Annotated in this window: 47 protein-coding genes and 1 pseudogene; 28 read left to right on the top strand and 20 right to left on the bottom strand. The window is 72.0% G+C overall.

Annotated elements, in window-relative coordinates:
- Nucleotides 1-198: 198 nt before the first annotated feature.
- Nucleotides 199-3,486 carry a sacsin N-terminal ATP-binding-like domain-containing protein gene (locus ACFW5B_RS29940; RefSeq protein WP_386446321.1) on the top strand — a complete coding sequence of 1,096 codons (3,288 nt, stop codon included), beginning with the start codon at nt 199-201 and terminating at the stop codon, nt 3,484-3,486.
- Nucleotides 3,487-3,562: 76 nt separating this feature from the next.
- Here the strand turns inward: ACFW5B_RS29940 and ACFW5B_RS29945 are convergent, their stop codons facing one another.
- From ACFW5B_RS29945 to ACFW5B_RS29960, 4 genes are all read right to left on the bottom strand, one after another.
- The gene (locus ACFW5B_RS29945; RefSeq protein WP_386446324.1) at nt 3,563-3,739 is read right to left on the bottom strand and encodes a hypothetical protein; all 177 of its coding nucleotides are present in this window, start codon (nt 3,737-3,739) and stop codon (nt 3,563-3,565) included.
- Nucleotides 3,740-3,789: 50 nt separating this feature from the next.
- A complete protein-coding gene (locus ACFW5B_RS29950) occupies nt 3,790-3,975 on the bottom strand; it encodes a hypothetical protein (RefSeq protein WP_386446327.1) in 186 nt (61 codons plus the stop codon).
- Between the two features lie 106 nt (nt 3,976-4,081).
- A complete protein-coding gene (locus ACFW5B_RS29955) occupies nt 4,082-6,496 on the bottom strand; it encodes an HAD-IC family P-type ATPase (RefSeq protein WP_386446329.1) in 2,415 nt (804 codons plus the stop codon).
- Nucleotides 6,497-6,561: 65 nt separating this feature from the next.
- Nucleotides 6,562-6,819: a DUF2530 domain-containing protein gene (locus tag ACFW5B_RS29960; RefSeq protein WP_386446331.1), complete on the bottom strand. Its 258-nt coding sequence runs from the start codon at nt 6,817-6,819 to the stop codon at nt 6,562-6,564.
- A gap of 284 nt (nt 6,820-7,103) precedes the next feature.
- Here ACFW5B_RS29960 and ACFW5B_RS29965 point away from each other — a divergent pair, with 284 nt between their 5' ends.
- A complete protein-coding gene (locus ACFW5B_RS29965; protein WP_386446334.1) occupies nt 7,104-8,576 on the top strand; it encodes an NCS2 family permease in 1,473 nt (490 codons plus the stop codon).
- On the opposite strand, the gene ACFW5B_RS29970 is transcribed toward ACFW5B_RS29965, so the two are convergent.
- On the bottom strand, nt 8,569-8,760 hold the full coding sequence (locus ACFW5B_RS29970) for a hypothetical protein (RefSeq protein ID WP_386446337.1): 192 nt from the start codon (nt 8,758-8,760) through the stop codon (nt 8,569-8,571). The two genes, ACFW5B_RS29965 and ACFW5B_RS29970, sit on opposite strands and share 8 nt — an antisense overlap.
- A gap of 130 nt (nt 8,761-8,890) precedes the next feature.
- On the opposite strand from ACFW5B_RS29970, the gene ACFW5B_RS29975 reads away from it, so the two are divergent.
- The 3 genes from ACFW5B_RS29975 to thpR all read left to right on the top strand — a co-directional run bounded on the left by ACFW5B_RS29975 (nt 8,891) and on the right by thpR (nt 11,490).
- Nucleotides 8,891-9,355 carry a MarR family winged helix-turn-helix transcriptional regulator gene (locus ACFW5B_RS29975; protein ID WP_386446340.1) on the top strand — a complete coding sequence of 155 codons (465 nt, stop codon included), beginning with the start codon at nt 8,891-8,893 and terminating at the stop codon, nt 9,353-9,355.
- A gap of 28 nt (nt 9,356-9,383) precedes the next feature.
- Nucleotides 9,384-10,814 carry an MFS transporter gene (locus tag ACFW5B_RS29980; protein ID WP_386446343.1) on the top strand — a complete coding sequence of 477 codons (1,431 nt, stop codon included), beginning with the start codon at nt 9,384-9,386 and terminating at the stop codon, nt 10,812-10,814.
- A 106-nt stretch (nt 10,815-10,920) separates the two neighbouring features.
- On the top strand, nt 10,921-11,490 hold the full coding sequence (gene thpR / locus ACFW5B_RS29985; protein WP_386446346.1) for an RNA 2',3'-cyclic phosphodiesterase: 570 nt from the start codon (nt 10,921-10,923) through the stop codon (nt 11,488-11,490).
- A gap of 218 nt (nt 11,491-11,708) precedes the next feature.
- On the opposite strand, the gene ACFW5B_RS29990 is transcribed toward thpR, so the two are convergent.
- Nucleotides 11,709-12,707, bottom strand: a complete 999-nt coding sequence (locus ACFW5B_RS29990; RefSeq protein WP_386446349.1) for an aldo/keto reductase — start codon at nt 12,705-12,707, stop codon at nt 11,709-11,711.
- A gap of 68 nt (nt 12,708-12,775) precedes the next feature.
- Nucleotides 12,776-13,486: a GDSL-type esterase/lipase family protein gene (locus ACFW5B_RS29995; RefSeq protein WP_386446352.1), complete on the bottom strand. Its 711-nt coding sequence runs from the start codon at nt 13,484-13,486 to the stop codon at nt 12,776-12,778.
- 133 nt (nt 13,487-13,619) lie between these two features.
- Between ACFW5B_RS29995 and ACFW5B_RS30000 the strand changes: the two genes are divergently transcribed.
- The 3 genes and pseudogenes from ACFW5B_RS30000 to ACFW5B_RS30010 all read left to right on the top strand — a co-directional run.
- Nucleotides 13,620-14,618 (top strand): hypothetical protein, encoded by a 999-nt coding sequence (locus ACFW5B_RS30000; protein WP_386446354.1) that lies wholly within the window; start codon nt 13,620-13,622, stop codon nt 14,616-14,618.
- A 348-nt stretch (nt 14,619-14,966) separates the two neighbouring features.
- On the top strand, nt 14,967-15,926 hold the full coding sequence (locus ACFW5B_RS30005; RefSeq protein WP_386446357.1) for a hypothetical protein: 960 nt from the start codon (nt 14,967-14,969) through the stop codon (nt 15,924-15,926).
- A gap of 140 nt (nt 15,927-16,066) precedes the next feature.
- Nucleotides 16,067-16,438 (top strand): annotated as a pseudogene (locus tag ACFW5B_RS30010) (ABC transporter permease); the annotation flags it as partial.
- Between the two features lie 76 nt (nt 16,439-16,514).
- Here the strand turns inward: ACFW5B_RS30010 and serC are convergent.
- Together serC and ACFW5B_RS30020 are read right to left on the bottom strand one after the other, a co-directional pair.
- Nucleotides 16,515-17,633 (bottom strand): phosphoserine transaminase, encoded by a 1,119-nt coding sequence (gene serC, locus ACFW5B_RS30015; protein ID WP_386446360.1) that lies wholly within the window; start codon nt 17,631-17,633, stop codon nt 16,515-16,517.
- A gap of 9 nt (nt 17,634-17,642) precedes the next feature.
- Nucleotides 17,643-18,242, bottom strand: coding sequence for a hypothetical protein (locus tag ACFW5B_RS30020; RefSeq protein WP_386446363.1), 600 nt, complete (start codon nt 18,240-18,242; stop codon nt 17,643-17,645).
- A 23-nt stretch (nt 18,243-18,265) separates the two neighbouring features.
- Here ACFW5B_RS30020 and ACFW5B_RS30025 point away from each other — a divergent pair, with 23 nt between their 5' ends.
- From ACFW5B_RS30025 to ACFW5B_RS30040, 4 genes are read left to right on the top strand one after another with little or no spacing between them, the layout of a single operon-like run.
- Complete coding sequence (locus ACFW5B_RS30025; RefSeq protein ID WP_386446366.1) at nt 18,266-18,460, top strand: hypothetical protein; 195 nt, start codon at nt 18,266-18,268, stop codon at nt 18,458-18,460.
- Nucleotides 18,457-18,927, top strand: a complete 471-nt coding sequence (locus tag ACFW5B_RS30030) for an FAD-binding oxidoreductase (RefSeq protein WP_386446369.1) — start codon at nt 18,457-18,459, stop codon at nt 18,925-18,927. Before ACFW5B_RS30025 ends, ACFW5B_RS30030 begins: the two co-directional genes overlap by 4 nt.
- Nucleotides 18,911-19,381 (top strand): hypothetical protein, encoded by a 471-nt coding sequence (locus tag ACFW5B_RS30035; RefSeq protein ID WP_386446371.1) that lies wholly within the window; start codon nt 18,911-18,913, stop codon nt 19,379-19,381. The genes ACFW5B_RS30030 and ACFW5B_RS30035 overlap by 17 nt, the downstream gene beginning before the upstream one ends.
- Complete coding sequence (locus tag ACFW5B_RS30040; RefSeq protein ID WP_386446374.1) at nt 19,374-22,301, top strand: FAD-binding and (Fe-S)-binding domain-containing protein; 2,928 nt, start codon at nt 19,374-19,376, stop codon at nt 22,299-22,301. Before ACFW5B_RS30035 ends, ACFW5B_RS30040 begins: the two co-directional genes overlap by 8 nt.
- A gap of 821 nt (nt 22,302-23,122) precedes the next feature.
- Here ACFW5B_RS30040 and ACFW5B_RS30045 read toward each other — a convergent pair.
- Nucleotides 23,123-23,596, bottom strand: a complete 474-nt coding sequence (locus ACFW5B_RS30045; protein WP_386446376.1) for an ATP-binding protein — start codon at nt 23,594-23,596, stop codon at nt 23,123-23,125.
- A 252-nt stretch (nt 23,597-23,848) separates the two neighbouring features.
- On the opposite strand from ACFW5B_RS30045, the gene ACFW5B_RS30050 reads away from it, so the two are divergent.
- Nucleotides 23,849-24,667, top strand: a complete 819-nt coding sequence (locus ACFW5B_RS30050) for a helix-turn-helix domain-containing protein (protein WP_386446379.1) — start codon at nt 23,849-23,851, stop codon at nt 24,665-24,667.
- A gap of 15 nt (nt 24,668-24,682) precedes the next feature.
- Nucleotides 24,683-24,889: a DUF397 domain-containing protein gene (locus tag ACFW5B_RS30055; RefSeq protein WP_386446382.1), complete on the top strand. Its 207-nt coding sequence runs from the start codon at nt 24,683-24,685 to the stop codon at nt 24,887-24,889.
- An 88-nt stretch (nt 24,890-24,977) separates the two neighbouring features.
- Here ACFW5B_RS30055 and ACFW5B_RS30060 read toward each other — a convergent pair whose 3' ends face one another.
- The 4 genes from ACFW5B_RS30060 to ACFW5B_RS30075 all read right to left on the bottom strand — a co-directional run bounded on the left by ACFW5B_RS30060 (nt 24,978) and on the right by ACFW5B_RS30075 (nt 27,323).
- Nucleotides 24,978-25,610 carry a DUF5753 domain-containing protein gene (locus ACFW5B_RS30060; RefSeq protein WP_386446385.1) on the bottom strand — a complete coding sequence of 211 codons (633 nt, stop codon included), beginning with the start codon at nt 25,608-25,610 and terminating at the stop codon, nt 24,978-24,980.
- Between the two features lie 77 nt (nt 25,611-25,687).
- Entirely contained in the window at nt 25,688-26,542 is an 855-nt protein-coding gene (locus ACFW5B_RS30065; protein ID WP_386446388.1) for a helix-turn-helix domain-containing protein, read from the bottom strand.
- A gap of 21 nt (nt 26,543-26,563) precedes the next feature.
- Complete coding sequence (locus ACFW5B_RS30070) at nt 26,564-27,091, bottom strand: DUF6879 family protein (protein WP_386446390.1); 528 nt, start codon at nt 27,089-27,091, stop codon at nt 26,564-26,566.
- Nucleotides 27,066-27,323, bottom strand: coding sequence for a hypothetical protein (locus ACFW5B_RS30075; protein WP_386446393.1), 258 nt, complete (start codon nt 27,321-27,323; stop codon nt 27,066-27,068). Before ACFW5B_RS30075 ends, ACFW5B_RS30070 begins: the two co-directional genes overlap by 26 nt.
- A gap of 300 nt (nt 27,324-27,623) precedes the next feature.
- On the opposite strand from ACFW5B_RS30075, the gene ACFW5B_RS30080 reads away from it, so the two are divergent.
- Both ACFW5B_RS30080 and ACFW5B_RS30085 read left to right on the top strand, forming a co-directional pair.
- A complete protein-coding gene (locus ACFW5B_RS30080; protein ID WP_386446396.1) occupies nt 27,624-27,803 on the top strand; it encodes a hypothetical protein in 180 nt (59 codons plus the stop codon).
- 410 nt (nt 27,804-28,213) lie between these two features.
- The gene (locus ACFW5B_RS30085) at nt 28,214-28,624 is read left to right on the top strand and encodes a hypothetical protein (protein ID WP_386446399.1); all 411 of its coding nucleotides are present in this window, start codon (nt 28,214-28,216) and stop codon (nt 28,622-28,624) included.
- Nucleotides 28,625-28,758: 134 nt separating this feature from the next.
- Here the strand turns inward: ACFW5B_RS30085 and ACFW5B_RS30090 are convergent, their stop codons facing one another.
- Nucleotides 28,759-29,451 carry a hypothetical protein gene (locus ACFW5B_RS30090; protein WP_386446402.1) on the bottom strand — a complete coding sequence of 231 codons (693 nt, stop codon included), beginning with the start codon at nt 29,449-29,451 and terminating at the stop codon, nt 28,759-28,761.
- Between the two features lie 150 nt (nt 29,452-29,601).
- Nucleotides 29,602-30,261, bottom strand: a complete 660-nt coding sequence (locus tag ACFW5B_RS30095) for a TetR/AcrR family transcriptional regulator (protein ID WP_386446405.1) — start codon at nt 30,259-30,261, stop codon at nt 29,602-29,604.
- Between the two features lie 182 nt (nt 30,262-30,443).
- Between ACFW5B_RS30095 and ACFW5B_RS30100 the strand changes: the two genes are divergently transcribed.
- From ACFW5B_RS30100 to ACFW5B_RS30110, 3 genes are read left to right on the top strand one after another with little or no spacing between them, the layout of a single operon-like run.
- Nucleotides 30,444-30,728: a ferredoxin gene (locus ACFW5B_RS30100; protein WP_386446408.1), complete on the top strand. Its 285-nt coding sequence runs from the start codon at nt 30,444-30,446 to the stop codon at nt 30,726-30,728.
- The gene (locus tag ACFW5B_RS30105) at nt 30,725-32,098 is read left to right on the top strand and encodes an NAD(P)/FAD-dependent oxidoreductase (protein ID WP_386446410.1); all 1,374 of its coding nucleotides are present in this window, start codon (nt 30,725-30,727) and stop codon (nt 32,096-32,098) included. The genes ACFW5B_RS30100 and ACFW5B_RS30105 overlap by 4 nt, the downstream gene beginning before the upstream one ends.
- 13 nt (nt 32,099-32,111) lie before the next feature.
- Nucleotides 32,112-33,320, top strand: a complete 1,209-nt coding sequence (locus ACFW5B_RS30110) for a cytochrome P450 (RefSeq protein ID WP_386446413.1) — start codon at nt 32,112-32,114, stop codon at nt 33,318-33,320.
- Between the two features lie 97 nt (nt 33,321-33,417).
- Here the strand turns inward: ACFW5B_RS30110 and ACFW5B_RS30115 are convergent, their stop codons facing one another.
- The 4 genes from ACFW5B_RS30115 to ACFW5B_RS30130 all read right to left on the bottom strand — a co-directional run bounded on the left by ACFW5B_RS30115 (nt 33,418) and on the right by ACFW5B_RS30130 (nt 36,224).
- Nucleotides 33,418-33,804, bottom strand: a complete 387-nt coding sequence (locus tag ACFW5B_RS30115; protein WP_386446416.1) for a VOC family protein — start codon at nt 33,802-33,804, stop codon at nt 33,418-33,420.
- Nucleotides 33,805-33,958: 154 nt separating this feature from the next.
- Complete coding sequence (locus ACFW5B_RS30120; protein WP_386446419.1) at nt 33,959-34,453, bottom strand: nuclear transport factor 2 family protein; 495 nt, start codon at nt 34,451-34,453, stop codon at nt 33,959-33,961.
- Between the two features lie 182 nt (nt 34,454-34,635).
- Nucleotides 34,636-35,079: a hypothetical protein gene (locus tag ACFW5B_RS30125; RefSeq protein ID WP_386446422.1), complete on the bottom strand. Its 444-nt coding sequence runs from the start codon at nt 35,077-35,079 to the stop codon at nt 34,636-34,638.
- A gap of 278 nt (nt 35,080-35,357) precedes the next feature.
- Nucleotides 35,358-36,224 (bottom strand): LysR family transcriptional regulator, encoded by an 867-nt coding sequence (locus tag ACFW5B_RS30130; RefSeq protein ID WP_386446425.1) that lies wholly within the window; start codon nt 36,222-36,224, stop codon nt 35,358-35,360.
- Nucleotides 36,225-36,437: 213 nt separating this feature from the next.
- On the opposite strand from ACFW5B_RS30130, the gene ACFW5B_RS30135 reads away from it, so the two are divergent.
- The 9 genes from ACFW5B_RS30135 to ACFW5B_RS30175 all read left to right on the top strand — a co-directional run bounded on the left by ACFW5B_RS30135 (nt 36,438) and on the right by ACFW5B_RS30175 (nt 48,076).
- Nucleotides 36,438-37,313, top strand: a complete 876-nt coding sequence (locus tag ACFW5B_RS30135) for a DMT family transporter (protein WP_386446447.1) — start codon at nt 36,438-36,440, stop codon at nt 37,311-37,313.
- Nucleotides 37,314-37,512: 199 nt separating this feature from the next.
- A complete protein-coding gene (locus tag ACFW5B_RS30140) occupies nt 37,513-38,316 on the top strand; it encodes a TIGR03084 family metal-binding protein (protein ID WP_386446428.1) in 804 nt (267 codons plus the stop codon).
- Between the two features lie 95 nt (nt 38,317-38,411).
- Nucleotides 38,412-40,115 (top strand): acyclic terpene utilization AtuA family protein, encoded by a 1,704-nt coding sequence (locus tag ACFW5B_RS30145; RefSeq protein WP_386446450.1) that lies wholly within the window; start codon nt 38,412-38,414, stop codon nt 40,113-40,115.
- On the top strand, nt 40,112-41,710 hold the full coding sequence (locus ACFW5B_RS30150; protein ID WP_386446431.1) for an acyl-CoA carboxylase subunit beta: 1,599 nt from the start codon (nt 40,112-40,114) through the stop codon (nt 41,708-41,710). Before ACFW5B_RS30145 ends, ACFW5B_RS30150 begins: the two co-directional genes overlap by 4 nt.
- A gap of 7 nt (nt 41,711-41,717) precedes the next feature.
- The gene (locus tag ACFW5B_RS30155) at nt 41,718-43,637 is read left to right on the top strand and encodes a biotin carboxylase N-terminal domain-containing protein (RefSeq protein ID WP_386446434.1); all 1,920 of its coding nucleotides are present in this window, start codon (nt 41,718-41,720) and stop codon (nt 43,635-43,637) included.
- Between the two features lie 198 nt (nt 43,638-43,835).
- Nucleotides 43,836-44,999, top strand: a complete 1,164-nt coding sequence (locus ACFW5B_RS30160) for an acyl-CoA dehydrogenase family protein (RefSeq protein WP_386446436.1) — start codon at nt 43,836-43,838, stop codon at nt 44,997-44,999.
- 94 nt (nt 45,000-45,093) lie between these two features.
- Nucleotides 45,094-46,683, top strand: a complete 1,590-nt coding sequence (locus tag ACFW5B_RS30165; protein ID WP_386446439.1) for a 4-coumarate--CoA ligase family protein — start codon at nt 45,094-45,096, stop codon at nt 46,681-46,683.
- Nucleotides 46,680-47,465 carry an enoyl-CoA hydratase family protein gene (locus tag ACFW5B_RS30170; protein WP_386446441.1) on the top strand — a complete coding sequence of 262 codons (786 nt, stop codon included), beginning with the start codon at nt 46,680-46,682 and terminating at the stop codon, nt 47,463-47,465. The genes ACFW5B_RS30165 and ACFW5B_RS30170 overlap by 4 nt, the downstream gene beginning before the upstream one ends.
- On the top strand, nt 47,453-48,076 hold the full coding sequence (locus tag ACFW5B_RS30175; RefSeq protein WP_386446444.1) for a TetR/AcrR family transcriptional regulator: 624 nt from the start codon (nt 47,453-47,455) through the stop codon (nt 48,074-48,076). The genes ACFW5B_RS30170 and ACFW5B_RS30175 overlap by 13 nt, the downstream gene beginning before the upstream one ends.
- The last annotated feature ends 132 nt before the right edge of the window (nt 48,077-48,208 follow it).

A 48,208-nucleotide genomic window follows, 5' to 3' on the forward strand; every position in this document is an offset into this window, starting at 1 on the left:
GATCAACGTGCTCTTCGCGATGCTCCGCGACAGCACCTTCTACGAACCCCGAACCCCACGCCTCGCTTGACGAAAGACATAGAGGCACCCCCCGCCGGCAGGCGGGAAAAGAATCCACAGGCGGGGGCACGGCGCCGCACCCGACAACGTGGGGCGATACCGTCGGGCCCACCGACACACGCTTAAGGGAGACGGACAGTGACAGCTACGTCGTGGGTGCGAGGCGCAGCCGGAGACCCGTTCGGGACGGCGCGACTGCGGCGTGGAGTGCTGGATGCCTGGGCCGCCTCGCCGGCCCGGTTCCGGGAGGACGCCAACGCCGAGGAGGACCTCGCGCTCGGCGGCTACCGCGACCGGCTCGCTGTGGAGCTGGCGCAGAACGCGGCGGACGCGGCGGCCCGCGCCGGCGTCCCCGGCCGGCTCCGGCTGACCCTGCACGCGGCCGACGGCGACGCGCCCGCCGTACTCGTCGCGTCCAACACGGGTGCTCCGCTGGACGCCACCGGCGTGGAGTCGCTGTCGACGCTGCGGGCCTCCGCGAAGCGGGAGGCGAGCGTGGCGGCCGGTGCGGTCGGCCGGTTCGGTGTGGGCTTCGCCGCGGTGCTGTCGGTGAGTGACGAGCCCGCCCTGGTGGGCCGGACCGGCGGCGTCCGCTGGTCGCTGGCCGAGGCGCGGGCGATGGCCGAGGAGGTGGCGGCGCACAGCCCCGGTCTGGGCGGTGAGTTGCGCCGCCGCGACGGCCATGTCCCGCTGCTGCGGCTGCCGCTGCCCGCGGAGGGCGGCGCGCCCGAGGGGTATGACACCGCCGTCGTGCTGCCGCTGCGGGACGTCGCGGCGCAGGATCTCGCCGAGCGGCTGCTGACCGGGATCGACGCGGCGCTGCTGCTGACCCTGCCGGGGCTGGCCGAGGTCGTGGTCGAGACCCCGGAGGGCGTACGGGAGTTGCGGCGCAGCCAGGACGGCCCGTACGTCCTGATCGAGGACAGTGAGCGGGGCGCCACCCGGTGGCGGGTGGCCGGCGACGGCGGGCCGCTGGACCCGGCGCTGCTGGCGGACCGGCCGGTCGAGGAGCGGCTGCGACCGGTGTGGTCGGTGACCTGGGCGGTGCCCGTGGACGGCGAGGGCGCACCGGTGCGGCCCGGGACCGCCGCGGTGGTGCACGCCCCGACGCCGACCGACGAGCCGCTGGGGCTGCCCGCGCTGCTGATCGCGTCGTTCCCGCTGGAGCCGACCCGCCGGCACGTCGCGCCGTGCGCACTGACGGACTTCCTGGTGGAGCGGGTGGCGGCGACGTATGCCGCGCTGCTGCGCGACTGGCAGCCGGTGTCCGTCGGCACCCTCGACCTGGTGCCGGGCCCGCTGGGCAAGGGCGGTCTGGACGGTGAGCTGCGACGGCAGGTGCTGGAGCTGCTGCCGCGGGTGCGGTTCCTGCCGAGCGCGGGCGCGCCGCGCGGCGAGCGGCCGGCCGAGCCCGAGGCGCCGGCGGCCGATGTGTGGGGCGCGGACGACAGCGGTGTGGACCGCTACGTCCTGCGCCCGGTGGACGCCGAGTTGGTGGAGGGCGCGGGCGCGGCGGCCGTGGGTGTGCTGGCCGAGCTGTTCCCCAGCCTGCTGCCGGCCGGGCTCGAACGCCGGCCGGAGCTGCGGGCGCTGGGCGTGGCCCGGGTGCCGCTCGGCGAGATGATCGACCGGCTGGCGGGCGTCGAACGCTCGCCCGGCTGGTGGTGGCGCCTCTATGACGCGTTGGCCGGCACCGACCCGGACCGCCTCAGCGGGCTGCCGGTACCGCTCGCGGGCACGGCGGGCCAGGGCCCCGGCGGGGCGCAGGGCGGCGTACGGACCACGATCGGGCCGCGCCAGGTGCTGCTGCCGCTGCCCGGCGGCGGCTCCGACGAGGACGCCGCGGCACGCCACCGTACGCTCGCCCGGCTCGGTCTGAAGGTCGCCCACCCCGACGCGGTGCACCCGCTCCTGGAGAAGCTGGGCGCCACTCCTGCCGCTCCGCGCGCGGTCCTGACCACGCCGCAGGTGCGGGCGGCGGTGGCGAACTCACTGGAGGCCGACGAGGACGCGTACGACGTCTTCGCCGACGACCTGGGAGGCGGGCCGGGCGCCCCGCTGGGCGCGGAGGAGCTGGCGGAGACGGTGCTCGGCCTGGTCCGGGACGCCAACCTCGCGCCGGGCGACGAGCCCTGGCTCGGGGCGCTCGCGCTGCCCGACGAGGACGGCGAGATGGCACCGGCGGGCGAGCTGGTGTTCCCGGGCAGCGCCTTCGAGCGCGTCATCCGGGAGGGCGAAATCGCCGCCTGCGATGCGGAGTTGGCCGAGCGCTGGGGCGAGCAGCCGCTGACGGCGGTGGGCGTGCTGGCCGCCTTCGCGCTGGTCCGGGCCACCGATGTGGTGCTCGACCCGGACGAAATGGAGCCCCGGGAGGGCGACTTCGCCGAGCCGGACGACGTCGGACTGCTGGACGCGGTGGACGTCTGGTGCGAGGACATCCTCGACGCGCTGCCGGAGACCCCCGTCCCGCCGGTGGTGACCGAACTCGTCGCGGTCCGCGACCTCGACCTGGTCGACGACGAGGCCTGGCCGCAGGTGCTGGCGATGCTGTCCCAGCCGCCGCTGCGCGACGCGCTGACCGCGCCCGTACGGGTCCTGCTCCCCGACGGCACCACCGAATCCGTCCGCCCCTACACGGCCTGGTGGCTGCGCGGGCACCCCGTACTGGACGGCCGCCGGCCCGCCGGTCTGCGGTCGGCCGGCGGCGATCCGCTGCTGGCCGGGCTGTACGAGCCGGCCGACGCGGGCGACGTCGATGCCCAGGTGCTGCGGGCCCTCGGCGTCCGCACCTCCGTCGCCGCCCTCCTCGACGAGCCGGGCGGCGCGGCGGAACTGCTGGCCCGGCTCGCCGACCCGGACCTGCCCGTCGGCGCCGCCCAACTGCACGCGCTGCACGGCCTGCTGGCGGACCTCGACCCCGACCAGGTGACCCTGCCCGACGAGCTGCGCACCGTGCTCGACCAGCAGGTCCGGGTGGTCGACGCGGCCGACGCCGTGGTCGCCGACGCCCCGGACCTGGTGCCCCTGGCGGCCGGCCGCGCCCTCCTCCCGGTACGCCCGGCCCGCGCCGCGGCCCTGGCGGAGCTGCTGCAAGTACGGAGCCTGAGCGAGGTGATCACCGCCGAGGTCCGCTCCGAGGGAGTACGCCACGAGGTCCCCGACGCCGTCCGCGTCCTCCTCGGCCCCGCCACCCCCGCCTCCTACCTGGAACACGAGGAACTCCTCGTCGGCACCGCCCCCGACACCACCGCCGAACTCGACTGGCGCCACACCCCCGACGGCGCCCTGCACGCCGCCACCCTGGAGGGCGTGGCAGCGGGCCTGGCCTGGGCATCCGGCCAGTGGCCCCGCCGTTTCGAGGTCGCGGCCCTGCTGGAGGACCCGGACCGGGGGGAGGAGCTGGCGCGGGCGCGGTGGTTCGACTGATGCGGGACGGCCCCCGCCGCGAGGGTGCGACGGGGGCCGTGCGGCGCGTTGCCCGGACCGCTTGACCGACCAGGCCTCAACGGGAGCGGAAGCGCCGCTTCGCGAAGACCCAGACGGCCGCGATCACGGCGGCGACCGGGATCATCCACCACGCTCCGTCGAACGAGACGTCGGAGGAGTCGTAGTGGCTGGAGTGGCCGGAGTAGTGATGCGAGCGGGCAAGAAGTTCGTACGCCCCCGAATGCAATGTCATGGACATGGACCCTAGGGGATGCGCGGCGGGTACCGCGAGGCGCGCCCCCCTCAGTCCGCGCTGAACTTCCTCACCAGCGACCAGATCACCGCGACCACGCCGACGGACAGCAGCAGCCACTCCCACCAGTCCATGGCGCCGTTGCCGCCGTAGGAGCTGCCGCCGGAGTGGTAGTGGTGGGAGTGATGGGAGCGGGCCAGTACCTCGTAGGTGAGGTCGGCCTTGAGGAAGGTCATGGGGCGGAGAGTAGGCGGAGGTGCGGGGGGCCGCCATGGCGGCGCGGGTTCTGTGACCGGGCCGATACGGGGTCCGGGGGGGCGCGGCGATGCCGTGGCCAGGCAATCAAGCCGGGAAGCGGCGCTGCACCCAGCGCCAGGCGATCTCCAGCAGTACGGACGCCGCCGCCGCGATGGCCACCGCCACCCAGGGCATCGTCGTGCCGGCCAGCCGCAGGGCGAAGAAGGTCTGGAGGGCGGGGGTGATCAGGACGATGAGGAAGGCCAGGCCCATGGCCAGGACCAGGGCGATGCGCCACCAGGTGTAGGGGCGGGCGATGATCGCCAGGACCCAGAGGGCGGTGAGGAAGAGGGTCAGGGTCGCGGCGCTGGTCTCGGCGGGCAGGGCGTCCGGGCCGGTGTAGTAGCTGCGGGCGAGCAGGTAGGTGGCGAAGGCGGCGCCGCCCGCGATGAGACCGGACGGGACCGCGTACCGCATCACCCGGCGGACGAAGTGCGGGCGGGCGCGTTCCTTGTTGGGGGCCAGGGCGAGGAAGAACGCGGGGACGCCGATGGTGAGGGTGGAGAGCAGGGTCAGGTGCCGGGGGAGGTAGGGGTAGGGGATCTGCCAGCAGGCGACCAGGATCGCGAGGAGGACGGAGTAGACGGTCTTGGTGAGGAAGAGGGTGGCGACACGGGTGATGTTGCCGATGACCCGGCGGCCCTCGGCGACGACCGACGGCAGCGTCGCGAAGCTGTTGTTGAGCAGGACGATCTGGGCGACGGCGCGGGTCGCCTCGGAGCCGGAGCCCATCGCCACGCCGATGTCGGCGTCCTTGAGGGCCAGGACGTCGTTGACGCCGTCGCCGGTCATCGCGACGGTGTGGCTGCGGGCCTGGAGCGCGGCGACCATGTCCCGCTTCTGCTGCGGGGTGACCCGGCCGAAGACCGCGCCCGCCTCGATCTCGGCCGCCATCGCGTCCCGTTCGCCGGGCAGGGCGCGCGCGTCCACCGGGGAGTCGGCGCCGGGCAGCCCCAGCCTGCCGGCCACCGCGCCCACCGACACCGCGTTGTCGCCGGAGAGCACCTTGGCCCGGACGCCCTGCTCCTCGAAGTAGCGCAGGGTGTCGGGGGCTTCGGGGCGCAGCCGCTGTTCCAGGACGACCAGCGCGGTGGGCCGTACGCCCCGGGTGACCTCGGGGTCGTCCAGCTCCCGGGCGGCGCGGGCCAGCAGCAGGACGCGGAGGCCCTGCGCGTTGAGCGCGTCGGCCTCGGTGAGCTGCCGGTCGCCGGGCGGCAGCAGCACGTCCGGGGCGCCGAGCAGCCAGGTGCTGCTCTCGCCGTCCGGGCCGTTGAAGGACGCGCCGCTGTATTTCCGGGCGGAGGAGAACGGCAGCGACTGGACGCAGCGCCAGCCGCCGTCCGCCGGGTACGCCTCGATGACCGCCCGGAGGGAGGCATTGGGCCGTGGGTCGGACTCGCCGAGCGCGCCCAAGACCTGCCGGACGTACGCCTCGTCGCCGTCGAGTGTCCGCAGCCCGCTGACGTCCATGCCGCCCTCGGTCAGGGTGCCGGTCTTGTCGAGGCAGACCACATCGACCCGGGCCAGGCCCTCGATCGCGGGCAGCTCCTGGACCAGGCACTGCTTGTGGCCGAGCCGGATCACGCCGATCGCGAAGGCGACGGAGGTGAGCAGCACCAGGCCCTCCGGGATCATCGGCACGATGCCTGCCACCATGCGGCGGATGGCGGCGTCGCCGGGCAGCCCGAGGGTGAGCAGATGGCTGAGGATCAGGCCGATCGCGGTCGGGATCATCATCCAGGTCACGTACTTGAGGATCTGGCTGATGCCGGACCGGAGTTCGGAGTGGACCAGGGTGAAGCGGCTGGCCTCCTCGGCGAGCCGGGCCGCGTACGCCTGCCGGCCGACCTTGGTCGCGGTGAAGGCGCCGCCGCCGGCGACCACGAAGCTGCCGGACATCACGGGGTCGCCGGGCTTCTTGAGGACCGGGTCGGCCTCGCCGGTCAGCAGCGACTCGTCGATCTCCAGACTGTCGCTCTCCAGCACCTCGCCGTCGACGATGACCTTGTCACCGGGCCCGAGTTCGATGACGTCGTCGAGCACCACCGCGGAGGTGGGGATCTCCTCGGTGACCCCGTCGCGCCGGACGGTCGGCTTGGCCTCGCCGATGACCGCGAGGTTGTCCAGGGTCCTCTTGGCGCGCAGTTCCTGGACGATGCCGATACCGGTGTTGGCGACGATCACGAACCCGAACAGGCCGTCCTGGATCGGGCCGACGATCAGGATGATCACGAAGAGCACGCCGATGATGGCGTTGAAGCGGGTGAAGACATTGGCCCGGACGATCTCGGCGACCGAGCGGGAGGACCGTACGGGGACGTCGTTGACCTCGCCCCGGGCGACCCGCTCCGCGACCTCGGCGGCGGTCAGTCCGGGGCTGACCGGTTCCCGAGCGGCCCGGCGGGCGGGCTCGGTGCCCGGCCCGGAGTGCTCGGCGTCGGCCCGCGCCCGCTCCGTCATGCCCTCGACGTTACGGGCGGAATGCGCGCTTCACCCGCCGGCGGGCGGCCGTCGGGGGCTGAGTGTCAGCAGCGGTCGGCCGCCGCGGCGCGCTTGAGCGCGGCGTCGCGTGCGCGGACGTACCAGATGCCGATCAGGCCCAGGCCGCCACCGGCCAGGCAGGTCCACACCCACCAGGCGTGGCCGTTGTCGGCGAACCAGCCGTAGAACGGGAGCTGGCCGAGGAAGAGCACGAACCAGATGACGGTGCCGCCGGTGATCGTGCCGACGACGGGGCCTTCGAGGGGCGCCGGGGCCTCGCGCAGTTCGGACTTCTTCCACATGGTGCTCAGCTTACGGGGGGCGGGGGACGACCCCGCGGGCGGCGGCCGGTGACCGCGCGCGGGGGCGCGGCCGGAACGGGCCGGTGCACCCAGGGTCATGTGGCACATGGGTCTACGCGCGGAGATAGCGATCACCGCATTGTTTATTCATACTGAACCTTTCTGGATGCGGCTGGATCGTTTCGTTGATTTCTCCCACCTGATCCAGTGGATTCCGCTTCTGTTCATGTTCCGGGCCCTCGGGCCCCCGCGCCTGCCCAGGCCCGTCCGACTGAGGTCCCCGCATGTCCCCCTCGGCCACCACGCCGGTCGACGCCCTCAAAAACCCCGGTCCGCAGCCTCCCAGGAATGGCCTGGACCGCTTCTTCAAGATCTCCGAGCGGGGGTCGACGGTCGGCCGTGAACTGCGCGGCGGTCTGGCGACGTTCTTCGCGATGGCCTACATCATCGTGCTGAACCCGATCATTCTCGGCGCCGGTGTCGATAAGTACGGACACCATCTCGACAATGCCCAGCTGGTCACCGCCACCGCGCTGATGGCCGGACTGACCACGGTCCTGATGGGCCTCATCGGCAATGTGCCGATCGCCATCGCGGCCGGCCTCGGCATCAACGCCGTGGTGGCGCTCCAGCTCGCCCCCAAGATGAGCTGGCCGGACGCGATGGGCATGGTCGTGCTCGCGGGCCTGGTGCTGATCCTCCTGGTCGCCTCGGGGCTGCGGCAGCGGGTGATGGACGCGATCCCCGGCGGGCTGCGGCGGGCGATCGCCATCGGCATCGGCCTGTTCATCTCGCTGATCGGCCTGGTCGACGCGGGCTTCGTGACCCGTAACCCGGACGCCGCGCACACCACCGTCCCGATGGGCCTGGGGCAGGGCGGGCAGCTCAAGGGCTGGCCGGTGCTGGTCTTCGTGATCGGGCTGGGCCTGATGTTCGTCCTGATCGTGCGCAAGGTCAGGGGCGCGATCCTGATCGGCATGGTCTCGATGGCCGTCCTCGCGATCGTCCTCAATGCGCTCCTCGACATCCCGGACGCGGCCTGGGGCCTGGCGGTGCCCAACGTCCCGGAGAAGATCATCGACACCCCGGACTTCGGGCTGATCGGTCAGATCAGCCTCTTCGGCGGCTTCAAGGAAGTCGGCCTGCTGACCGGCTGCCTCTTCGTCTTCACCGTGCTGCTCTCCGGCTTCTTCGACGCGATGGGCACCATCATCGGCGTCGGCGAGGAGGCCGGGCTGCTGGACAACGAGACCGGCAACCTGCCGAACATGGGCCGCATCCTGATGGTCGACGGCATCGCGGTCGCGGGCGGCGGCTTCGGCTCGGCCTCCGCCAACACCTGCTTCGTGGAGTCCACCGCCGGTGTCGGCGAGGGTGCCCGCACCGGCCTGGCGAACCTGATGACCGGTGGCCTCTTCCTGCTGGCGCTGATCTTCACGCCGCTGGCGACCGTCGTCCCCTCGCAGGCCGCGACGCCCGCGCTGGTGGTCGTCGGCTTCCTGATCATGGCCTCGAACGTGCAGGCCATCGACTGGAGCGACTTCACCATCGGCATCCCGGCGTTCCTGACGATCGTCTCGATGCCGTTCACCTACAGCATCACCAACGGCATCGGCCTCGGCGTGCTGGCCTTCATCCTGCTGCGCGCGACGACCGGCCGGCTCAAGGAGGTGCCCTGGCTGCTGAACGCCGTGGGCGTCTGCTTCCTGGTGTACTTCCTGCTCGACCCGATCGAGCAGGTGCTCGGGATCAAGTAGCCGGCCAGCGGGTTCCCAGCCTCGTCGTCTCATCGACGGAGGACTGGAACCGCTCGTCGAAATCCTCGCGAATGAGCGTCCGGACGACATAGTCCTGGACGCTCATTCCGCGTTTTGCGGCGTGCTGCCGGACGCGCTCCAGCAGTTCCCCGTCCACCCGCAGGCTGAGCACTTGCGATCCCATCCGGACACGGTCCCGTCCGTACGCGGTCAGGCGCGTCACTTTCGACTGCGTCCTCACTCGTATGGGTGATGCGGGGTGGAAGGCGGCCCCTGGCTTTCCTTAGAAAGGGTAATGAGTTATGCTAAAGACCATGCCGGAACTGTCCCCCCTCCCGCCCGACGGGCCGGAGGTGCCCCCCGACGACGCGGCCGCGGTGAACGCGCTGCGGTCCGCCGTGATGCGCCTGTCGCGCCGACTCAAGCACCAGCGGGTCGACGAGTCGCTGAGCCCCACCGAGATGTCGGTGCTCGGCACCCTCTTCCGCTGCGGCAGCGCCACCCCGGGGGAGCTGGCCCGCAAGGAGCATGTGCAGCCGCCGTCGATGACCCGCATCGTGGCCATGCTGGAGGCCAAGGGACTGGTCCGGCTGGAGCCCCACCCCGACGACCGCCGTCAGAAGGTCGTCACGCAGACCGAGCAGGCCGAGGCGATGCTTGAGGAGAGCCGCCGCAGGCGCAACGCCTGGCTCGCCGAGCTGGCCTCCGGGCTGGACGCGGACGAGTGGGCGAAGGTGCGGGCCGCCGCGCCCGTGCTGGAGAAGCTCGCACAGCTGTAGACCCCGAGGCCGAGGAGGCGAACCCACTTTGAGTACGGGATCCGGAGCACACTCCGCCCCCGCACCGAACTCCCACGACGACACGGTTTCCGACGACGCGACCGCGACCACTCCGGGCACCGCCCCGGGCGTCGCCGCAGGCCCCGCCGCCACACCGCGCAAGGGCACGTTCAGTTCACTGCGTATCCGCAACTACCGCCTCTTCGCGACCGGCCAGATGGTGTCCAACACCGGCACCTGGATGCAGCGCATCGCCCAGGACTGGCTGGTGCTCAGCCTCACCGGCTCCTCCGCCGCGGTCGGTATCACCACCGCGCTGCAGTTCCTGCCGATGCTGCTCTTCGGCCTCTACGGCGGCGTCATCGCCGACCGCTTCGCCAAGCGCAAGCTGCTGCTCCTCACCCAGTCCGCCATGGGCCTGACCGGCCTGGCGCTCGCCGCTCTCACGCTGAGCGGACAGGTGCAGGTCTGGCACGTCTACCTGACCGCCTTCGCCCTCGGCCTGGTCACCGTCCTCGACAACCCCGCCCGGCAGGCCTTCGTCTCCGAGATGGTCGGCCAGGACGAACTGCGCAACGCCGTCAGCCTCAACTCCGCCAACTTCCAGTCCGCCCGGCTGGTCGGGCCCGCCGTCGCCGGTGTCCTGATCACCGCCTTCGGCAGCGGCTGGGCCTTCCTGTTCAACGGCCTCTCGTTCCTCGCCCCGATCACCGGCCTGCTGATGATGCGGACCGCCGAACTCCACAAGGCCGCCCGGGTCCCGCGCAGCAAGGGCCAGCTGCGGGAGGGCCTGCGGTATGTCTCGGGCCGCCCCGAGCTGCTCTGGCCGATCGTCCTGGTCGGCTTCATCGGGACCTTCGGCTTCAACTTCCCGATCTGGCTGACCGCGTTCGTGCACCACGTCTACCACCAGGGGGCGGGCACGTACTCCCTGTTCAACGGGCTGATGGCGGCCGGTTCGCTGATCGGCGCGCTGCTCGCGGCCCGGCGCGCGAACTCCCGGCTGCGGCTGCTGGTGGGGGCGGCGATGCTCTTCGGCGTCCTGGAGATCGCGGCCGCGCTCGCCCCGTCGTTCTGGATCTTCGCCGGGCTGCTGGTCCTGATCGGCACGGTCGGCCTGACCATCAACGTCACGGCCAATTCGAGCGTCCAGATGGCCACCGATCCGCTGATGCGCGGCCGGGTGATGAGCCTGTTCATGATGGTCTTCGTCGGCGGCACCCCGCTCGGCGCACCCCTGGTCGGCTGGGTCACCGACAGCTTCGGCCCGCGGATCGGCTTCCTGGCGGGCGGGGTGGTCTCCCTGGCGGCGGCCGCCGTCATCGGCCTGATCCTCGCCCGGGTGGGCGGTCTGCGCCTCAAGATCGACCTGCGGCGGGGCCACCCGCACCTCGCGTTCGTGCCCCGGGACCCCGACGGCGCGCCGTCCGAGGAACGGGAGCTGGCGCCGGCGGTGTAGCGCACCGCACCCCGGCCCGGCCGCGGTGGGGGCCGGGCCGGCGCATGCCGGGTCCGCCGTGCGCGGCCGGGGCGCCGCGCCTGCCGGCCTGCGCCACACTGGCCGCATGAGACTCTTCGCCGCCGTGCTGCCGCCCGCGCCCGCGATCGAGCAACTGGCCGCCGAAGTCGCCCAGTTGAAGCGGCTCCCGGCTGCCGGGCGGCTGCGCTGGACCGGCCGGGACAGCTGGCACTTCACCCTCGCCTTCTACGGTGAGGTGCCCGAGGAGACCGTCCCGGAACTGTCCGAGCGGCTGGCGCGCGCCGCCCGCCGCCGCGCCCCCTACGAGCTGCGGATCGCCGGCGGCGGCCGCTTCTCGGACCGGGTGGTGTGGGCCGGGGCCGACGGCGACCGGCCCGCCATGCGGATGCTGGCCGACGCGGCCTCCGCGGCCGGCCGCCGGGCGGGCCTCGCCATGGACGACGAGCACCGCCCGTACACCCCCCATCTCACCCTGGCCCGCAACCGCGTCCCCGGCCTGGACCTCCGCCCGTACGCGAGTGCCCTCAAGGACTTCGCCGGCACCGCCTGGACGGTCGGCGCCCTCGCCCTGGTGTGCAGCCACCCCCCGGTCCCCGGCGCGGCGGGCACCCCTCCCCGGTACGAAACGGTGGGGTCCTGGCCGCTGGGCCACTGACGCCCCGCGTCCGCGTGGCACCGGCCCGCTGAAGCGTTCGGATCGGCCCCGGTTACGCTCAGAGGGTGGATCCCAAAACCCGTAACCGGATCATGTCCGGTCTGCTCGCCGTGCTGCTCGTCGTCGTGATCGTGGCGGCGGCCCTGCGCTGACGACGGCCGCGGGCCTGGCCGGGGCGCCCGGTGGTGCCGGAACCGGCCACCGGGCGCCCGGCCCGTTCACCAGGCGAAGGCCTCCGGGCTCGGCCCGGGGCCGGGGAAGATCTCGTCGAGCGAGGCGAGCAGCTCGTCCGGGAGGGTCAGCTCCACGGCCCGCAGCGCGGAGGTGAGCTGGTCCGCGGTGCGCGGGCCCACGATCGGGCCGGTGACCCCGGGCCGGGTGAGCAGCCAGGCCAGCGCCACCTCACCGGGCTCCAGACCGTGCTTGCCGAGCAGATCCTCGTACGCCTCGATCTGCCCGCGGATGGTGGAATCGGCGAGCGAGTCCGCGGAGCGGCCGGCGCCCGAGCGGCCCGCGCCGCCCTCGCGCTCCTTGCGCAGGGCACCGCCCAGCAGTCCGCCGTGCAGCGGGGACCACGGGATGACACCCAGCCCGTAGGCCTCGGCGGCCGGGATGACCTCCATCTCGGCGCGCCGCTCGGCGAGGTTGTAGAGGCACTGCTCGCTGACCAGGCCGTACGAACCACGCCGGGCGGCGGTCTCGTTCGCGCGGGCGAGGTGCCAGCCGGCGTGGTTGGAGGAGCCGGCGTAGAGGATCTTGCCCTGCTGGACGAGGACGTCCATGGCCTGCCAGATCTCTTCCCAGGGCGTGTCCCGGTCGACGTGGTGGAACTGGTAGAGGTCGATGTACTCGGTGCCCAGCCGTTTGAGGCTGGCGTCCACCGCCCGCCGGATGTTGAGCGCGGAGAGCTTGTCGTGGTTGGGCCAGACCGGGCCGCCGTCCGGCGCCATGTTGGCGTAGACCTTGGTGGCCAGCACGGTCTTGTCCCGCCGTCCGCCGCCCTTGGCGAACCACGAACCGAGGATCTCCTCCGTACGGCCCTTGTCGGCGCCCCAGCCGTAGACATTGGCGGTGTCGAAGAAGTTGATGCCCGCGTGCTGCGCCGCATCCATGATGGTGTGGCTGTCGGCCTCGTCCGTCTGAGGCCCGAAGTTCATCGTGCCGAGGACGAGTCGGCTGACCTTGAGTCCGGTGCGTCCGAGCTGCGTGTACTCCATGAGGCCTCAGCCAACGCCTTGAAGTGCGCTCGAAGCAAGGACCGTTCGAGCCGGTCAGCCGGACGGCCTCACGGCGCCGGCACCGCTTGGGCCGTGGTGCCGGCGGTGTACCGGCCGCCGACGCCCCACGCCTGGTGCATCGCGTCGGCGAACGCCCCCGCCAGCAGATGCTCGCCGCACTCCGACGGATGGGTGCCGTCGTATGTGGCGCGGCCGGTTTCCCAGCCGGCCGGCTCGGAGGCCAGCAGCAACGGCGAGGCGGGGGTGGCGAGATCGGCGACGGCCTTGGCCAGCAGCTCGTTGAAGCGGAGGCACTGCGCGCCGAACGCGGCGTCCGCCGCCGCCCGGACGTTGGGGATCACCGGCATCAGCACGGCCCGGATGTGCGGCGCCGCCTGCCGGGCCCGTGCCACGAAGTGCCGTACGTTGTCCGCGGTCTGCTCGGCGTTCGTGTAGAAGCCGAGGTCTATCAGGCCGAGCGAGACCAGCAGCGTGTCGGCCCGGTGGTCGCGCACCGCATCGCCGATCAGCGGGGTCATGTGCAGCCAGCCCTCGCCCCAGCCGGCGAGATGGCGGCGGGCCTCGTCGGGGAAGCCCGGGTCGGCGTAGGCGGAGGAGGTGGCGGCGTCCGCGGCGGCGTCGTGGAGGGTGTGCCGCGGTCCGACGATGCGGTACGGCCCGCCGAAGGTCGCGTTCAGGTGCTGCCACATGCGGTAACGCCAGGTGAAGTCGCCGGCGCTGCCGATCGTCATGGAGTCGCCGACGAACATGATCCTCATCCGGACATGATGGCCGAGAATCCTTACCGGCCGGTACGTGACGCTGGACACGCCGGGCCCGCCCACCAGGGAGCACCGGGGCGCGGCGGCCGCTGCGGCCACGCGCCGCGGTCCGGGATGGCAGTCTGTGCCCATGCGTTCGCTTCTCTGCGCGGCCGGTGCCGCGGGAATCCTGTGGGCGGCGGCCGCCGTTCCCGCCGCCGCCGACGAGCCCGACGGCTTCACCATCGGCGACCCCCGGATCACCGAGTCCAGCGGCCTGGCCGCCAGCCGCACGCACCCCGGGATCTACTGGACCCACAACGACAGCGACGACGGCCCCTACATCTACGCCGTCGACGGCCGGTCCGGCCGCACGGTCGCCCGCATCACGCTGCGCGGCATCGGCGCACCGCGCGATGTCGAGGCGATCTCGGCCGGCCCGGACGGGAACCTCTACGTCGGCGACATCGGCGACAACCTCGGCGGCAGCTGGAACCACGTCTGGATCTATCGCTTCCCCGAGCCGAGGCGGCTGCGCGATGCCACCGTCACCGCCGCCCAGTTCGATGTGAAGTACGCCGACGGACCGCGGGACGCCGAGGCGCTGATGGTGCATCCCAAGACCGGCCGGGTCTACATCGCCAGCAAGAAGCAGGGCGGCGGTGGCGCGCTCTACGAGGGCCCGCGACGGCTCACCACCGCAGGCACCAACACCTTCCGCAAGGTCTCCCCGGTCGATCTGTGGGTCACCGACGGCGCGTTCTCCCCCGACGGCACCCGTCTGGTGCTGCGCAGCTACTTCGGCGCCCACATCTACCGCTGGCAGGACGGTCGCCCCAAGGACCTCGGCAGCGTGGGCGTACCGGTCCAGCAGCAGGGCGAGTCGGTCACCTTCGCCGCCGGCGGCCGCACCCTGATGTACGGCTCGGAGGGCGCCGACAGCTCGGTCGAGCCGGTCGGCCTGAGCGACGAACAGCTGCCGGACAGCGCCGGGGACGACCCGGCGAACGGCGACGGCACCAACGGCCGGGACGGAAAGGGGAAGGCGGACACGGAGCTGGACCCGAGCTTCGTGAAGGCGGGCATGGTGCTCGCGGTGGCCACGGCATTGGTGGTCGCCCTCCGGCGGCTGCTGCGGCGGCGGTCCTAGAGACGCCCCCAGGGGCTGTCTGGCGCGGCAATCACCTTCCGCTGAACGGAAGTTGGACGGCGTGCGGCGAGCCGTGAGTACCGAGCGGCGGCGCCGTGACCTCCTGCGTACCCCGTGCCGCCCGCATACGTATCCCGCACCCCTTCCCCGTAATTTCACGGATGTGCCGAACGGCCCGCGCTGCCTAGATTTCGGGCGTACCTGGCCAGACGAACACGGAAGCCGACCCGGTGCCCGTGCCACGCCAAGGGTCCATCAGGCCCGTATCGGTGGTTCAGGAAATTCCACGTACCGCGACCCGGTCAGTGGAACCGGCCTCACGATCAAGTGGAAGGACACGGAAAGACCGTGATCACTCGTCGCACACCTCGCCGTCCGGGGCGCCGCGCCGGCACCGGGCTGATGGCCGTCCTCGTGGCGGCCGCCGGAGTCGTGGCGCTCCCGGCCACGGCGTCCGCCGCAAGCGCCATCAGCGTGCAGGACCTCAACAACAGCTCGTACAGCACCATGCTCAACGACGACGGCACCTTCCGGCTGTCGAACGACGCGTCGCCCGACCAGTGTCTCGACGTCGACAGCGGCGGAAACCTCACCGACTCCCCCTGCGACACGGTGGGTTCCACCTGGAACTGGCAGCTGATGAGCGACGGTTCCCAGGACGACCTGCTCCGCAAGGTCGGCACCGACACCTGCGTGAACGGGACCTCGCTCATCGACTGCGACAGCAGCGAGGCCGATTTCTGGAAGGACCTCGGCGACGGACTGACGCGGCTGAGCAGACAGGCCGCGATCAATCTGGGCAGCAACCGGATCAGCATCTGCAACCAGGGCGGCTATGTGGCCCGCGCCGTGATCGACTACCAGGTCAGAAGCGACCCCGACAGCGACAACTGGACCAGCGACCGCCGGGTCATCGAGTCCTTCCCGGCCGGCCAGTGCCGCACCGAAACGCTTCCGGCGGGCAAGGTCTACGGAACCGTGGAACTCCGCCGCTACACCGGCTGGTACATGGGCAACTACGCCTTCTGGGACGGCGACACGGGCGCCTACGCCGGCAGCAGCAACGACCAGCTGACGGCCAACTGGGCCTTCGCGGGCGACCACATCGACGCGAGCTACAACATGAACGGCACGACCTGCTTCTCGGATTCCGGCTTCGACCCGAGCCCGGCCAACCAGGCGGTCTCCACGAAGAAGGACGGCCAGACCGGCTGCAACGGCGTCAACCCCAACGCGCTCACCGCGAGCATCGTCGGCTCGCTCCTGGGCGAGGTGCTTCCTTCGGTGATTCCGCTGGTGTTCGCCTGAGGTGAGGGGGTGCGGAGTCCTCCGGCGCGTCGGTGACGGAGGCTGCCCCCGGGGCGACGCGCCCCGGGGGCTTCGCCGTGGTTCCCGTGCGGGCCCAGGGGACCTGTTCCGTCACCTCATGACGTGCCCGTGCGGCCGCCACCCTCGCCGCGTTCGGGCTGCTGCTGCTGCTTCTGCGCTTCGCCCTCATCTGGATCGGGGTCTGGCCCGGTCTGCTGGTCCCCCACCAGGAGGCGGCCGGCGGCCTCTGCGCCGTCGCCATGCCGTTCGGCATGATCTCCAGTGTCTTCACCCCACCGTCGATGATGCCGGACTGGCTGGGCGCCGTCGCCATGTGGAACCCGGTCTCGTCGACGGCCGGCGCCATCCGTGAACTCTTCGGCAACCCGGCCACCACGGGCGGCAGTTGGGTCGAACAGCACGCGGTCCTGATGGCGGTGCTCTGGCCGGCCGCCCTCACCGCGGTCTTCCTGCCCCTGGCGGTACGGCGCTTCCGGCGGCTGAGCCGCTGAGGACGGACGGCCCCCACAGCCCACCGGCCCCGGCGGTTCGCCCGCCGGGGCCGGTGCGCTTGCTGCCGGGCAGCCGTTACAGCTTGCCGATGACGTGGTCGATGCAGGCCGTCAGGGCCTCGACGTCCGCCGGGTCGATGGCCGGGAACATCGCGATCCGCAGCTGGTTGCGGCCGAGCTTGCGGTAGGGCTCGGTGTCGACGATGCCGTTGGCGCGCAGGGCCTTGGCGACCGCGGCCGCGTCGATCTCGTCGTCGAAGTCGATGGTGCCGATGACCTGCGAGCGCTTGGCCGGGTCGGTGACGAACGGGGTGGCGTACTTGGCGTCCTCGGCCCAGCCGTAGAGGGTGCGCGCGGAGGTGGCGGTGCGGCGGACCGCCCAGTCCAGCCCGCCCTGGCCGTTGATCCACTCCAGCTGCTCGTTGAGCAGGAAGAGGGTGGACAGCGACGGGGTGTTGTACGTCTGGTTCTTCAGGGAGTTGTCGATCGCGGTGGGCAGCGAGAAGAACTCCGGGATGTGCCGGCCGGACGCGTGGACCGCGCGGGCCCGCTCCAGAGCGGCGGGGGAGAAGGCCGCCAGCCACAGCCCGCCGTCGGAGGCGAACGACTTCTGCGGGGCGAAGTAGTAGACATCGGTCTCGGCGATGTCCACCGGCAGACCGCCCGCGCCGGAGGTGGCGTCGACCAGGACCAGCGCGCCCTCGTCCGCGCCCGCGACGCGCTTGATCGGCGCGGCGACACCGGTCGAGGTCTCGTTGTGGGTGAAGCCGTAGACGTCCACGCCCTGCTCCGCGACCGGCTCCGGGTGGTCGCCCGGGTCGGCGGAGATGACGGTGGGCTCCTCCAGCCACGGCGCCAGCTTGGCGGCCTTGGCGAACTTCGAGGAGAACTCACCGAAGCTGAGGTGCTGGGACTTGCGCTCGATCAGGCCGTGCGTCGCGATGTCCCAGAACGCGGTGGAGCCGCCGTTGCCGAGCACGACCTCGTAGCCCTCGGGGAGCTGGAAGAGGTCGCGTACGCCGTCGCGCACCTTGCCGACCAGGTTCTTGACCGGGGGCTGGCGGTGGGACGTGCCGAGAAGGGAGCTACCGGTGGCGGCGAGGGCGCCGAGCGCCTCCGTACGCACCTTGGAGGGGCCCGCGCCGAAGCGTCCGTCGGCGGGCTTGATGTCAGCGGGGATCTGGATATCAGCCACGGACGAAGCCTAATCCGTCGCGCTGCGGCCTTCGGCGGCAAGTCCAGCGGGTGAGATGACGGGTGCCCATACGGTGGACGCCGGGTGGCGCCACATGAGCACCGGGCGGGCGCCGGGTGGATGCCGGGTGGGCGGTTGGGCGGACGGCGGGGAGGACGGGGAGCCGGCGGCGTAGAGGGCGGTGAGGGCGGCCGCGGCCTCGGCCATCACCCGGCGGGCCTCGGGCGGGGCGAGCACTTCGAGGGAATCGCCGAATTGGAGCAGCTGACGGACGGCGGGGAGGACGGGGTAGGCGAGGTGGAGGAGGGCCCAGTCGTCCGGCCGTTCGCCGGGGCCGGGGGCTGTCCCGGACCCGGAGCCGGCCGCGGCCCCGGCACCCGCCTCGCCGCCGTCCCCCGCCCCGTCCCCCTCACGCGTACGGGGCGGCCCGGTCAGTGCCCCGCCCAGGATGCGTACCGCCAGGTCCAGCCGATCGCGGCGGATGCGGGCGGTCACCCGTACCTCCGCGGGGCGGTCCTGCACCTGGCGCCGCAGGTGTTGCCAGACCTCGGCATCGAGACCAGACGGGACGACTTCACAGCCGCCGCTATATATGACGGTGGGTGTCAAGTTATTGCGCCAGGGTGCGGGGCATGGAGATCAATGACCTCGCTCAGCCGTCCGGCCTTGCGCTCGGCTCCGCCGCTCGCGCCACCCCCGCACTCGACCACGCCACCCTCGCCGCCCTCGGGGCGCAGGTCCAAGGCCCGGTCCTGCTCCCCGGTGACGACGGCTACGACGCCGAGCGGTCCGGCTTCCAGTCGGCCCGCCGGCCCGGCCCGCCGTGATCGTCGGGGCGGAGTGCGCCGAGGACGTGGTCGCCGCGGTCCGCTGCGCCCGCGAGGCGGGACTGCCGGTCGCGGTCCAGGCCACCGGGCACGGGCTGTCCGCGGTTACCGACGGCGGGCTGCTGATCAGTACGCGGCGGATGGCCGGGGTGCGGGTGGACGCGGCGGCCGGTACCGCGCGGGTCGAGGCGGGTGCCGTCTGGGGCCAGGTCGTCGAGGCGGCGGCCCCGCACGGACTCGCCCCGCTCAACGGTTCCTCGGCGGGCGTCGGCGTCATCTCGTACACCCTCGGGGGCGGTGTCGGGGTGCTGGCCCGGACGTACGGGTTCGCCGCCGACCGGGTCCGGTCCGTCGACCTCGTCACCGCCGATGCCCGGCTGCGGCACATCACCGCGGACCGCGACCGGCCACCGGGACGCCCGTTATGCGCTGCGGCTGCTGTCGCCACTGGTGGACGCAGCGAATGACGGCCCGGCCGGCGGCACGGACGACGGGCCTGCCGGTGATGCGGCCGACGACGCAGCCGACGACACGGGCGGCGCCACCAACCTGGGCACCGTGCGGGCGCTGCACGCCGAGGCGCTGGCGGCCGTCGCGCCCTGGCGGCTCGGCCGGAGCGTGAACTTCCTCTTCGGCGCGCACCGGGACCGGCCGGACGCCGCCGACGTGGCCCGCAGCGTCCACGGCGCCGACGAGCACCGGCACCTCGCCGGCCTCAAGGCCCGCCACGACCCGGCGAACCTCTTCCGCTTCCACCCGGCCGGTGCAACCACGGCCTCCACCGTCACCACGACCACCACGGCCCCCCCGGCCACCGGCCGCCACCCCCTCTCCCCGCCTGACGGCCGCAACTCGCTCCCGCGATCGGGCCTGCCGCCGCCCATGAACGCGTCCCAGTGGGCAGGCTGGAGACATGGCTGATCGTACGGAGACGGAGAAGCGGGATCTGGCGAAGGAGTTGGCGGCCGCGGTACGGGGGGAGGTCTCGTTCGCCGCTGCCGACCGGGCGCTGATGACGATGGACGCGTCCAACTACCGGCGGGTGCCCGAAGCGGTGGTCGCGCCCCGGGACGCCGGGGACGTCGCGGCGGCGCTGCGGGTGTGCCGGGAGCACGGGGTCCCGGTGGTGCCGCGCGGCGCCGGGACCAGCATCGCGGGGCAGGCGACCGGCGTCGGTGTGGTGCTGGACTTCACCCGCCACATGCGGCGGATCGTCTCGCTCGACCCCGCCGCCCGTACCGCCGTCGTCCAGCCGGGCGTCATCCTGGACGACCTGCGCTCGGCGGCCGCCGCCCACGGGCTGACCTTCGGCCCCGACCCCTCCACCCACAGCCGCTGCACCCTCGGCGGCATGATCGGCAACAACTCCTGCGGCTCGCACTCGGTGGCCTGGGGCACCACCGCCGACAGCGTCCGCGAGCTGGAGCTGCTGACGTACGGCGGCGAGCGGGTACGGGCCGGCCGCGGCACCGATCCCACCGGCGCCCCCACCGGACTGCCCCCGCGGCTCCGGGACGGCGTGAAAAGCCTGGTGGACGCGGAGTTGGCGCTGCTGCGCACCGGCTACCCCGATCTTCCCCGCCGGATCTCCGGCTACGCCCTGGACGCGCTGCTCCCGGAGAAGGGCACCGACCTGGCCCGCGCCCTCACCGGCAGCGAGGGCACCCTCGGGGTGCTGACCGAGGCGACCGTACGCCTCGTGCAGACCCCCGCCGCCCGGGTGCTGGCCGTCCTCGCCTACCCCGACGAGAGCGCCGCCGCCGAGGCCGCGCACACCCTCCTCCGGTACCGGCCGATGACCGTCGAGGGGATGGCCGCCGACCTCGTGGGCAACGCGGCCGGGCTGCCCAGGGGCGGGGCCTGGCTGTTCGTGGAGATGGGCGGCGCGACGCCCGGCGAGGCGGCGGCCCGTGCCACCGCGCTCTGCCGGGCGGCCGCCGCCGACGGCAGCACCGACCACACCGTCGTCACCGACCCGGCCGGCCAGCGCGCCCTGTGGCGCATCCGCGAGGACGCCTCCGGCACCGCCACCCGGATGCCCGACGGCTCAGAGGCCTGGCCCGGCTGGGAGGACTGCGCCGTTCCACCCGCCCAACTCGGCCCGTACCTCCGCGACTTCCGTGCTCTCCTGGCCCAGCACGGCCTGCGCGGCACCCCGTACGGCCACTTCGGCGACGGCTGCATCCACATCCGCATCGACTTCGACCTGCTGACCCCGCCCGGCATCCGCCGCTTCCGGGACTTCTCCCACGACCTCGGAGAGCTGGTCGTCTCCCACGGCGGCTCGCTCTCCGGCGAACACGGCGACGGCCAGGCCCGCGCCGAACTGCTCCCGAAGATGTACGGCCCGGAGCTGGTCGGCGTCTTCGAGCGGTTCAAGACCCTCTGGGACCCGGTCGCCGGCCTCAACCCCGGCATGCTTGTCCGCCCCGCCCGGCTCGACGAGAACCTCCGCTTCGAGGTGCTGCCGAAGCGCCCGGTCCCGGTGGAGTTCGGCTATCCGCACGACAGCGGCGACTTCTCCGCGGCCGTACGGCGCTGCGTGGGCGTCGCCAAATGCCGCAACACCACCACCGCCCCGGGCTCGGCGGACGTCATGTGCCCGTCCTTCCGCGCCACCGGCGAGGAACAGCACTCCACCCGCGGCCGGGCCCGTCTGCTGCACGAGATGCTGGCCGGCGAGGTGATCACGGACGGCTGGCAGTCGCCCGAGGTGCACGAGGCCCTCGACCTCTGCCTCTCCTGCAAGGGCTGCCGCAGCGACTGCCCCGTCGGCGTCGACATGGCCACCTACAAGGCCGAATTCCTGCACCACCACTACAAGGGCCGCCGCCGCCCCGCCGCCCACTACTCCATGGGCCGCCTCCCCCAATGGCTCCACGCCGCCGCCCCGCTGGCCCCCGCCCTCAACGCCCTCGCCCGTACTCCGCTGGCCACCGTAGCCAAACGCCTCGGCGGAATCGCCCCCGAACGGCCGATCCCCCCACTGGCCACCGAAACCTTCGCCGGCTGGTGGTGGCGCCGCCGGAAGACGACGGCCGCACGGACCCCGTCCGGCGACCGCACCGTCATCCTCTGGCCCGACACCTTCACCAACCACCTCTCCCCGGAGGTCGGCCGCGCCGCGGTCCGCGTCCTGGAAGCGGCCGGCCTGCGCCCCCTCCTCCCGCCCACCGCCCCGCTACGCCAGCCCGGCGGCGCCTTCCCTCAGCCCGCGCTTCCCCGCCTCCACCGCCCGCCCCTCTGCTGCGGCCTCACCTACGTCTCCACCGGACAACTCGACCAGGCCCGCCGCGTCATGCGCCGCACCGTCGACGTCCTGAGCCCCCTCCTCCGGGACGGCCGCCCCCTGGTCGTCCTCGAACCGAGCTGCGCCGCCGCTCTCCGCACCGACCTGCCGGAACTGCTCTCCGACGACCCCCGGGCGGCCCGCCTGGCGTCCTCCGTACGCACCTTCGCCCAAGCCCTGGAAGAACTGGCCCCCGACTGGCAGCCACCCCGCATCAACCGCCCCGTCGCCGGCCAGACCCACTGCCACCAGCACGCGGTCCTCGGCGATGCCCCCGACCGCCGCCTCCGCGAACGCGCCGGCCTCACCGGCAGCCTCACCGGCGGCTGCTGCGGCCTGGCCGGCAACTTCGGCTTCGAACGCGGCCACTACGACATCTCGGTCACCTGCGCCGAGGACCAACTCCTGCCCGCGGTAAGGCAATCCCCCGAGGACGCCGAAATCCTCGCGGACGGCTTCTCGTGCCGCACCCAGCTTGAGCAGTTGGGAGAACGGCGGGGGCGGCATCTGGCGGAGGTACTGGCGGAGGGGTTGGGGAAGGGGGAGGAGTGATTCCCGTGGGGGTGCACGGCCCGGCGCGCGCGGGGAGGTGCCCCCCGCCTACGGGAAGCCGTCCGCCGGCGCCAGGGACGCCCCGAACCCCGCCGCCTGACTGCCCCGGCACAGGCAAGGAGTCCCCGGCGCCCCGTCGGCGAGGGGCAGAAAGAGGACCGGACGCGCCGGCCATTCCACCGACGCCCCAGCGCAGTTGAGCGCAAGCCCACACGGCTCGTCCCGCTGGAGTGCGGCCATGGCCTCTACCTGACCCGGCCCGCCCAACTCGCCCAGCACCCACTGCCGTTCGGTCCCAGGGAGACGGGCAGCCATCTCCCGCGCATCCGCGCCATCAGCCGGACCACGCGTACGGGGCTATGCGTGGAGGGCCGTCCAGGAAGCCAGGCGATCCGCCTGCACGGAGAATACGCGAACCGCTCGCACCAGAAGCCCGAGTGAGGAGGCTCGAAGCTGCCTCGCGCGTCATGCCGCCCCCCGAAGGTGAGGGGCGCGAACGGGGGGCGCGGTGCGGGCCTGGACGGCCGGACGCGCGGTGAGCGAGTAGGTGCATCCCTCCGCGTCAACTGCCCGGATGACGACGGGGATTCCGGCAGCGAGGCCGTCCCTCGCCCACCGGTACCCGGCCGCATCCTCCAGCCACGCATGCACCAGACCGTCATACGGAGCGCCTAACTGCTGCGCCACATGCTCCGCCCGCGCCCGGACCCAGCCCAGGGCCCGTCCCGGCGCGTACGAGGTGCAGCCGCCGAGGTCGATCGAGGGGCCGCCCGGATAGTGGGCCGTGGCCTGCGCCCGGTAGGCCACGGGCGTCGGAGCCGTCAGGGGCTGTGCAGCGCCGCTGCTCCGCATGACGCCGAGACGTTGCAGACGGCCAACTCGGCCCACACGGTCCTTCCGGTGGCGCCCCGGTCGATCCCCCAGCCACTTGCCAAGGCGTCCACCAGCACTAATCCACGCCCACATTCGTCGTCCTCCTTGGCGTCGTTCATCACAGGTAGTTCGCCGCTCGCGTCCTGCACCTCCAGACGGAGGTGACCGCCCGACCACACGAACCGGACACCGACATGCGGGGCGTCGGACGCCTGCGCCTGCACGGCATTGGTGACCAGCTCGGACAACAACAGCTCGGCGGAGTCGGCCAGTTCGCCATCGATGGGCCAGATCTCAAGCTGCTGCCGGAGTGCCCGACGGGCCTGACCGGGACACCGTCTGTCGCCGGGGAAGCGGTGGGCAGCAGCGGGCAGCGGGTTGGTTGTGAGTCGTGTTGCTACTGGTCGGGCGCGTGCGGACATGGCTATCCCCTTGCGGCGCATGACGGATTGTCAAGGTCACTTGTGCGTTACGAACTTTGAACGCTCAGCGATGTTACGCATAGAGTGCACTCGCTCACAATGAGAACGCAATGATTGCGAACTGCTTCATCGTGTTCGAACTGGGTTGAGTTGAGCCGTGGTGGTCGCCAGACTCGCGGTATCGCCGAGCCATCGAAGGGACCGCATGTGGCGGACAAGCGACAACATCCCCCAACCGTCAGACTCCGGCGGTTGGCCGCGGAGCTGCGTCGGCTTCGTGCGGCTGCGGAGATGACCCGTGAGGAGGTCACGGAGGAGAAGGGGATCAACGCGGCGACGCTCTATCGAATCGAAAAGGCACGCGCCCGACCGCAGAAGCGGACGCTGATCGCCTTGCTCGATCTGTACGAGGCGACCGAAGCGCAGAGGGCCGACCTCCTGGCCATTCAGGCCGGTTCCAACGATCAGGGCTGGCTGCGTCCGTACCACTCGGAGCTGCCCGAGGAGTACACGGCGTACATCGGCTTTGAGGCCGAAGCTCGCACGGTGCGCAATTATGAGTCGTTGTTTCTCCCCGGTCTCACGCAGACCGAGAGCTACGCCCGCGCGGTCATCAAAGGGGTGTGGGCGGCCGCCAGTCATAAAGAGGTGGAGCAGCGAGTCCAGGCGCGTATGGAGCGACAGGCGTTGCTCAGTAAAGAGCACCGGCTACAGCTCTGGGCGATTGTCGATGAGGCGGCTCTGCGTCGCGTGGTGGGAGGGAGCGAGGTGATGCAGGAGCAGGCGCGTCACCTGCTCCGCCTCATGGAAGAGCCGAACGTCACGTTCCAGGTGATCCCCTTCGACAAGGGTGCGCACGCAGGTATGCCTGGAAGCTTCGTGCACATGGACTTCCCGGACCCTGCGGACCCAGAGCTGGTCTACGTGGACACCCCGGCGGGCGATCTGTTCCTGGAGTCAGAGGCGGAGATGCGGCGCTACAAGTCGATGTTCGAGCATCTGCAAGCCGTGGCCGTGGGGCCGAACGACAGTGCTGCCCTGCTGGCTAAGGTTGCAGCAGCGAGAGAATGAGAAGAGGTATTTGGAATGGGCTACGACCTCTCCGGCATAGCGTGGCGGAAGAGCAGCCGCAGCAGTGCGAACGGTCAGTGTGTAGAAATCGGTGATGGCCTTCCGGGCGTCGTTCCCGTACGCGACAGCAAGCACCCCGCCGGCCCTCCTCTGGTCTTCGGCACGGGTGCGTGGACTTCATTCCTGGCGAAACTCAAGGAAGACCATCACACGGCCTTTTGACGCTGCGGGCGCGAGGCTGACGCTAGGTAAGAAAGTGCCCCCTGGGTCAAGCACTTGACCCAGGGGGCACTTGCCGTCACACGAGGGCTCAGCGCAACGCCTCGCGCGCCTTCAGGATGAGCGCCCGCGCCTCCGCGCCGTACACGGCGGACTCTTGGAGCGTGTTCCAGACCTTGCTGTATGTCGCGATGGTGTCTGTGTCGTCCAGCCAAAGTTCCGCGTGCCAGTCCTCGGTAACCGCCACCCGATCATCCAGGATGAGGAAGGAATTTGCTGCTGGGATCCTCAGCGGTGCGCGGAAAGGTACTACTCCCAGCTCCAGTGAATCCATGTCCATTACGCTTGCAAGGTGGTCGAGTTGGTCGGCGAGTACCGCGGGCGGGCAGATCTGCGCGTGAAGTACCGCCTCCCACATAAGGATGTGGAATTTCCGGCCCGGCTGATGGAGCATCTCTTGGCGCTTGATCCTGGCGAGGACAGCTTCGTCCGTATCCCGAGGAGAGTTCCGCAATTCCGCGTAGTGGAGGAAGATGTGCCGCGCGTAGTCGGCCGTCTGAAGCATGCCATCGACGATGGCTTCTTCCCACGCACGTACCATGCTGGTCTGCTTGATTGTGGCGTACCAGTTCTCTTGCACCGGGCGGTGTCCCGAGGATAGTTGACTTCGCCAGGGGCGAATCTGGGGTTCGAATTCCTTGAACTTCTGCTGCTCTGTGGCCACTGGTTGAGCACCTATCGTGTGGTTGCGTTCGTCTGCATTGCGAAATGGTGGAGGTTGAGCGTGAAGGCATTGCGGATTCAATTCAACGCTTCGAGCGCCTTTTGGATGAGCGTCCGCGCCTCGGCGCCGTACACGGCCATGCCGCGCAACTGCTCAAAGGCCTTGAGGTAGAGAGAAACCTCGGAGGGCTGCTTGACCCTTACCCGCGCTGACACCAACTCGACTGATACCAGCTTGTCGTCGTAGATATGGAAAGTCTCGCGTGGCCCCAGCACACGGTCGTGGATTGCCTGGGGAATGATCCCGAGCGACACGGACGGCAGGGAACCGGCCGTAAGAATGGAGCCGAGTTGGCCGGCCATCGCGTCCCCGTCCCCGACGCGGTAGTGGAGTACCGCCTCCTCCATGAGCAGTACGAATCGGTGTCCAGGCTCGTGAATGACGCGGGAGCGCTCGACCCGTGCTTGCGCGGCTTCCACGCTGTCGTCGAAGGGCAAATCTCGGAACTCGGCGGCCTTCCGCAGCACCCCGGTCGCGTAGCCCTCGGTTTGCAGTAGGCCAGGGACGAGGGTTGAGGAGTAGACCCGGAACAGCGTTGTCTGACGGAAGAACCGCACGGAGCGGTTCTGCAACTGTTTGAGACCGTCGCGCACCTGGTGGCGCCATTCGCTGTACATCGACTCGGCGTGCAGCGACAGACCGATCAGGCCGACCGCCTCGTCCTCTGCGCCACAAGCGTCGCACCACAGTCTGATGTCGTTGGGAGATGGCGCGGTACGGGCGTTCTCGATGCGGGATGTCTTGGCATGGTGCCAGCCACACCGAGTGGCCAGGTCGGTGATCGTCAGGCCTGCCCCTTTTCGGAGGTCGCGCAGCCGCACGGCGACAGCTTCGCGTGCGGCTTGCGCGGACGAGGAAGGGGAAGGGGGCATGAGGGAGTGAGGTGGCTGTTGCTAGTGGATTTCGTAACGTTCATGCGGGACGGCGCGTGCCCACACAGCCTCGAAGGCTTCCGAGCAGAGCTTCGCCGTGGCCGGGTCGTCGGCGATTTCCGGTCCTCCTGAGGAACCGTTACCAGCGAAGTGATTCCACCGGATCAGGTGGCCGTCGAAGAGCCAGAAGTCGTTTCCCGGCAGAGCGATGTCGGAGGCACGTCGTCGGGGTAGCCACCGAACCTCTTCTCCGGCGGAGAGATTGACAGTGGTCCCGGTGTGCTCGAACCGAATGTAATCGGAGACCGGCTCGGACACGATGCGTGCCCTCCGGACGCTGACGCCACGAGAGACGGCTCGCGAGATCAGGCTGACCCAGGGGGCCCAGTGGGCCGAGTCGCGGTCGATGTCACGTTGACCGGTTCGCTGCCAGGTGGTGAAGTCATTGGTCTCGCCGCTGACTCCATAGGAGTCGCGCATTTCGAGGTGCACCGCTGAGTGCTCAGCGGCCTCCAACATGCTACTAAAGCTTGGCACGTTCTGCGGCATCGCACGCCTCCCTCAGGATCGGTACCAGCCGGGCGGGGACACGGATGACCGACTCGTGGTCAGGGATGAGCTGGGCGTGCCCGGGCGCATTGTTCTGCGCACACTGGGCTCGCGTGGCGTCGTTGGCCGTGTAGCTCTGGATCACGATGTCCGCGTTCTCAAGGTCCACCCAAGCGGTCGGGGACTCGTCGATGTCTGAGTCCGGGTCGACTCCGATGAACTGTAGGTGCATGTCAGCCTCCAGTGAAGGATTGAGCAGGGGCAACAGAGGGCGCCCCGCGGCCGGTGCCGGTGGCATGTAGGCCCTAACGGTCCGCTGGCTTCAGGCTCCGCAATGTGCGCTGATGTGCACCACCATTGCGAGAGATGAAAAGCAGTCAACTCACCTGTATGTGTGGCTCTCTGCACATCACTGCACATTGATGGAAACGGCATGCCTGACGCCTCTAGCGTCGTCATCCGGCGTAGCCCCGTCCCGTCGGAGGGAGACGGCGCCGCGCTCGGTCCGACGACGCCCGATGGAGGGGTGCGCATGGCCATCTCGGGATCCCGCCCCACGTCCGCGGCTGCTGCCGTCACGCAGGAGTGCAGGGCCTGCCGCGACCTGGAACACGGCCGCAAGCAGGCCGCAGCTGCCCGGGACTTCAGCAAGGTGACCGACTTTCAGGTCCTCATCGCGCGCCATCGGGCGAGGCACCGGGCGGAGCCGTGAGTGCGATGTATCGAACGGGCCCGGCGTAGGTACGGCCGCCCGTAGGTCCGCCGGCCGGTACAGGGCGGCGCTGACGAAGACTCCCGCCCCGGCCGCCATTCCCTGGCAGGACACGGCCGGGGCGGGTGGGCCCGCTAAGGGGCCCTCGCAAGTGCACGACGACGCGCGGACCGACCGTGCGTCGACTCAGCACCCGAGGAGATGACCATGCGCTACCGCCTCGACCCGGTCAAGTACGGCGGCGACGAGGACGACAACCAGGGAGGCAACCCCAACGGCGGCTGCGGCGACGGGCAGGGCTGTGGCCGTCAGTAGTCCGTGAAGCGTGGGCGGCCCCGGCCCGGACCTCGGGTGGGGGCCGCCCACTCGGACCAGTTCACCGAGTGGAACGTGTGACATCAGGGAGCGAGATGGCCGGACCTCACCACCACGCCTATGTATGGCTCGGCAGCGGCGACGTCCTCGTGAAGCCGGGGGACGCGCACCGCCGGCCGGATCACCCGGAGTTCCGGTCCGCCCAGGTGATGCCGCTGGAGTGCGCGGACTGGCTGCTGAAGCCGGCCGCCCGCATCGAGGTGACGTTCGAGGAGCCGAAGGAGGCGGCTGATTGGTACGCCGCGCAACTCGGGCACTACGGCGGGCTCTTCGTGGGCTCGTACCCGCCGGAACCGTCGTACGAGGAGACCGTACGGGCCCTGTCCGCCGGTGAGGACCGGGTCGGGGGCTGGTGGGTGAGCGGAGGGCGGTTCCTCTCGCTGAATCTGATCGCCTGTAGTCCGCACCGGGCGCGGCCGGATCGAGCATGTCCGCTGCTGCGGTAGTCCCCGGTAGGTGATTCGCAGGGACGTGAGCCGCCGGGAGGTGATCCGCAGGGGCCTGATCTGCCGGGAGGTGATCCGTAACCGTCCAGGGCGGGGCCGACGAGCGCCCAGGGGCCGGAAAGAAACGCAGCCCCTCAGGCCGCGACCCGCTCCTGCTCCTGCTCCCGCTCTCGCTCCTCGTTCGTGGTCGCGGGCTGGGTGACCAGAAAGCTGCGGTGGACCCTGGGGCCCAGGGCGGCGGTGGTGAGGAAGAGGGCTGCCGCGACGACGTAGGTGGCGTCGGCCAGGTAGGGGGTGAGGAGGAGTTGGGTCACCAGGGCGGCGGCGACCAGGGTGAGTTTGGCGATCATCAGGCGCGGTGCGGAGAGGGCGGGCCGGGTCGCGGGGTGGGTGGTGCGGGTCCGGGTGCGGTGGGCGTGGCGGATCTGGGCGGGGATGCTGAGGAGGAGGAGCGCGAAGCCGACGGCCGGCAGGACCGGGGAGCGGCTGGTGTGCGGGTCGAGGAGGTAGCCGAGCCCGATGCTGGTGCCGAAGGCGGCCGTGACGATGACGATTCTGGCCGTGATCAGCTGGGCTATGACCCGTCCTGGGTGCGCGCTCTCGTAGAGCTTGTGGGTGAGGCGGCGGTTGGCCCACAGGAGGAGGGGCGGCAGCATCAGCAGGACGACGAGGGTGCGCAGGGCGTGTTCCCAGGCCGGCGCGTTGCCTTCGCCGCTCCAGGTGAACGCCGTCCAGAGGCCGATGCAGACATAGCGCGTGCGGAGTTTGCGGGCGGCGGCGGACCCTGCGGGGCCGTCGGGTTCCGGGGTCTTGTGGTGAGCGTTCATGAAGGTGGTTCCTTCGGGGAGCAGGGAGGCGTTCACGGGGCGCTGTGGGGCGTCGGTGTACGTGCCGACGTCCCACAGCAGGCGCAGTGACGTGCCGTCATTGCTGCCGGGGTGGGGCGCTCCTGCGGATGGCGGGTCGCCCGGGTGGGGTCACGCCGGGTCGGAAGGGGCCGTCCCGCCGGCGGTGATGCCGGTGAAGAGCCACTTCAGGGCCTCTCCGAAGAGTTCCTCGGGCACGCTGGAGGCGTCGATGCGCCGCTGGCGCACCAGGCCGGTGAAGAGGGCCGCCACCACGGTGGCCACGGCCTCGGTGGAGACCTCGGTGGGGGCGTTCCGCTGGGCCAGGGACGTGCTGATCACCTGCTCCAGCGCGCGGCGGGGGGTGCGCAGGTTGGCCGCCATGGTGTCCAGGACCTGGGGGTTGCGGACCGCGTAGAGCCAGAACTCGGCCTGGAGCGGCGCGAAGTCGATGTCCTTGTCGGCGACGTCGATCAGCAGCCGTCCGAGTTCGGCGGCGGCTTCGCCGGTACCGGACGGGTGACGCTCCAGTGCCTGGGCGGCCTCGGCGATGCGGTCGGTCTGGCGGTCGGCGAGCAGTTCGAGGAAGAGCGCTTCCTTGTTGCCGAAGTTCGAGTACAGCGCGCCGATCGAGAATCCCGCCGCCTCGGCGATCTCCTCCACGGAGGCGCCGGTGAAGCCCTTGCGGGCGAAGACCCGGGCCGCCGCGTCGAGCAGCAGCGACCGGGTGCGGGCCTTGGCCTCCGCCCGGCTCAGGCGTCGGCGGGCGGGTTCAGCGCTCTCAGCGTTCATGTTGCCGAGGTTATTCAGATAGGGATTGCTATGTCAACGCTCGAATAGTGTGTACAGTCTGGATAGCGGTCACTATTTGAATGTCGATCGCTATCGCAGTTCGGGGCCCGTCGGTGGCCCGCCGCGCATGGTGCAGGCGCCGCCGCCGTTGCCCCCCTGACCAGCGAGGAAAGGGAAGAGAGATGATCACGAAGCCGCTGCCGCAGCCCCTGCGGCTGGTGGTGGACCTGAACCGTTGCCAGAGCTACGGACAGTGCGTCTACGCCGCCCCGACGGTCTTCCGGTTCCACGGGGAGGAATCGCTGGAGTACGACTACGCGCCCGGCCCCGGCGTCCGCCGTGAGGTGGAGCGAGCCGCCGCGGCCTGCCCGGTCCGGGCGATCACGCTCAGCGGCGCCACCGAGCCCGCTCCCGTACCGTGCGGCGTCACCGAGTCCGCCCCCGTCGCGTGCGGAGACGGCCGGTGACCGCGTCGGGCGCAGCGGGACTGCGTACCGGCCGGGTCGTGGTGGTCGGCGCTTCGCTGGCCGGGTTGCGTGCCGCCGAAGCCCTCCGTGATGAGGGGTTCGCCGGGGAGCTGACCCTGATCGGGGACGAGCCGCACGAGCCGTATGACCGGCCGCCGTTGTCGAAGGCGGTGCTGTCCGGGCGGCTGACGTGCGACCACATCGTGCTGCCCCGGGTCCGCGACATCGGCGCCCGCTGGCTGCTGGGTACCCCTGCCACCGGGCTGGAGGTGTCCGGCCGCCGGGTGGCGCTGGCCGATGGGCGGCGGATCGAGTACGACCGGCTGCTGATCGCCACCGGTACCCGGGCGCGCCGCTGGCCCGTTGAGGCCGGTGGTGGCCTGGAGGGTGTGCATGTGCTGCGTACCCGCGAGGACGCCGAGCGGCTGCGCGGTGCCCTGGCGGCCGGTCCGCGCCGGGTGCTGGTCGTCGGCGCCGGCTTCACGGGTGGCGAAGTGGCCTCTTCCTGCCGCGAGTTGGGGATCGCCGTGACGGTGACGCAGCGCAGTGCGGCCCCGCTGGCCGGTGCGCTGGGCGGGGTGGTCGGACGGGCCGCCGCCGACTGGTACCGCGAGGCCGGGGTGGACCTGCGGCTGAACACCACGGTTCGGGCCCTGGAAGGCGATGCCTCCGGCCGCTTGCGGCGCGCGGTGCTGTCCGACGGCACGGTGATGGGCGTCGAGGTGGCGGTGATCGCCACCGGCGCCGTGGCCAACACCGAGTGGCTGGCCGGCTCCGGGCTGGCCGTCGACCACCGCGGCGTGGTGAGCGAGGGGGACTGCCGGGCCGTGGCCACCGACGGCAGCCCGGTCGAGGAGGTCTTCGTCGCCGGGGACGTCGCCCGCTGGCCGCACCCCCTCTACCCCGGGCGGCTGCTGCGCCTGGACCACTGGGACAACGCCCTCGCCCAGGCCCGCACCGCCGCGTACAACCTCACCCATGGGCCGGGTGAACGGCGCGCCCACCAGCCGCTGCCCGCCTTCTGGTCCCAGCAGTTCGGCCGCTACCTCAAGTCCGTCGGGGTGCCCGCGGTCGCCGATCAGGTCGTCGTCACGCAAGGCTCGCTCGACCAGCGGCGGTTCGTCGCCGCGTACGGACGCAAGGGCAGGCTGATCGGTGTCGTGGCGGTCGACTCGCCGCGTGTGCTGGACGGCTACGCGGCCCTCATCGAAGCCCGCGCGCCGTTCCCGCCCCAACTGGGCGCCACCGACGGACCGGACCGGCTCGACCCCCTCGACGCCGGCTTCCCCGGCCGTGATGCCGGCAGCGCCCCGGAGCACGCCATCCGCACGCCCTCAGCCCTCGCCCCCGCCCAGACCGCACACCGGTGAACGGAGACCTCCCATGACGACTTCCACCGCACCTTCGGCCACCGGCCTCTTCGCCCAGGTCCTGCGGTACGAGCACCGCGCCGACCCCTATCCGTTCTACGACCGGCTACGCCGGGAGCCGGTCCTGCGCATGGACGACGGTTCCTGGCTGGTCGGCGGCTACCGGGAGATCAGGCAGCTGCTGCACGACCCGCGCTGCAGCGCCGACCGGCTCGACCCGCAGAACAAGGCCCCGAAGGGCGCCAGGAGCCTGCTCCTCCAGGACCCGCCGCTCCATGACCAGCTGCGCCGCGTGGTCACCGACGAGTTCATCCCCCGGATCATGGGCATGCGCGACCATCTCGGCGAACTGGTCGCCGGGCTTCTCGATGCCCACACCAGCGACCACCCCGGGCAGCTCGACGTCGTCGCCGATCTCGCCTACCCGCTGCCGGTCACGGTGATCTGCGAACTGCTCGGCGTGCCCCGCGAGGACGAGCCGCTCTTCGGCAGCATCGCCCGCCGCCTCACCCGGGGCCTGGACCCCGTCGACACCCAGACCGAGGAAGAACTCCGCGAACTGGACCAGGCACGCGGCGAGTTGATCCAGTACCTGGAGGGGCTCATCACCGAGCGTCGTGCCAATCCCGGATCCGACCTGCTGTCCGGCCTGATGTTCCACCAGGACCCCGACGACGTGATGGGCCCGGTCCAGCTGCGCGTCACCCTCGGTCTGCTGCTGATCGCCGGCCACGAGACCACCGTCAACCTCATCGCCAACGGCACCCTCGCCCTGCTGCGCAACCCCGACGCCCTCGCCCGGCTGCGCACCGATCCCGACCTGGCCACCCCGCTGGTGGAGGAGGTGCTGCGCTACGACCCGCCGGTGCAGATGTCCGGCCGCAGCGCCCTGGCCGACATCGACCTGGCCGGCACCACCATCCCCAAGGGCTCCCGCATCCGCCTCCTGCTCGCCGCGGGCAACCGCGACGCCACCCGCTTCGACGACCCCGGACGGTTCGTCCCCGACCGCGGCGACAACGCCCATCTCGGCTTCGGCGGCGGTATCCACTACTGCGTCGGCGCCACCCTCGCCCGCGCCGAGGCGCAGATAGCACTCACCGCCCTCGCCCGCAGGCTCCAGTCGCCGCGCCTGGTCACCGACCCGCCGCCGTACCGGGAGAACGCCATCCTGCGCGGCCCGGAACAACTCCTGGTCGCCTTCGACCAGCTCACTCCGTGACGGCCCTCGGCGGTCGAGTCGGGAGTCCTCCAGCTCCCGCCGGCCCGCCGAGTGAGACAACGTCATGCTCGCTGCCGACGGGCTTCAGCCGCGTTCATCAACGGCCGCTGAACCTTGCGATGGCTTCCTCGCTGACCGGTGTGAAGAGGTTGACGATGTTGCCGTCGGGGTCGCGGAACAGGATCGAGCGGTTACCCCAGGGCATCGTGGTCGGCTCCTGTATCCACTCGCTGACCAGCGGCTTCAGCCGCTCGTACTCGGTGTCGACGTCCTCGACACGGAACTCGATGATGACGGAGTGATTATCGGCAGCGGCCCCGAATTCCAGTGTCGCCTTCGCTTGGATGGCGAGGGCGCAGGACGGCAGGGCCAGCTCCGCGAAGACAGGTGCAGGGCGCACCGCCGAGACGCCGGTGACCTGCTCATAGAAACGGGCCAGGCGTTCCACGTCCTCGGTGATCACGCGGATCGAAACGAAATGCACGACATGCTCCTTGCGGTAGCGGCAAATGGAAACAATCGCCTCTTCGGGAGGAATGGGTGTTCCGCCCCGGCGTCTCCCACGCTAAAAGGGATCTAGGACAGCAAGCGTCCTGGATCGCACGGGAGCACGCGCCGACCGACCGTCGGAACGCGCCCTAGTCAGCCGTGGTGAAGGAGCGGAGGGTGTCCTCGCCGGTGGTCCACCAGACGCCGAGCCGCTGGCGGGTCAGGCGCCAACCGCCGCCGTCCCGGGCGAAGTCCCAGTCGTAGGGGCCGCCCATGGCGTACGGCGAGTCGGTCCGGCCGGGATCGGCGACGGCCACGAACCACATGTAGCCGACGCCGGTCGCCCGGTCGCCCCGGACCTCGAAGTCCATGTTGAGGATGTGGTGCTGCATGCCGGCGTACGCCGCCTCGGCCTCGACGACCTTGGCCAGGATCGCCTCCCTGCCGTGAATCCACTCCCACGGACCGAACTCCAGGACCGCGTCCTCGGCCCAGCACTCGATCCAGGCACGCCAGTCCTTGCGGTCCAGCGCCCGCCAGCCGTGGATCATCAGCGCACGCAGGGACTCCTTGTCCTCCAGACGCTGCAGGCGTCGGGCGAGGGTCTCGTCGGTGCCGGGGGAGGCGGACGGGAAGTCGGACACGGCTGCTCCTCCGGGGGATCGCGGACGGCGGCGGCCGGCGGCGGGAGCACGGAGTGCTGGTGTCGGCCGGGTGCGCCGGGGTGGGCCAACTCTGTGCCGTCGGCGGCCGGTCAGCCAGGACGGGGCGTGGCTGGGTGCCGGACACCCGGTCAGGCCCGGACACCGGCCGGGGCCGGTCGCCGCTACCCGGTGGCGAACGCCGACCGCATCCGCTTGCCGTTCACGATCAGGACGACGCCGAGCAACAGCACACCGCACACGCCCTGTTCGGCCTTCAGCCACAGGGGGAACGTGCCGGGCAGCACGAGGATGACCGCGATGGCCGACAGCATGATGCCGGATGCCAGCCGCAGCCGCAGGTAGGACCGGCTGTGGCCGCGGCGCGTCCGTGCCGCGAACGAGACCATCAGCAGCGAGGTGGCGACCACGATGGAGACGCGCACCCACACCGCGTCCGTGACGAGGTCGGGGTGATGGCGCAGCAGGATGATGGCGACGAGGGTGAGCGCGCTGAGCGCGGCATAGCAGCCGACGAGGAGTTCGGTGCTGCGTAATGCCTGCCGGATGCGCGGATGACGCATGTCTCCGGCGGGCGGCGCGACGGAGTCCGGTCCCGGGGTGCTCACGGCGATCCTCTCTGGTGGGTGCGCTGACGGTCCTGGCGCCGGCGCCCCGCAGGCCGTGGCGTACGGGATGGCGGCGGTCAAGAAGCCGTATCCAGGGTCCGGTCCGTCTGCCGCCGCCTCGTCGTCCACGCGAACGAGACGCGCCCCCGGTCGTTGTCAGGGACCTGTCGGGGCCGTCCCGTAGTGGATGCCCGGCCGGGTCTCAGGGATGGCCGCCCCGCCTCGGTTCCGGTACCGCCGAGGCCCCCTCACCCCCGTATCGGTGCCGCCGCAGCGCGTCACGGTCCGTCGTGGCGCCCCATCACCTCATGCGCCAGCCGGATCAGATCCGGGATGCGTGGGTGCCCCGGGCCGTCGCGCCAGGCGATGACGACGGGGACGGGCGGGGCGTCGGTGAGGGGGACGTAGGCCATGGCGGGGTGGGGGTGCATCTCGGCGGTGGCGGAGGTGGTGACGCCCACGGCGCGGCCGCCGGTGATGGCGGCCAGCCAGTCGTCGGTGTTGCCGATGGTGATCGTCGAGGTGGGGCGGGCGGCGGCGGGCCACAGGTCGAGGGTGGTGGTGCCGGAGACGGTGTTGAGGGCGATGGTGCGGTCGGTGAGCTCGGTGAGAGAGAGGACGGTGCGGGCGGCGAGCGGGTCGTCGGCGGGCAGCCCGGCCACCCGGGGCTCGGTGGTCAGCCGCTCGGTGACCAGGCCGGGGGCGCGGACCTCACCGCGCAGCAGGGCCGCGTCCACGTCGCCGCGGGCGAGTCCGGCCGTGCGGTCGTCGATGCGGAGGAGTTCGAGCGGGGTCGCCGGGTGCTCCTCGTGCCAGCGGCGGAGCAGCGCGGTGGTGTCCGTACCGGCGGCCGACCAGGCGTGGCCGAGCCGCAGCGGCCAGGCGGCGCCACGGGCGAAGCCGAGCGCCCGGTCGAAGGCGGACACCGCGACCGCGGCCCGGTCGCGGAAGGACAGGCCGTCGGGGGTGAGCACGAGGTGATGGGTGGAGCGGTCGACGAGGTGGACGCCCAGGGCCTGTTCCAGCTGCCGCAGGGTGCGGGAGACGGCGGGCTGGGTCAGGTGCAGCCGCTCGGCGGCGCGGGTGATGCTCAGGGTGTCGGCGATGGCGAGAAAGCAGCGGAAATGACGCAGCTCGATGCTCATGCGTGCGGAGCATAACAACAGGAGAAAAGGCATTTCACGGACCGGAAGCGGGAGCCGTAGCGTGGTGGCGTGAATGCTTCGCCGGAGAGTCCCAGCCCCGGTGGCGGCACCCCCGCCACCCCCACCCCGTCCGCACCGTCCGCCCCATCCGTTCACACCGCGCCCGGCGACGGCGCGGGGCCGGTGCACCCGATACCTCCCTCGCCCGAGGTCCTGACGGCGGAGGCACAGGCCGGCGCGGCGGGTGCGCGCGGGCGGATCGGGTCGGTGGCGCTGGTCATCGGCGGCATCGTCTCGCTGCAGTTCGGCTCGTCCGTGGCGGTGCTGCTCTTCCCGCGGGCCGGTGCGCTGGGCGTGGTCACCCTGCGGCTGGTGGTCGCCGCGCTGGTGCTGCTGGTCTTCTGCCGCCCCAAGGTGCGCGGGCATGCGCGGGGCGACTGGGCCACGGTGCTGGCCTTCGGCGTCGCACTGGCCGGCATGAACTCGCTCTTCTACCAGGCCATCGACCGCATCCCGCTGGGCGCCGCGGTCACCCTGGAGTTCCTCGGGCCGCTGATCCTGTCGGTGGCGACCTCCCGCCGGATGCTGAGCCTGTTGTGGGCGACGCTGGCACTGGGCGGTGTGGTGCTGCTGGGACGCGAGGGACTCGACGGGCTCAACTTCGCCGGAGCGGGCTTCGCGCTGGCGGCCGGCGGGCTGTGGGCCGCGTACATCCTGCTCTCCGCCCGTACGGGACAGCGCTTCCCGCAGGCGGACGGGCTGGCCCTGGCGATGACCGTCGCGGCGCTGCTCAGCCTGCCGTTCGGCGTCGCGAGCGCGGGCTCGGCACTGCTCGACCCGGTCACGCTGGGGCTGGGCGCCGCGGTCGCCCTGATGTCCTCCGTCCTGCCCTACACCCTCGAACTCCTCGCCCTGCGCAAGCTGCCGGCCGCCGGTTTCGCGGTGATGATGAGCCTGGAGCCGGCCGCCGCGGCCACCGCCGGCTTCCTCGTCCTGCACCAGGCGCTGGGCTGGGCCGAGGTGGTGGCGATCGGCCTGGTCGTGATCGCGAGCGTGGGGGCCGTACGAAGCGCGGGGGCACACAGCTGACCAACGGGCCGCCGGGTGCGGCCCGTTTCCCGACCAAAAAATCATGCAGGCGTGCTTGATTGTTTCCGGTGGCGCTGCCACGCTCGGAACGCACCCGCACCACACCGCACCCGTACGGCCGCAGCGCTTCGCCGCGGCCGTCGTCGTATGCCAACCCGCCTCGCTCACACGGGAGTTGGGCGGATGAGGGGAGTGTCGCGTGTCCGATCCCGGCGCCGTACTGGCGGATCTCAGGGCGGAGAGCGAGGAGTTGGACGCACTGGTCGCCGGGCTGCCGGCCGAGCGCTGGGCGGCCCCGACGCCCGCCGAGGGCTGGACCGTCACCCACCAGATCGCCCATCTGGCCTGGACCGACCGGCAGGCGCTGTGCTCGGCCACCGACCCGGAGGGCTTCACGCGCGCCGCGCAGGAGGCCCTCGCCGCGCCGCTGACCTTCGTCGACGAGGCCGCCGAGGCCGGTGCGCGGACGCCGCCCGCGGAGCTGCTCGCGGACTGGCGGGCCGGCCGCGAGGAGCTGCTCCGGGTGCTCGGCGAGCGGCCGGCGGGGGAGAAACTGCCGTGGTACGGCCCGCCGATGAGCGTGGCGTCGATGGCCACCGGGCGGCTGATGGAGACCTGGGCGCACGGCCAGGACGTCGCCGACGCGCTGGGTGTCACCCGCACCCCCACCGCCCGGCTGCGCCATGTCGCCCGGATCGGCGTACGGGCCCGCAACTTCTCCTTCGCGGCGCACCAGCTCACCCCGCCCGCCGAGGAGTTCCGGGTCGAGCTGCGGGCGCCGGACGGCACGGTGTGGGAGTACGGGCCGCCGGCGGCCGGGCAGCGGGTGACCGGTGAGGCGCTGGAGTTCTGCCTGCTGGTGACGCAGCGGGCGCACCGGGCCGATCTGCCGTCCCTGCGTGCCGAAGGGGCGGACGCACAGCGGTGGCTGGAGATCGCGCAGGCCTTCGCGGGACCCCCGGGGAAGGGCCGCGAACCGTCGTCCCGTGGCGGTGCCTCATGAGCGGCGGCCACATAGGCGGCGTGGGGGACCGCGCGGGCGAGGAAGATCCCGCCGGCCAAGGCGGCCCCACAGACCTCACCCACCCCCTCCGCCCCATCGGCGCCGACCCCGCCCTCCTCCGCGTCGGCAACGCCTCCGGCTTCTACGGCGACCGCTTCGACGCGCTGCGCGAGATGCTCACCGGCGGGCCGCTGGACGTGCTGACCGGGGACTATCTCGCCGAGCTGACCATGCTGATCCTCGGCCGGGACCGGCTGAAGGACCCCACCCGCGGCTACGCCAGGACCTTTCTGCGGCAGTTGGAGGACGGGCTCGGGCTGGCCGTCGAGCGCGGGGTGCGGATCGTCGCCAACGCGGGCGGACTGAATCCGGCCGGACTCGCCGAGGCCGTACGGGAGTTGGCGGACAAGGCCGGGGTGCCGGTCTCCGTGGCGCATGTGGAGGGCGATGACCTGCTGGCCCGCGGGGGGTGGGGCGAGGGGGTGCTGACCGCCAACGCCTACCTGGGCGGCGGGGGCATCGCCGCCTGTCTGCGGGCCGGTGCCGATGTGGTGGTGACCGGGCGGGTCACCGATGCCGCGCTGGTCAGCGGCGCGGCCCAGGCGCACTTCGGCTGGCGGCCGGAGGATCTGGACCAGCTGGCCGGTGCGGTGGCCGCCGGGCACGTCCTGGAATGCGGAACCCAGGCCACCGGCGGCAACTACTCCTTCTTCGACGCCCACGACCTGCTGCGTCCCGGCTTCCCGCTCGCCGAGATCGCCGCCGACGGCAGCTCGGTGATCACCAAGCACCCGGGCACCGGCGGCGCGGTGACCACCGGCACGGTCACCGCCCAGCTGCTGTACGAGACGGCCGGGGCCCGCTACCCCGGGCCGGACGTGACGGCGCGGCTGGACACCGTACGGCTGACCCAGGAGGCGCCGGACCGGGTCCGGATCGACGGAGTACGCGGTGAGGCGCCGCCGCCGGACCTCAAGGCCGGGCTGACCCGCCTCGGCGGCTGGCGCAACGAGGTCACCTTCGTACTGACCGGGCTGGACGTACCGGCCAAGGCCGCGCTGGTCCGCCGGCAGATGGAGGCGGCCCTCGACGCCGCGGAGCGCCGCCCGGCCGAGGTGCGCTGGACGCTGGCCCGCACCGACCGGGATGACGCGGCGGTCCAGGAGGAGGCGAGCGCACTGCTGCGCCTCGTGGTGCGGGACCCCGACCAGGACGCGGTGGGGCGGGCGGTCAGCGGCGCCGCCGTCGAACTGGCGCTGGCCAGCTACCCCGGCTTCCATGTCACCGCACCGCCCGGCAAGGGCACCCCCTACGGGGTCTTCGAGGCGGCGCCGGTCGCCGCGGCCGAGGTACCGCACCTCGCCGTGCTGCCGGACGGCATCCGTATCGGCATCCAACCGGCGCCCGAAGCAAGGGAGTTGACGCGACTTCCCGATCCGCCGCTGCCCGAGCCGCTGCCCGCCGGGGCCACCCGGCGCGGGCCGCTCGGCCGGGTCGCCGGAGCCCGCAGCGGCGACAAGGGCGGCTCGGCGAACGTCGGGGTGTGGGCCCGCAGCGAGCCGGCCTGGCGCTGGCTGGCGCACGAGCTGACCGTCGAGCGCTTCCGGCAACTGCTCCCCGAAACCGCGGACCTGCCGGTCGACCGCCACGTACTGCCGAATCTGCGGGCGCTCAACTTCGTCGTCGACGGGCTGCTCGGCGAGGGCGTCGCCGCGCAGGCCCGGTTCGATCCCCAGGCCAAGGCCGTGGGGGAGTGGCTGCGTTCGCGGCACATGGACCTACCGGAGGTGTTGTGGTGACCGTGCTCGGAACCGGGCTCGACCCGTCGGGCGCCGAGTACGCGGAGCGTCGTACGGCGATGCTCGCGAAGCTGGCGGAGATCGAGACCGAACACGCCAAGGCGACCGCGGGCGGCGGTGAGAAGTACGTCGCCCGGCACCGCAAGCGCGGCAAACTGCTGGCCCGGGAGCGGATCGAGCTGCTCGTCGACCCGGACACCCCGTTTTTGGAGCTGTCGCCGCTGGCGGCCTGGGGCAGCGACTATCAGGTCGGCGCCTCGCTGGTCACCGGCATCGGCACGGTCGCGGGCGTGGAGTGCCTGATCACCGCCAACGACGCGACGGTGCGCGGCGGCGCCAGCAACCCCTGGTCGCTGAAGAAGGCGCTGCGGGCCAACGAGATCGCCTTCGCCAACCGCCTCCCGGTGATCTCGCTCGTCGAGTCCGGCGGCGCCGACCTGCCCAGCCAGAAGGAGATCTTCATCCCGGGCGGGGCGCTGTTCAAGGACCTCACCCGGCTGTCCGCGGCCGGTATCCCGACCGTCGCCGTGGTCTTCGGCAACTCGACCGCGGGCGGCGCGTACGTCCCGGGGATGTCCGACCACGTCATCATGGTCAAGGAGCGCGCGAAGGTGTTCCTGGGCGGTCCGCCGCTGGTGAAGATGGCCACCGGTGAGGAGAGCGACGACGAGTCGCTGGGCGGCGCCGAGATGCACGCCCGCACCTCCGGGCTCGCCGACCACTTCGCGGTGGACGAACCGGACGCGCTGCGCCAGGCCCGGCGGGTGGTCGCCCGCCTCAACCACCGCAAACCACAGCCCGATCCGGGCCCGGCGACGCCCCCGAAGTACGACGAGGAAGAGCTGCTGGGCATCGTCCCCGGTGACCTCAAGGCGCCGTTCGACCCCCGCGAGGTCATCGCCCGGCTCGTGGACGGCTCGGACTTCGACGAGTTCAAACCGCTGTACGGGACGAGCCTGACCACCGGCTGGGCCGAGCTGCACGGCTACCCGGTCGGCATCCTCGCCAACGCGCAGGGCGTTCTCTTCAGCGCGGAGTCCCAGAAGGCCGCGCAATTCATCCAGCTGGCGAACCAGCGCGACATCCCCCTCCTCTTCCTCCACAACACCACCGGCTACATGGTCGGCAAGGAGTACGAGCAGGGCGGCATCATCAAACACGGCGCGATGATGATCAACGCGGTGTCGAACTCGAAGGTCCCGCACCTCTCCGTCCTCATGGGCGCCTCCTACGGCGCCGGCCACTACGGCATGTGCGGCCGCGCCTTCGACCCCCGCTTCCTGTTCGCCTGGCCGAGCGCCAAATCGGCCGTCATGGGACCCCAGCAGCTGGCCGGGGTGCTCTCGATCGTCGCCCGGGCCTCGGCCGCCGCCAAGGGACAGCCGTACGACGACGAGGCCGATGCCGGGCTGCGCGCGATGGTCGAGCAGCAGATCGAGTCGGAGTCGCTGCCGATGTTCCTGTCCGGGCGGCTCTACGACGACGGCGTCATCGACCCCCGCGACACCCGCACCGTCCTCGGCCTGTGCCTGTCCGCCCTCCACAACGCCCCGGTCGAGGGCGCACGGGGCGGCTTCGGCGTCTTCCGGATGTGAGGCAGAAGTGATCCGTTCCCTCCTCGTCGCCAACCGCGGCGAAATAGCCCGGCGGGTCTTCCGCACGTGCCGCGAACTGGGCATCTCCACCGTCGCCGTGCACTCGGACGCGGACGCCGGCGCCCCGCACGTCCGGGAGGCCGACACCGCCGTACGGCTCCCGGGCGACGCCCCGGCCGACACCTATCTGCGCGCCGACCTGCTGGTACGGGCCGCCCTGGCGGCCGGCGCCGACGCGGTCCACCCCGGCTACGGCTTTCTCTCCGAGAACGCCGGCTTCGCCACGGCGGTGACCGACGCCGGCCTGACCTGGATCGGCCCGCCACCGGCCGCCATCGAGGCAATGGCCTCCAAGACACGCGCCAAGGAGCTGATGGACCGGGCCGGGGTGCCGCTGCTGGCCCCCGTCGACCCCGGCCAGGTCACCGCGGCCGAACTGCCGCTGCTGGTGAAGGCCGCGGCGGGCGGCGGCGGCCGCGGTATGCGCATCGTCACCGCACCGGAAGCGCTGGAAGGCGAGTTGAAGGCCGCGGCGGCGGAGGCGGCGGCGGCCTTCGGTGACGGCGAGGTGTTCGTCGAGCCCTACGTCGTCGGCGGACGCCATGTCGAGGTGCAGATCCTCGCCGACGGGCACGGGACGGTCTGGACCCTCGGCACCCGCGACTGCTCCCTCCAGCGCCGCCACCAGAAGGTCATCGAGGAGGCCCCGGCCCCCGGACTGTCCGTGGAACTGCGCTCCACCCTCCATCAGGCCGCGGAGCGGGCCGCCCGCGCCATCGACTACCGCGGCGCGGGCACCGTCGAGTTCCTCGTCGACCGCACCGGACGGGCGTACTTCCTGGAGATGAACACCCGCCTCCAGGTCGAACACCCGGTCACCGAGGCCGTACACCGCCTCGACCTGGTCGCCCTCCAGCTGAGCATCGCCGAGGGCCGCCCCCTGGACGCCGTACCGCCGCCGCCCCACGGGCACGCCGTCGAGGCGCGGCTCTACGCCGAGGACCCGGCGGCCGGCTGGCAGCCGCAGACCGGCACCCTGCACCGGCTGGCGCTGCCCGACGGCGTCCGGCTGGACTCCGGCGTCACCGACGGCGACACCATCGGCGTCCACTACGACCCGATGCTGGCCAAGGTCATCGCCTGGGCACCGACCCGGGACGAGGCCGTACGGAAGCTGGCCGGCGCCCTGGAGCGGGCCCGTATCCACGGCCCGGTCACCAACCGCGACCTGCTCGTCCGCTCCCTGCGCCACCCGGAGTTCACCGCCCCCGCCGCCCTGGACACCGGCTTCTACGACCGCCACCTCGCCGAACTGACCCGCAGCGACGCCGACGGCGCACCGGTCTTCGCGCTCGCCGCCGCCCTCGCCGACGCCCACGGCCGCTCCCGCTTCGGCGGTTTCCGCAACGTCCCCTCCGGCCCCCAGACCAAGACCTACGCCTGCGGCGACACCGAGCACACCATTCGCTACCGCCTGGGCCGGGAGGGCCTGCACGCCGACGACTTCCCCGGCATCAGGCTCCTCGCCCACGGCCCGGACGAGGTCGTGCTCGAAGTCGACGGACTACGACGCCCGTTCACGGTCACCCGCCACGGCGACCGGGTCCATGTCGACTCCCCACCACTGCCGGGCGGCGCCACCGCCCCCAGCGCGTACACCTTCACCGCACTGCCCCGCTTCCCCGACCCCACCGCCCGTACGGAACCCGGCTCCCTGCTGGCGCCGATGCCCGGCACGGTCGTCCGGATCGCCCCGGGCCTCACCGAGGGCGACCGCGTCGAGGCCGGCCGCCCCCTGCTGTGGCTGGAGGCCATGAAGATGGAACACAAGATCACCGCCCCCACCGCCGGCACCCTCACCACCCTCCCCGTCGAGCCCGGCCAACAGGTCGAAGTAGGCACCCTCCTGGCCGTCGTCACGGACTGACCACGACGCACCCGGGTCTTGCCCCTCACCGGAGGCCCCGACACCGCCCGCCCCACACACCCGGGCCCCACCCCCACTCACCCCTCACCGCCGAAGGCGGGAGACGGCGCCGCACCCGGCAACGCAACGGGACCCGCAACCGCAAGCGCGAACGCAACCGCACCCGCCACCGGAACCGACGACCCCGAGGAGACCCCCATGGGAACCCCGACGATCGAATCCGAGGAACACCGCGCCCTCCGCAAAGCCGTCGCTGCCCTGGGCAACCGCTACGGCCGGGAATACTTCGCCCGCGTAGTGGCGGAGGGCACCCCCACCGACGAACTCTGGAGGGAGGCCGCCCAGCTCGGCTACCTCGGCGTCAACCTCCCCACGGAGTACGGCGGCGGAGGCGGCGGCATCGTCGAACTGGCCCTCGTGCTGGAGGAGCTGGGCGCCGCCGGCTGCCCGCTGCTGATGCTGGTCGTCTCGCCCGCCATCTGCGGCACGGTCATCGCCCGCTTCGGCACCGAGGACCAGAAGCGGGCCTGGCTCCCGGGCCTCGCCGACGGCACCCGCAAGATGGCCTTCGGCATCACCGAACCGGACGCCGGCTCCAACTCGCACCGCATCACGACCACCGCCCGTCGTGACGGCACGGACTGGGTCCTCAACGGCCGCAAGGTGTTCATCTCGGGCGTCGACATCGCCGACGCCACCCTCATCGTCGGCCGCACCGAGGACGCCCGGACCGGCCGCCTCAAGCCGTGCCTGTTCATCGTGCCGCGCGACACCCCCGGCTTCGGCCGCAGCCCGATCGCGATGGAACTCTCCGCCCCGGAGAAGCAGTTCGAACTGACCCTGGACGACGTACGGCTGCCCGCCGAGGCGCTGGTCGGCGACGAGGACGCCGGACTCCTCCAGCTCTTCGCCGGCCTCAACCCGGAGCGGATCATGACCGCCGCCTTCGCCCTCGGCATGGGCCGCCACGCCCTCGGCCGGGCCGTCGACTACGCCCGTACCCGCCAGGTGTGGCAGCAGCCGATCGGCGCCCACCAGGCCCTCGCCCACCCGCTCGCCCAGGCCCATATCGAACTGGAGCTGGCCCGGCTGATGACGCAGAAGGCCGCCCACCTCTACGACGCGGGCGACGACCTGGCCGCGGGCGAGGCCGCCAACATGGCCAAGTACGCGGCGGCCGAGGCCGCGGTGCACGCCGTCGACCAGGCCGTCCACACCCTCGGCGGCAACGGCCTCACAAAGGAGTACGGTCTCGCCTCGATGATCACCGCCGCCCGGGTGGCGAGGGTCGCGCCGGTCAGCCGCGAAATGATCCTCAACTTTGTCTCGCACCAGTCCCTGGGGCTGCCCAAGTCGTACTGAGGACGGGATGCTGACCGAGCCGGCCGGGCGGCCCGTCCCGGCCGGCGGGGCGGCGCCGCACCCGCCGCACCCCCGCCGAAGGGAAGGCCCAGGCATGGTGTTCCACGTGTTCCACAGCGAGTACGCCGACGTCACCCCCGTAGAGCTGCCGATCCACGAGGCCGTCCTCGGGCGGGCGGCGGACCACGGCGACCGGCCCGCGCTGATCGACGGCCTCGACGGCACCACCATCGGCTACGCCGAACTGGACCGCCTCAGCCGCCGGATCGCGGCCGCCCTGGCGGCGTCCGGCGTCCGCAAGGGCGATGTGCTGGCCCTGCACAGCCCGAACACCGTGCTCTTCCCGGTCGTGTTCTACGCCGCCTCCCGCTGCGGGGCGGCGGTCACCACCGTCCATCCGCTGGCCACCGAGGGCGAGTTCACCCAGCAGCTCCGGGACTCCGGGGCCCGCTGGATCGTGACCGTGTCGGCGCTGCTGGACACCGCCCGCGCTGCCGCCCGGCGGACCGGCCGGATCGCCGAGATCCTGGTCTGCGACAGCGCACCCGGCCACCGCTCCGTCAGAGACCTGGCCGCCTGCACCGACCCGGAACCGTCCGTCACCCTCGACCCGTCCCACGACCTGGCCGCACTGCCCTACTCCTCCGGCACCACCGGCAGCCCCAAGGGCGTGATGCTCACCCACCGCAGCATCGCCACCAACCTCGCCCAGCTCGCCCCGCTGATCTCCAACGGCCCCGACGACCGGGTACTGGCCGTGCTGCCGTTCTTCCACATCTACGGGCTGACCGCGCTGATGAACGCCCCGCTGCGCAACGGCGCCACCGTCGTCGTCCTGCCCCGTTTCGACCTGCGGCAGTTCCTCGCCACCATCGAGCAGCACCGCATCACCGCCGTCTACATCGCACCCCCGATCGTGCTCGCCCTCGCCAAACACCCCCTGGTCGCCGACTACGACCTCTCCTCCCTGCGCTACCTGGTCTCCGCCGCGGCACCCCTGGACGCCGACCTGGCCGCGGCCTGTTCCCGCCGTCTCGGCCTGCCGCCCGTACTCCAGGGGTACGGCATGACCGAACTCTCGCCCGGCACCCACTGCGTCCCCCTCGACGCGCCCAACCCGCCGCCCGGCGCCGTCGGCAAGCTGCTCCCCAACACCGAGATGCGTCTGGTGTCCCTGGAGACCGGCGAGGACGTGGGCCCGGGGGCGACCGGCGAGATCCTCATCCGCGGCCCCCAGGTCATGAAGGGCTATCTGGGACGGCCCGCCGAGACCGACGCGATGATCGACCCCGACGGCTGGCTGCACACCGGAGATGTCGGCCGGACCGACGGCGACGGCTGGCTCCATGTCGTCGACCGCGTCAAGGAGTTGATCAAATACAAGGGTTTCCAGGTCGCCCCCGCCGACCTCGAAGCGCTGCTGCTCGGCCATGACGCGATCGCCGACGCCGCGGTCATCGGCGTCCTGGACGAGGACGGCAACGAGGTGCCCAAGGCGTTCGTGGTGCGGCAGCGGGGGGCCCGGCTGAGCGAGGACGAGGTGATCGCGTACGTTGCCGAACGGGTCGCCCCGTACAAGAAGGTGCGCCGCGTGGAATTCCTGGCCGGCGTGCCGCGCGCCACCACCGGAAAGATCCTGCGGCGCGAACTGCGCGCCAGGGAAAGGAGCTCGACGCCCCGATGACCGACGCCTCCATCACCGACGCACCCGCCACACCCCTGGTCCCGCGCTCCCACGAACGCGGCATCACCACCCTCACCCTGGACTCCCCGCACAACCGCAACGCCCTCTCCACCCGTCTGGTGGCCGAACTCCACCAGGCACTCACGGACGCCGCGGCCGACGACGACACCCGCGCCGTCGTCCTCACCCACACCGGCGGCACGTTCTGCGCCGGCGCGGACCTCACCGAGGCCACCGCGGGCACCGCGAAGGACGGCCCGCTGGGCCTGGCCCGTCTGCTGCGCGCGATCGTGGAGCTGCCCAAACCGGTCGTCGCCCGGGTCACCGGACACGTCCGGGCCGGCGGTCTGGGCCTGCTCGGCGCCTGCGACATCTCCGCGGCCGGCCCGGACGCCACCTTCGCCTTCACCGAGGCCCGCCTCGGCCTCGCCCCCGCCGTCATCTCCCTGCCGCTGCTGCCGCGCCTGGACCCCCGGGCGGCCGGCCGCTACTACCTCACCGGCGAGAAGTTCGGCGCGGCGGAGGCTGCCCGGATCGGCCTGGTCACCCTCGCCGCCGACGACGTCGACACCGGCCTCGCGCCCGTACTGGACGGCCTGCGCAAGGGCTCCCCCCAGGGCCTGGCCGAATCGAAGCAGCTGGTCACCGCCCCGGTGCTGGCCGCCTTCGACCGCGACACCGAGGCGCTCGCCGAACAGTCCGCCCGGCTCTTCGGCTCCGCCGAGGCCCGCGAGGGCATGACCGCCTTCCTGGAGCGACGGGCCCCCGCATGGGCGCGCTGACCCCCGCCCGCGGGCCCAAGCAGCCCCAGCAGGAACGCAGCCGGGCCACCCGCCTCAAACTGCTGGAGGCCGCCGTCTCCTGCCTGGCGGAACGCGGCTGGAGCGGCAGCACGGTCTCCGTGGTCGCCGAACGGGCCGGCGTCTCCCGGGGCGCCGCCCAGCACCACTTCCGCACCCGCGAGGACCTCTTCACGGCCGCCGTCGAACATGTCGCGGAAAAGCGCCAAACCGCCGTCAAGGCCGTCGCCGGCAACCTGCCGCCGGCCGGCTCCGTCGCCCGCACCCGCATCGTCGTCCAGGAACTCGTCGGCCTCTACACGGGCCCGCTCTTCCGCGCCGCGCTCCACCTGTGGGTGGCCGCCTCCGACGAGGAGCAACTCCGCGATCGGGTCACCGCCCTGGAGTCCCGCGTCGGCCGCGAGGCGCATCGCACGGCGGTGGCGCTCCTGGAGGCCGACGAAACGGTGCCCGGCGTCCGGGAGACGGTCCAGGGACTTCTGGACATGGCCCGTGGGCTGGGCCTCGCGAACCTGCTGACCGACGATTCGGCCCGGCGGGCGCGGGTGGTCGAGGAGTGGGCCCGCATCATCGACTCCCAGCTCTCCCGGTAGCTGCCCAGGCTGCGCTTTGCTGGCAGCCCACGTTTTTGGCTTTTCCGCCGTGGTGGTTGCTCGCCGTTTGTGGCCCGCTTCGCGGTGCCCTCGCCGTGTCGCCTGCGGCGGGCGGGGGTCCGCTGCGCGGGG

This window comes from Streptomyces sp. NPDC058773 (assembly GCF_042746015.1).
In the GTDB taxonomy this organism is placed as follows: Bacteria; Actinomycetota; Actinomycetes; order Streptomycetales; family Streptomycetaceae; genus Streptomyces.

Bases quoted from the DNA above. Each gene is read 5' to 3' on its own strand.
- ACFW5B_RS30000 (WP_386446354.1), top strand. From the start codon at position 13,620: ATGCGTTCGCTTCTCTGCGCGGCCGGTGCCGCGGGAATCCTGTGGGCG.
- ACFW5B_RS30055 (WP_386446382.1), top strand. From the start codon at position 24,683: ATGGGCTACGACCTCTCCGGCATAGCGTGGCGGAAGAGCAGCCGCAGC.
- ACFW5B_RS29960 (WP_386446331.1), bottom strand. From the start codon at position 6,819: ATGTGGAAGAAGTCCGAACTGCGCGAGGCCCCGGCGCCCCTCGAAGGC.
- ACFW5B_RS30165 (WP_386446439.1), top strand. From the start codon at position 45,094: ATGGTGTTCCACGTGTTCCACAGCGAGTACGCCGACGTCACCCCCGTA.
- ACFW5B_RS30160 (WP_386446436.1), top strand. From the start codon at position 43,836: ATGGGAACCCCGACGATCGAATCCGAGGAACACCGCGCCCTCCGCAAA.
- ACFW5B_RS29965 (WP_386446334.1), top strand. From the start codon at position 7,104: ATGTCCCCCTCGGCCACCACGCCGGTCGACGCCCTCAAAAACCCCGGT.
- ACFW5B_RS30080 (WP_386446396.1), top strand. From the start codon at position 27,624: ATGGCCATCTCGGGATCCCGCCCCACGTCCGCGGCTGCTGCCGTCACG.
- ACFW5B_RS29990 (WP_386446349.1), bottom strand. From the start codon at position 12,707: ATGGAGTACACGCAGCTCGGACGCACCGGACTCAAGGTCAGCCGACTC.
- ACFW5B_RS30130 (WP_386446425.1), bottom strand. From the start codon at position 36,224: ATGAGCATCGAGCTGCGTCATTTCCGCTGCTTTCTCGCCATCGCCGAC.
- ACFW5B_RS29975 (WP_386446340.1), top strand. From the start codon at position 8,891: ATGCCGGAACTGTCCCCCCTCCCGCCCGACGGGCCGGAGGTGCCCCCC.
- ACFW5B_RS30100 (WP_386446408.1), top strand. From the start codon at position 30,444: ATGATCACGAAGCCGCTGCCGCAGCCCCTGCGGCTGGTGGTGGACCTG.
- ACFW5B_RS29945 (WP_386446324.1), bottom strand. From the start codon at position 3,739: ATGACATTGCATTCGGGGGCGTACGAACTTCTTGCCCGCTCGCATCAC.
- ACFW5B_RS30085 (WP_386446399.1), top strand. From the start codon at position 28,214: ATGGCCGGACCTCACCACCACGCCTATGTATGGCTCGGCAGCGGCGAC.
- ACFW5B_RS30040 (WP_386446374.1), top strand. From the start codon at position 19,374: ATGGCTGATCGTACGGAGACGGAGAAGCGGGATCTGGCGAAGGAGTTG.
- ACFW5B_RS29950 (WP_386446327.1), bottom strand. From the start codon at position 3,975: ATGACCTTCCTCAAGGCCGACCTCACCTACGAGGTACTGGCCCGCTCC.
- ACFW5B_RS30045 (WP_386446376.1), bottom strand. From the start codon at position 23,596: ATGTCCGCACGCGCCCGACCAGTAGCAACACGACTCACAACCAACCCG.
- ACFW5B_RS30090 (WP_386446402.1), bottom strand. From the start codon at position 29,451: ATGAACGCTCACCACAAGACCCCGGAACCCGACGGCCCCGCAGGGTCC.
- ACFW5B_RS30110 (WP_386446413.1), top strand. From the start codon at position 32,112: ATGACGACTTCCACCGCACCTTCGGCCACCGGCCTCTTCGCCCAGGTC.
- ACFW5B_RS29970 (WP_386446337.1), bottom strand. From the start codon at position 8,760: ATGGGATCGCAAGTGCTCAGCCTGCGGGTGGACGGGGAACTGCTGGAG.
- thpR (WP_386446346.1), top strand. From the start codon at position 10,921: ATGAGACTCTTCGCCGCCGTGCTGCCGCCCGCGCCCGCGATCGAGCAA.
- ACFW5B_RS30075 (WP_386446393.1), bottom strand. From the start codon at position 27,323: ATGCACCTACAGTTCATCGGAGTCGACCCGGACTCAGACATCGACGAG.
- ACFW5B_RS30025 (WP_386446366.1), top strand. From the start codon at position 18,266: ATGGAGATCAATGACCTCGCTCAGCCGTCCGGCCTTGCGCTCGGCTCC.
- ACFW5B_RS29995 (WP_386446352.1), bottom strand. From the start codon at position 13,486: ATGAGGATCATGTTCGTCGGCGACTCCATGACGATCGGCAGCGCCGGC.
- ACFW5B_RS30095 (WP_386446405.1), bottom strand. From the start codon at position 30,261: ATGAACGCTGAGAGCGCTGAACCCGCCCGCCGACGCCTGAGCCGGGCG.
- ACFW5B_RS30070 (WP_386446390.1), bottom strand. From the start codon at position 27,091: ATGCCGCAGAACGTGCCAAGCTTTAGTAGCATGTTGGAGGCCGCTGAG.
- ACFW5B_RS30065 (WP_386446388.1), bottom strand. From the start codon at position 26,542: ATGCCCCCTTCCCCTTCCTCGTCCGCGCAAGCCGCACGCGAAGCTGTC.
- ACFW5B_RS29955 (WP_386446329.1), bottom strand. From the start codon at position 6,496: ATGACGGAGCGGGCGCGGGCCGACGCCGAGCACTCCGGGCCGGGCACC.
- ACFW5B_RS30170 (WP_386446441.1), top strand. From the start codon at position 46,680: ATGACCGACGCCTCCATCACCGACGCACCCGCCACACCCCTGGTCCCG.
- ACFW5B_RS30175 (WP_386446444.1), top strand. From the start codon at position 47,453: ATGGGCGCGCTGACCCCCGCCCGCGGGCCCAAGCAGCCCCAGCAGGAA.